Here is a 57,671-nt window from a genome sequence, read left to right as displayed (position 1 = left end):
ATAGACCGTTCGGGTTGGCGAAGCGGTACTCCACCTCCGGATGGTCATTCGCGGACTTCGCGGACAACAGATCGGTGTCGGAGGTGGAGAGAAGCAGAATCACGGTGGAGGGGTCCTTGCCTGCGGTGCCTGTGGGGCATCGCGTTCGGGGGTACGTAAATGGGTCTTTGCTCTGGTCAGCCTACCGCAGTGCCGCTGTCAACCAGGCGATGTTCCTGGGCAGGCGGAGGTAATACGGGAGGAAGTGATTCAACGCCCCGTGCCCGGGGATTCGCGGCATCATCGATTCTCGGTACACGACTTCTCCCCCGGATGCCGCCCACTTACGTCCGACATCCCTAACTTGACCGACCGGAATGACGTCGTCATTCGCGGAACCCCACAGCAGCACGGGGCACGAGGGAACTCCGCCTCCCAACATCTGGCGCCGTAACGCACTTCTCACCGACGGCAGAATTTCGGCCAGCTCAGCGAGGGATCGACCGGATGACGTCCAGCGTCGGGTGGACGACCACGCGGAAGTGATGATGCTTCCCCCCGCGCAGGTGGCGGTGTTCGCGCGGATCTGTGCCCGACCGTGTTTGTTGAATAGTGGCCACAATGTCCGCCGGAGATCCTCCGAACTCACCATCAGCCCTGCGACCGCGTATGCGAGGGCGCCGGTGATCAGACCGCCGTCGACGTGACGCAGGACCGCACAGAGATCCGACGGAGGAGCTCCGATGACTGCCGCGCGCGGAACGACATCGGGTGCGTATCCCGGATTCTCGACGAGCCAGCCCACAGTGCCACCTCCCTGCGAAAACCCCCAGAGCCCGAGCGGCGCACGCGGCGACACCCCGAGAGCGACTGCGGCCCGCACCGCATCGGCGAGGGCATGGCCACCGGCGATGTTGTCGCCATAGTACTGGACACCCGTGGCCTCATCCCGGGGATAGTCGATGAACACAACGTGAAAACCGGACGCCACTAGCGCGAGCAGAACGGGAAGTTCGTAAGCGATGATGCAGTCAAATGGGGGACGGAGGAACAGGTTGAGGCCAACCGTACAGCTTGCGGAGGGGTCACAGTGCCGTGCGACCCCCTGGGTGGATGGGGCGAAGGCGATCAGGGGGCGTGGTCCGGTGTGCCTCGAGGCCATCCTCCGGGACCGGAGTAGGACACCCGTCGCGGGGATCACTCTCCCGGATGAGTTCCTGGTGGTGTAGCAGAACGCGGTTGCGACCGCAGGATTCAAACCTCCACCCGCCCCCAGGACATCCACCGGCTCGGATGATAGTACCGTTCCGGGTTCCATGTCAGTCACCGAGCATTGCGGACGCTTCCGCTCCGGGTATCGGATGACCGTTCGATCGCTGCTCAACCAGCGCAGGATCTGACTCCGTGCCACGTCCATTGTCACCGGGATCACCGTGCGCAGCAGCACAGATGCGACCGTGTGGAGGTGGGGGGATCGGATATGGCTGAACATGACACCACTTTAACGACGCTCCGGGAGTCCGGTGGACATCATCCCCTACTCAACGAGGGGCGTCCCAGAAACGGATCGGGTTTAGCCGAGACCTAGACTGAGAGTATGACCGTGGATTCCAGCGAGCCGGATAAGGCCGGACACACCGTGGAGAACTCCCGTCGTCTGGGAGACCGGGACAGATCCGATGCCTGTCCCGGCGCGATACACATGCACCGTGCAGCCGATGGTCGGATAGGGCGGATCCGGATCCCCGGTGGCTACGTGTCCCCCGGAGTGTGGGAGACCCTGGCCGGATTCGCGGAAGACTACGGTGACCGGAAGATTCGTCTGACCACCCGCGGAAATCTCCAGATTAGAGGAATCACCGAGGAACATACCGCTGAATTCGCGGCTGCGGTTGACGCAGCGGGCCTGCTTCCGAGTATCGCCCACGACAGGGTCCGTAACGTCATCGCCGCGCCTCTCTCGCCGGACTTAATTCCCCTCGTCCGGGAATTGGATCGTATGCTTCTCGCAGACCCGAATACCGCGGGACTGTCTGGTCGGATCCTCTTCGGTATCGATGATGGAAACGGAATTATCCTCGCCCGGAGGCCGGATATCGGGATATTTCCCGGACCGGACCATCATCACCTGATCCTCGGTGGGAAACTCACCGGTGCGGCCACCGACCCGGGTGATTCCGTCCGGGCTCTCGTACGCGCGGCCGTGATGTGGAATGAACGCCGCGGTATTGCGTGGCGTATCGACGAGGTACCCGGCGCGGCGGCCGCCATCGCCACTGATCTCATTAGTTCGGGGCTCGCGTGCCCAGTGATGGTTCCCCCTGTGCCGACAGAGATCCCGGAACCGCCTATCGGCTGGTTTGATCGTCCTGACGGAACGGTCAGTCTCGCAGCGGGGATCAAGTTCGGGGAACTCGACGCGCATCTCGCGCGGATGATCGCAACCATCGGAAGGCCCACCCAGGTGACCTGTTGGCGTTCGGTCATCATCGACGGACTCAACGAGGCTTCCGCAGAGGTGGTGGTCAAGGTCCTCGCCCCGATGGGTCTGATCTTCGATGCCTCATCCCCCTGGCTCGACGTCTCCGCGTGCACAGGATCGAGTGGATGTGACAAGGCGGCATCTGACACTCGTGCCGACGCTGAGAATGCGGTCCGTGAACAGCGGATTCCCGGGAACGCGGAGGGGCTCGTCCACTTTTCGGGTTGCGAACGCCGCTGCGGACATCCCGTACAGGGACAGTACATGGACTACCTTGCAGTCGGGGACGGTGAATATAAGGTCGGGCACCAGGATACGGGGAGCTGAATCCCGGACAGTAGGATGACCGGCATGTACGACTACATCACTGACGGTGCGGAGATCTACCGCCGTTCCTTCGCCACCATCCGCGATGAAGCCGATCTGAGTGCCTTTGATCGCGCACAGAGGACCGTCGCGGTCCGGATGATCCACGCTGCGGGTGAAGTCGACCTTGCTCCGGACATCTCGATGTCCCCCGGACTTGTGCCCGCTGCACGGAGAGCTCTGGAGTCCGGCGCGCCGATACTCACCGATGTTCAGATGGTCGCTTCCGGAGTGACCAGACGCCGTCTCCCCGCGAACAACGAGGTGATCTGTTTCCTCGGGGATACCCGCGTCGAGGACCTGGCACGGAAACTCGGGACCACTCGCACGGCGGCAGCCGTGGAACTGTGGTGTCCCGTCCTCGACGGCGCAGTTGTCGCCATTGGTAACGCTCCGACCGCTCTGTTTCATCTGTTGACACTACTGTCCGGGGATCCTGGATTACCCCGTCCTGCGGCAGTCCTCGGTATCCCTGTCGGATTCATCGGGGCAGCGGAATCCAAACGGGCCCTCGCTAACGCGGCATCGATGCTCGGGACTGACTACCTGACCGTGCACGGTCGGCGCGGAGGTTCCGCGATCACCTGCGCCGCTATCAATGCGCTCGCTGATGCCCGGGAGATCATCTAGATGGCCCGGCGCGGCGGAATCCTCACCGGAGTCGGCGTTGGACCGGGTGACCCGGACCTGCTCACCATCGCGGCGGCTCGTGCAATCAACGACGCTGATGTTGTCGCCTACCATGCGAAACCCGGGGGTGCTTCCGCGGCGGGTGCCGTGGTGAAGGGCCACCTCCGGGAAGGGCAGATCCATGAGCTGCTCGTCTACCCGGTCACCACCGGCGACACCGATCATCCGGGTGGTTACGCCGGTGCACTCGCGGACTTCTACGTCGAAGCCGCGAACCGCCTTGCCACACACCTCGACGCTGGGCGTAATGTCGCTGTTCTCGCACTCGGTGATCCGATGCTCTACAGCTCCTACCAGCACCTGCACCGGATACTGGCGGATCATCCAGGAACCCGGGAAGCCCGCATTATTCCGGGTGTAACCTCGGTGACTGCTGCCGCCGACGTTCTCGCCAGACCCCTGGCGGAGGATGACGAGGTACTCACGGTCCTCCCCGGGACTCTCACCGAGGATGAGCTGACGCGCCGACTTCGTGACACAGATACCGCTGTGGTGATGAAACTCGGGCGGACCTGGCCGAAGGTGCAGCGGGCTCTCGACCGGGCGGGCGTCCTGGGGCGCGCGTACGTTGTCTCCCGCATCGGGATGGACGGGGAGCATGCGTGTCCGGCAAGTGAGGTGACCAGGGTGCCGTACTTCGCGGTCGCTGTTGTCCCCTCCCATCGGGAAGGTGTCTGTGCGGCATCCCCGGAACCGTCGTCCACTTCCCCCGTCTCGATCCGCGGTGAGGTGGTCGTTCTCGGGCTGGGTCCGGGTGATGCCGCCTGGACTACTCCTGAAGTGTCGCGGGAATTGGAGCTGGCGGAGGACCTCGTCGGATACTCCACCTATATCAACCGGGTCCCATACCGCGCCGGGCAGCGTCGTCACCTTTCCGACAACCGGGTCGAGGCTGAACGTGCTGCGATGGCGCTGGATCTCGCGGCACGGGGACGCCGTGTGGCGGTGGTCAGTTCCGGTGATCCCGGTGTGTTCGCAATGGCGGCTGCTGTGTTGGAGACCGCTGACGATGGTGCGTGGCGGGAGGTTCCCGTCAGGATCGTTCCAGGGATGACTGCCGCGCAGGCCGTCGCATCACGGGTGGGTGCGCCGCTCGGTCACGATTTTGGAATGATCTCACTTTCCGATCGACTGAAACCATGGAAGGTCATTGTCCGACGGGTGCGCGCTCTCGCATCGGCTGACATGGCGTTTGCCGTGTACAACCCGGCATCACGGACCAGGCGGTGCCAGGTGACGGAGCTGCGTGACATCGTGGCGGAATATCAACGTCCCGATACTCCGGTCATCGTAGGCCGTGCGGTTGGTTCCGCTCAGGAGACTGTCACGGTGAGCACACTCGGTGACTTTGATCCTGAGGTGGTCGACATGCGGACCATGCTCATCATCGGGGCTTCGACTACGAGGGTGTACCAGGGGCCTGATGGTCCGCGGGTGTTCACTTCTCGGCGCTACGATTAAGATGTCATAAACCTTCGGGCACGATGCGGAGTCATGGTCGGTCTCCGGCCGGACATACACATAGCAACCTTACTTTCCCTTTTGATTCTAGGAGTTTCCCCTGATGCGGACGCCCACCCACCGACTTCTCCATGCTTTCATCTCCGGAGCGGTCGCTCTCACGCTCGCTACTGGTGCCGTTACCCCCGCTGCTACGGCGGACACAACGACTGGTACTTCTGCCGTTGTCGAGGAGGCGGTAGAGGTGGCGAAGAAGGCTGATTCGGGTTCTGCCGACCTCGGATCCGTGTCCAACAACAACTTCTCCGCCCAAATCGGTGCCAATGGCCTGCAGAAATGGTATGACGGTTCCCCCAGTTGGGCTCGCGTCCTGCTATCTGTTGCGGCTGTAGCACTCGCCCTCGACGCATTGGGTGTGATCGTCGGCCCCGTTCGTTCAATGTTGTTGAATCTCCTTCCACGTTAATTTCCTGCCGACAGGTTCTCTGGTACTTGATCCCGTGGATCCGGCCCTGCAACGGAATTGTTGCCGTTGCAGGGCCGGATTTTTCATGCGTGTTCTGAGCCGGGAATGGGATGGTGGCGGACTGCTCCGGTAGTTCGGTGCGTTTGTCTCTTTGTCTTCGCCATGTTGGGAATGTGGGAAGGTGTGGCGGTTGTCTCCGGTGGCTCGAGGGGGGGCGTCTGCGAGAGGAAGGCGTCAGGTGACCATCTGAAGTTACTAATTGACTAGATCAAAAATTTATCTAGCCTGGGGTGGTGATAATTCACTCACCGAGTCACGAGAGGAATTACCGTTTTATGCACAACAAGCTGACTGCAGCCCAATCCTCGTGGTTATCCGAGTACCGTTTTCATCTCGCCACGAGTGGCAGACTCGACGGGGATGCCCTCGCCCGGGAAACCGACACGATGAGGAACGCCCTGATCCATGCCGCCGTTGATCCAGACGATGCGGCATGGTCCACACCACACGACGCCGCGCAGGAGACCATCAGGTCTCACCCCTACGTACCTGAACTGGCCGGACTGACGTGGCGCAACCTGCTGTCGGGCGTGCTCATGCAGGCCGGATTCACGGTCCTCATCGCCTCGTTCTGGCTGTTCACCACTGGATGGACCTTCGCACTCAGCACCAGGATGATTGTGTTCGCCCTCGGATTCACCGTCAGCCTCACGGCATTTCACCTCGCACTCCTCAGCCATGGCAGCGGACGGTCCATCGGCTTTTGGGGTGGTGCTGTCGGAACCGTCGCTGGAATCCTCACGACCGGCGTGACGACGGTCGTGACAGATCCGGCACCGATTATCGATCTGCCGTCCGTTTTCGTTCCGGCCATCGGTCTCGGACTCGTCGCTCTGAGCTGGTGGATCACCCCGGACGACGGCATCGTCCCCGACCACCAGCGGGACACCTGTGACGATCCCGGACAGTGGGTGTCTCGGTACGGCACATTGCTGCGCAGTAACTACGGGTACAGCCCCTCCCGCGCAGAGCAGGAGGCCCGCCAGCTCGCTGACCACTCGCTGTCCCGGGGAGTCACCCCGCAGGAGGAGTTCGGCTCCCCGACCATCGCCGCGGCCCGTACCGGAGGAGAGGATAGATCACTGCGGAGTCGCAGCCGGTGGCAGTTGCTCCAGTACGGGTTCGTCACCCTGGTGGCCGTCAGCGTGATGCGGAGCGGGGAGACGTTCCTACTCGTGGTGAGTGGGATGCTCTTCGTCGGCCTCGCCATGACGGTCCCCAAACTCTGGATTGACGCCGGCCTACCCACGCTGCGGGGAGGAAACGATGGGTGATCGTTCGGATCGGGAGTTCGCGGCCTGGCAGCGCGTGACGTTGCCACTGTTACTTCTCGGGGAGATGGAGATCGCGCCTGGCCATGGCTACGGGCTTGCTGAGCGACTCGCGGAACGGGGACTGAACCCGGTCAAGGGAGCCGCACTCTATCCGGTGCTCAACCGGTTGGAGGACGACGGGCTGACGACATCGACCTGGGAACCCGGTGAAGGCGGACCCGGGCGGAAGGTCTACCACCTCTCCCCCGCAGGGGCCGAGCAGTTGGCGGAGTTCCGCAGCCGGTTCGCCGAGTTCGTGGCAATCGTCAGTGGTTACGGACATCTGAACATCTGCTAGATGTACTGACCGGAGAGGATGATCGAGGTAGTCGCTCGTCGCGGACATAAACGGGCCTGGCGTTCACCGGTAGTTCCCCGATCTCTTTGGACGGGATGACCTCCGCATCCTGTCATGGTGTCGGCAGCGTGCTCGATGTGCGACACGGGAACCATGCGCATCGCATCGCGTAGTAGGCAGCACCCGACCAGATACCACCAGTGAGCCACCGGAGAAGCGGTTCGTCGATATGAACACGACTATCCCGGCTGATGACTCACGTGGATGTGAAGAAGCTTGGAAACACCCCAGACGGCGGAGATCTGCGCTACGTCGGTCGGCAGCAAGAAGAGAGAAATCGAATCTCCACTCCTGATAAATCCCGGAACAAGTACGACCACCCTTCAGTGGAAAAGGCATACCTCCATGCTCGTCATCGACGAGACTATTCCCGCTTTGCCTACGTCGAGATCCACGACGATGAGACCGCAAATCAGCGCAACTGCGGTGGTTCTGTCTCTAGCGGTGCGATCTCAGTACAGCTAGAGTTCCATCGCGGCATTGAAAGCCGCCTCGGCAGTGTGTACCACGGTGATCCGACCACCGCCCGGCAGATCCGGACGGCGCACCATAACCACGTCGATCCCCAGTTCGCGTGCCGCGTCGAGCTTCGGCCGTGTGTACTCGCCACCGGAGTTCTTGGTCACGACACAGTCGATCTGGTTGTCCCGCATGAGCTTCTTCTCCCCTGCCACGGTGAATGGCCCTCGATCAAGGATCACCCGGTGACGAGTCGGAAGCGGCGTGTCAGGTTTGTCCACACACCTGATGACGTAGAGGTTCAGAGCATCGTGCGCGAAAGGAGCGAGCTGCTGTCGGCCGATCGTGAGCAGGATGTGGTGGTAGTACCGCTCAGCGACCCGTGCCGCCTCCTCCATTGTGTCGACCATCCGCCATTTGTCTCGGGTTATAGGTTCCCATTTAGGGCGGTGCAGGGCGATCAGCGGGATTCCGGTGGCCCGAGTTGCTTCGTCGGCGGACAGGGAAATCCGTTCGGCGAAGGGATGGGTCGCGTCGATCACCACTGCCACCCTCTGTTCCATCAACCAGCGGGTGAGTCCGGCGGGGCCACCGAAGCCGCCGATCCGGACCTCGCCAACCGGCAGCCGGGGATTGTCGACGCGGCCTGCAAGCGAGCTGGTCACACGCCAGCCACGGGCGGACATCAGTGCGGCGAGTTCACGTCCCTCCGACGTGCCCCCGAGGATCAGTGCGTGCACGGTAGCGTCCGTCCTTCCTCATCGCGTGGGCGATCCATCGAATAAAGGTAACTGTCGGGGAACCCCTCAGCTCCCAGAACCTCCCCGACGATGATCAAGGCAGTTCGGCTGATGCCCGCGGTACGCACTTTATCGGCGATGTCGCCGAGTCGTCCGCGCACGATGTGCTCCTCGGGGCGGCTGGCGTAGGCGACGACTGCAGCGGGACAATCAATCCCGTAATTCGGGATCAGTTCGTTGACGACACGGTTGATGTCGTGCGCTGCGAGATGGATGCAGAGGGTCGCGTGAGAGGAACCCAGTGTGGCGAGATCCTCACCTTCGGGCATTGTGGACGCCCGACCACTGATTCTGGTGAGGATCACGGTCTGCCCGACAGTCGGGACGGTGAGCTCGTGCCCGAGTGATGCTGCAGCGGCGGCGAAGGATGGAACGCCGGGAACGATTTCGTAGGCGATACCGGCTTCCGTCAGGCGTCGGGCCTGTTCAGCCAGCGCGGAATACACCGACGGATCCCCGGAATGGAGACGCGCGATGTCGAGGCCGTTGCTGTTGGCACTTTCGATCACCGTGATGATCTCATCGAGCGCCATCCGGGAGGTGTTGATCACCTCGGCATCATCGGGGCAGTGCTCGAGAATCTCCTCCGGGACGATGCTGCCGGCGTAGAGACAGACACCACAGGATCTGATGAGTCGGTCCGCGCGGAGAGTGAGCAGGTCCGTTGCGCCCGGTCCGGCGCCGATGAAGTAGACGGTCATGGTGTGTCATTCTCTCTTTTCCGGGTGGATGCGGGTCCCATTTTCTTGACGACGCGCCACTGCGTTACTGGCAATGCCGGTCGTAGTGCGGTGAAACCACCGATGGTGCTCTCCGAGGCAATCTGCATCCGGGTGATCCTGCCCCCACGGCGTGCGCGGTGGTGCCAGAGCACCTGCTCCGATTCGATGGTGACGGCGTTGGCCACGAGTCTTCCGCCCGGCCGCAACCGGGACCACACGGCATCGACGAGTCCGGGGGTGATGAGGCCACCGCCGATGAATACAACGTCCGGATCGCGGTCGGCGTTTCTGAAGCAGTCGGGTGCTGCACCGAGGATCTCCAGATGGGGAACCCCAAGGTTCTGTGCGTTGGTGGAGATGATTCTCCTCCGGTGGGGTTCCTTCTCGAAGGTGATTGCACGGGTCCCCGGGGTAGCACGGAGCCATTCGATTGCAACGGAACCGGAACCACCGCCGATGTCCCAGAGCTGTTCTCCCGGGCGTGGTGCGAGAGCACAGACCGTCCACGCACGGACATCGGTTTTGGTCAGTTGGCCCTTATCGGTGGCGTAGGATTCGTCCGGGAGTCCGGGGGCGAGACTTCGGGTGGGACCGCCCGACGGTTCTACGGCGATTACATTCAATGCGCTCCGAGGTTCCGTCACAGCATCGGCCCTGTGTGTCTGCACGTCTGCGTCCGGTCCCCCCAGATCGCTCAGCACCCGGATGATGGCAGAACCGTGGCCGAGAGCAGACAGTAATTCCGATATGTCACCGGGGGTTTTTTCATCACGGCCGAGTATCAGAAATCGTCGCCCCTGGTCCACCAGCGGGATGATTGCGGAGGCAGGTTGAGTGACCAGGCTGATGACCGCTGTATCATCGAGAGCCCATCCCAGATGTGCGCAGGCCAGGGAGACAGAAGACGCGAGCGGCAGAATTTCGATGCGGTCCGCACCAAAGATCCTGGTAAGCGTCGTGCCGATTCCGTGGAACATCGGGTCGCCTGACGCGAGCACCACGATTCGCCGTCCGGCGAATTCCTCGAACAGCGGCCGGATCGAGGGCAGCAGCGGTGAAGGCCAGGGGCGTCGCTCGGCCGAAATCCCCCCGTCGATGAGGTTCAACTGACGCCAAGAACCGATCACCACATCAGCGGTTCGGAGCCTGGCCGTCGAGGTCTCCGGAAGTTCTGACATGCCTGCGGCGCTGATTCCTATGACGGTGGCAAGAGGTGTGTCCCGATGATCCACACCGCTGCCGGGGGCAGTGCAGTGACCGGTGGCGGAGGAGGTCATGGCCCGTCATCCTACCTTCAGACTCAGCGTGGCATCCTGCGCCACACCGGGCGAGGAACGATGCGCATGATCCGAGCCAGAAGTTCAAGTCGACGGGGAATCCACAAGGTCATTGAGCGGATCTGCCCCCGTTCGTCCTGGACCCGAATCTCCCCGGCAATCGCATCCGCTACCTCTGCGGAGGAGACGGACATCGGAGCAGGGACCATGCCGCGTGTCATCCGCCCGATGACGAAACCCGGCCGTGCGGTGATCAACCGAACTGGACCGCCGTGCAAGCGGTCTGCGAGCCCTTGACAGAAAGCGTCGAGACCGGCTTTCGTGGACCCGTACACGTAGTTCGCGCGGCGGGGACGCCATCCTGCGACAGAGGAGAACGCGATGATAGTCGCAGTCATCCCCGATACCGATGTTTTCGTGAGCACATCGGCGAGTATCGTCAGTGCAGATACCTGCGCGGTGTAATTGATGGTGGCTATCCGGGTGGCGTGCGCTTCATCCTGTTCCGCCTGCTCCTGATCACCGAGGATCCCGAAGGCGACGATGGCGAACGCAGTTGGCCCAGCCACTGCCAGTGCCTGCTCAATGACCTGCCGGTGATTGTCCATGTCGGTGGCTTCGAAAGCGATGCGATGAACGCTGTCCGCACCAGCCATGAACATTCGCTCCTCGACGTCATCGAGCGCATCCGGGTCCCGTGCCGCGAGAACCACGGCCCGGCCGATTGCCAGGCGCTCGGCTAACTGGGTCCCGATGTCACTGTGGCCGCCCAATAATAGGACCGATCCCGGGTTCACCAGAACAGGCTCCTCGGCCGATTGTTGAGTGTCCGAACCCCGTCCCCGGTCACGGCTACGATGTCCTCGATCCGGGCCCCTACCTCGTTCGTCAGGTAGATCCCCGGCTCGATTGAGAACACCATTCCCGGTTCAAGGACGGTATCAGATCCCGCCGAGATCGATGGTGCCTCATGCGTCGATAGACCGATACCATGCCCCGTGCGGTGTATGAACTGTTCCCCATATCCGGCCGCCGTGATGATATCGCGGGCCACATGATCGATCTCTCCGGCGGTGACTCCGGGACGGACCGCCCGGACGGCGGCCGACTGAGCCTTTTCCAGCACGCGGTACATGTCGAGCACCTGTTCGGTGATCACCTGTGGATCTGCGTCAGCAACGAGATACGTGCGAGTGCAGTCGGAGCGGTAACCGCTCGGTAATGTGCCTCCGATGTCGACGACGACGAGGTCGCCGGTGTGAAGTCTGCGGTCGGAGAAACTGTGGTGTGGATCAGCACCGTTCGGTCCGGACCCGACGATGACGAAATCAACGGATGCGTGCCCCTCATCGAGGATCATCTGCGTGATCTCCTCGGCTATCTCAGTTTCAGTCCTGCCCGGCTGCAACAGCTCGGGAACCCGCGCGTGGACCCGGTCGATGGCGGCCCCGGCGTTGGCGAGTTGTTCGATCTCGTAGCCTGTTTTCACCATCCGTAGCCGATCAATCACCGGTGCCGCGAGGATACTGACGTAGCGGAACCCAGCCAATCTGCTCTGCAGCGGAAGGACATGGTCCGCAGTGAGAGTAGAACCCAAGCCGACCCCGTGAACGTTATCTCCGGAAGTACCGTTACACGGGACGAGATTCCGGCTGATCATCTGGTACGGATCTTGTCCGTCCCGCCAAGGGATCAGGGCGATTCCGATTTCCTCGGTGCGTTCCCTGACGATGCTCCCCGCGTCGACAGCCGGGACGATAAGAAAATCATCGCCTTCCGTCTGAATGACCAGCGCAGTCAGGCGCTCATGCGAGTCGATATCCAGGCCCGTGAAATACTCGAGATCAGGGCCGGTCCCGAGAATCATGACCGGCATATCCGCACTACGCATGTGTTCCAGGATCGCGGTACGACGGTCGCGGTGGAGCTGTCCGGTGGATGCGGTCTCACTCGAAGTCATGGCCCCATCATAGATAGTAGTCTGGGATGCGCTACCGCCGGGTCTGCGGAAGAATACCGCTTGCACAGTCGGTAGTACGCGGAATCTTCGGGGAACCGTGTTTTCGGGATCGCGGGCGGATCAGTGTCACCACCGTCGTATACACAGTCCCCGCAGCTACTGTGTGTCCCCGGTAGAGTCAGGCTCCGATCGCCACGACGCCACGACGGATTGCGTCGATGGCTGCCCGGGCGGTGTGTCGGACCTCATCGGTGTAGCCTGTTTTCGCCACCTGTTCGAGGAGATCGATAACCTGGCGGCACCAGCGGACGAAATCACCCGGGGTCAGCTCCGCACCGGATTCCGCTGCGGCGGCCATGCAATAACCCATCGGTGCGCCTGCGGTCCACTGGTGGATCGCGAGCGCGAAACCTGCTTCCGGTTCTCTGGTCACGGGGAGGTTGTGCCGCTGCTCATCGAAGACCAGTTCCCCGTGGATGCGTTTCGTCGCGTTCATGGCTGTCGCCATCCGGTCAGTGGCCCCATCCGGAGATCCACCGTGCACCTCCCGTCGGTTCTGGAAAGTGCACATACTGACAACTCCGGCGAGTTCCGCAGGGTCCAGATCGTTCCAGATACCGCGGCGGAGACACTGTGCGACGAGCAGATCGGATTCATTGTGGATCTGCGCGAGCCGTTCGCCCTCCTCGGTAATCACTGGTGTCGGTTCGACTGCGTCTTCCTCCGTGACGAATTCGAGGTAGTCCATCTCCGCGAGGAGATCGACGATCCGGTCAAATGTCCTGCCGAGGGTATCCGTCGCTGCGGACACCCTCGATGTGAGTCGGTCCAGATCACGTTGCCGACGGATCAGCTTCTCCGCGATCCTGGCGAGTATCTCTCGGTCGGCCCAGTCGTGTGCGGGGTGAGCACGGAGCTCCGTACGGAGTTGCCGGACCTCCGCAGTGTCCCGGACCCTGGTTTCGTGGCGCAGGCTCTTCGGACGGGGAAAATTGCTCTTGTGGATCTCCCGGGCCACGGTGCGTGCATGTTTCCTCGGTTTGCGGACCACATCTTTGCCGAGTGGCAGGTGGCCGACGATCTTGGGCGCTACTGCGAATGATCCGGCGTCCACTCGGCCCGCCCACCCGGTTTCGGTGATCAGCCACGGGCGGGGATTGTGCGAATCGGGAGCGGGGGTGACGACGACCGCGAACATGGGATGCTTCTTGGTGGGCAGCGCGATGACATCACCAACCTGAAGTCTACGTAGTGCTACGACCGTTTCGGTGTGTCGGTCCTCCAGATGACGCCGCCTCGCGAGCTTTTCCTTCTTCGAGAGCTCAGCCCGCAGTCTGATGTAACCGAGGAATTCCTCGACGGCTTCGCCCTTCGTAGCGGGAGGATTCGCCGCGGTCACCGCTCGCTCCAGTTGCCCGCGGAGTTCTGCGACCTTCTTTTCGGCCCTCTCGATCTCCCGGATCTCGTCGACCACGGAGCCGTCGGCCTGGAACTGGGCGAAGGATTTCTCCAGAAGCCTGTGTGCTGGACCGTATCCGATGGTGCGAATCAGGTTGACGCTCATGTTGTATCCGGGCTGGAACGTGGAGATCAAGGGGTAGGTGCGTGTGGATGCGAGTCCCGCGACGGCACGTGGATCAATCGCCGGCGTGTACTGCACGACGGCATTCCCCATCGTGTCGATGCCACGTCTACCTGCACGGCCCGTGAGCTGTGTGTACTCACCCGGAGTCAGATCAACGTGAGCCTCACCGTTGTATTTGACCAGTTTCTCCAGCACCACGGAACGGGCGGGCATGTTGATACCGAGTGCCAGGGTTTCCGTTGCGAAAACCGCCCGGACGAGACCCCGGGTGAACAGTTCCTCCACGATGTGCCGAAAGGCGGGAAGCATACCGGCGTGGTGCGCGGCGAATCCACGGGTGAGTGCAGCCCGCCACTGGCGGAAGCGCAGTATCTCGAGGTCGACCTCGGGGATGTCCGATACCCCGGCATCGATGATCTGACCAATCTCCTTCGCCTCATCCTCCGTTGTCAGGGTGAGCCGAGAGCCGAGACACTGATGCAGTGCGCCATCGCATCCCGCGCGGGAGAAGATGAAGGTGATTGCCGGAAGCATGTTCCTGTTCTGCAGAACTCGAAGGACTTCAGGCCGCCCCATGGGGCGCTGATGTCCTCCTTCCCGCGGGTGTCCTGATCTCCGTCCTCCGTGCCGACGTCCGGAACGGCTGCCGTCTGCGTCACCTCCGCTTCGGGAGCGGAAGCCCCCACTACCTGAATATGCGGAGGTTCCGCGTTCGAGTTCGGCAGAGTTCAGGCGCTGGACGTGTTTCTCCAGTTCCCGGTTGACCGAGCCCCCGGTCCCCGGCTCGAACAGCGGATAGAGGGTCCTACCGAGCAGCATCCACTGATCCAGCGGAACCGGACGGTGCTCGGAAACTATGACCTCGACGTCACCGCGCACCGTCCGCAGCCAGGCACCGAATTCCTCCGAATTGGACACGGTCGCGGATAAACCGATGATGCGCACCGATTCATCCAGGTTGAGGATCACTTCCTCCCAGACCGGCCCACGGGAGCGGTCCGCGAGATAATGCACCTCATCCATCACGACATGGCTCAGTCTGTCGAGTGCCGGGGAACCCGCATAGATCATGTTGCGCAGAACCTCCGTCGTCATGACGACGATCTCCGCGGACGCGTTCACCGAGACATCTCCGGTGAGCAGACCCACAGACTCCTCACCATGGACGTCGACGAGGTCGTGGAACTTCTGGTTGGACAGTGCCTTGATCGGGGTGGTGTAGAAACACTTGGTGCCCCGCGACAACGCCAGAGAAACGGCGAACTCCCCCACGATCGTCTTCCCTGCCCCGGTGGGAGCGCAGACCAGAACCCCCCGGTCAGATTCAACGGCGCGGCAGCCCTGCACCTGGAAGTCATCGAGGGGAAAATCGAGCCGTGCGGTGAATTCGTCGAGATGCGTGGCGGTATCCGTCATGGGTACAACGCTACCCGGGTTCACCGCCGCAGTCGTACCGCAACATCGGGCGGACCCTCACCCCACCCGCATTCAGAGAACGTCGTCGAAGTCGGAGCCGGGCCGACTGTCGAAGCGCGGCCGATTCAGCTCTCCTCCGGTGGAGGGACGGATGGGATTTGGGGCAGCGACAGGCCCCGAACTCCGGATCTGCCCGCTCCCCCCGGACGAACCATTCCACGGTTGCGGTAACGGGGATGCCTCGTCATCATCCAGGTCAGCCCACTCGGGGCGATCCCGTTCGCGCCTGCGGTCGTTGAACCGACAGAACTGAATGGATAGTTCGACTAGCAGAGTCAGAGCCAGCGCGAGTGAGACCATACTCATCGGATCCTGGCCCGGGGTGATCACCGCAGCGAAACAGAAAATACCGAAGATGATGATGCGCCGCTTGTCCTTCAACTGTTCGTAGCTGACCACACCTATGACATTCAGCATCCCGATGATCAGCGGAACCTCGAAACTGACCCCGAAGACGAGGAGGAGACCAATGAGAAAGCTGAAGTAGAGCTTGCCGTTCAACGCCGTGGTGGAGGATTCACTGGCGAAGGTGAGGAGGAACTCGAGGGCGAAGGTGATGACCCAGTACGCAAGGACAGCACCTAGCAGAAATAGGAGGACTGCCACTGTCACGAATATGGCGGTGGAACGGCGCTCGTTTTTGTGTAGTCCCGGGGTGATGAACAGCCACAACTGAGTGAGCCACACCGGTGATGCGAAGACCAGTCCTGCGAGTGCACCGACCTTCAGTCGGAGCCCCAGCATCTCAAAGGGGCCGGTGGAAAGGAGTTTGCAGGTACCGTCAGCGGAAATGTCGGCCCGAACCGTTTCCGGAAGGCTGCAGTACGGTTCACGGAGAAGAAATCCGAGTGTAGGAAGACCGAAAACCGAATGCTCGAACCAGATCACACCGATGATGGTTCCGATGCCGAGCGCGAGTAGGGAGATAATGAGGCGCCTCCGCAGTTCCCGGATGTGTTCCACCAGGGTCATGGTTCCGTCAGCGGACCGTTTCGTGGACCGTTTTCGGCGAGGGATCAGCCGCTTCTTCGGGGTGGGGATGCTCATTGGCGATTGATGCTCCGCTCCGTGGTCGGTACACCGGGAAAACAGGTGCACCGGGTCAAGACAGACGTGAAAGTGCCTGTGTTTCGCTCGTTTTCTACTGCTGCCGTTGATCGGGGTAGTTCGGGGGCAGATAGCCGGACTGATTCTGCGGATATCCGGGCGGCGTCGGCTGCTGATAGCCCTGCGGAGTCTGGTATCCCTGCGGTTGCTGGTATCCGGGGGCGGGGTTCGGCGGCTGGTTGAGGTTCGCCTGCGGGTTCGGAACACCGTAACCCTGCTGCGGATACTGTGGCGCCTGCGGATTCTGCGTCAGTTCCCGGGACTGCGGAATGACGTTGGTGGCGGTTGAGTCCGTCGCTGCGGTGTTCGTGGTGTCATCGTCGTTCTTCATCTCCTTGACCTCGGATTTGAAGATGCGCATCGAGCGACCGACCGACCGGGCTGCATCGGGAAGTTTCTTCCATCCGAACAGAAGAATGACGACGAAGGCGATGATGAGTAGTTCTGGAGCGCCGATGGGCATGGGGAGGACCTTTCGTTCGTGCGGTGGATGGAGCTGGTCACGCTCCCGCACCATGATGATACGCGGCCAGCCCTGCATCGGCGCGTTCCGACACCGCTGCGACCAGATCAGAGGGTGCATCGACTCTCACCCGTCCCCCTTGTCCGAGGATGAAACGTATGAACCAGTCACGTGAGGACACTGGCATCCTGGCGCGGTACCAGCCGCCGTCGGCGGAGAGATCGCCTGAAAGATCCATGGGGACGTAATCCGCGAGCCAGATCGCGTCCTTTCGGATCCGGATCTCGGCGTGGCAGGTGACGGTGGTGAAGGAGAAGGGATCGTCGGCGTTGAAACGGAGCTCTTTCAGGTGTGGATCACCGTTTTCCTCGGTCATTTCCACCTGCCTCATCCGATCTGTCCGAAACGTCCTGTGAGTGGTGGCCAAGGTATCCCACGCGGTGACATAGGTGTGCCCCTCCTTGGTGAAGACACGAGCGGGAACCACTCTGCGGAATGAAGTGGTATCGCTTGCTGCACTGTAGTACGTAAAGGCGAGAACGGTCCTGTTCTCCAGGGCGTTCCGGATGGTTTCCAAGGTCGGTGATACGGATGCACGAAACTCATCGGACACGACTGAATCAACGACAGCGACGGTATTGTCCGCCATGATCGCACGGAGTTTGGTGGCGGCGCTCACCACCGCTGTCCGATCTGTCAGTCCATCGACCTTCTCCAGGGATTCGAGAGCGAGGAGAAGCGCCCCGGCTTCTGTCGGGGTCAGACGGAGCGGGCGGTTCATACCCTGACTGTTGGTCACGTGCACAGACGGATAGGAATGTTCCAGATCGACCAGATCCGCCGGTCCCAGTCCCGGTAGACCACAACACCAGAGACGGTTGAGATCATCCATGATCTGTTGTGGCGGACAACCGAGATCTCCCGCAGCCTCCATGATCGACCTACCCGGGTGCACTGTGAAATAAGGCAGAAGGTTGAGCATCCTGATCAGATCGACGAGTTTGTTGTTCACCCCGGTTGCCCCCAGTTTCTTCCCGTTCATCGAGTGTCCCCCGGGTTTTTGCCCGCGTCGGAATGCTGGACAGATACGGACAGCATGGAGATGATCTCAGCCCGAATCTCCTCCGGCTCCGTGACGACGACCTGCGGTGCATGCGCCGCAGCGGTGCGTATGATCCAGTCGCGGTCGACGTTCCGTAGCACGTGGATGTCGTCGGACTCATGCTCGGCGGCGGCTGTGAGCTCCCCGGCGGTTCCGGGCTCAGCCCGGAACCGGACATCTACGAGGTCACGTCCCCGTTTCAAGGAATTGACTACGAGATTGTGCAGGAACTCGTCGCCGCCTTCCGGGCGCGCGTGCGTGGCGTCGCCGACGATACCGACGTCCCGCACACGGGTGATCCGGAAGCACCGTACCGCGTCCCTGTCTACGTCGTGGCCGACGATGTACAGCCGTTCTTCGTGGTTCACCAGCCCCCACAGATCCATCCTCCGTGTGGCGGAATCCCCGACCGGGCCCCGGGAGTATGTAAATGTGATACGTCGTCCACTTCTGCAGGCGCTGAGGAGTGTATCGAGAGTCTGCGGACTGAGATGCGCGGTATCGTTAAGCATACTGACAACCGGAACCGTCCCGAGTTCCCGGGAGACTCCTGCCGCAGCGAGTTTCGTCCAACCTGAGCGTGCGAAGGCGGCGAGCCGTCGTCCGAGTCCCATATCACCCGCCAGTGCCAGCACGGTAGCCTCAGCCGATGTGAAACTCACCTCGGGAAGTGAATAGTCTTCGGACTGCAGGCGGTAGCCCGTCTGACCGGGATGTACCCGGTCAGCGACCATTTCCACAGGAACACCTGCTGCCCGAAGGACAGCGAGATCCCGGTTGAACATCCGGCGGGCCGCATCCATACTGCGGCCCGAGTACCCGGCGACATTGTCCTTCACCCATGCTGCGGTGAGGAGTCTGCCGCCGTAGTTCTGGTCGGCGTCGAGAAGCGCGAACGTTAGGTTGATCAGGCGCTCCAAGCCCTCGTCCTTTTCAGTCATGATGCTGTGTCGTACTCCGCTGCGTGGGTGTCCATGTAGGAGATGAGGTCATCCACCCGCGAATCTACCGATGCGAAAGGATCACCCAGTAGCACGACCTGTGGCTCAGGGCGGTTGATGCGTAGGCGCATCCAATCCACGGTGACCGGTGCGCCGAGTTGTCGTGCATGGTCGAGGAACCTCCCCCGTAACGCGGCACGGGTGTTCTGCGGTGGGGCGCCGATGGCCGCGGTGATCGCCTCGTCGGTCGTCCACCGAGAAATGAGTCCCCGCTCCATAAGCGTGGAGTAGAGACCTCTGCCCGGACGAACATCATGGTAAGCCAAATCAACCTGGGCCAGTTTCGGATGGTCTATTCCCACTCCGAGACGATCCTGGTAGCGGCTGATCAGTTTACGTTTGATCACCCAGTCGATCTCGGTATCCACCGGCGAAAAATCACTGGTATCCAAAGCTGTGAGCATTCTCCGCCAGAGGTCGACGATCCGGGCGAGTTCCTCGGCTGGGGTACCTCCCTCAGAAGGTTCCCGGATCTCCAGCCACTTCTCGGCTGCAGTACAGTATCTGTTCTGGAGTTCAAGGGCGGTGATCGTTCCACCATCTGTCAGTGGGAGAACGGTTCGTCCGTGGAGATCACGGGCGATGTCCCTGATTGCCGCAGTATCGTTGGCTAGTTCAAGTTCCGGCAACGGGAAACCGGCCTCGATCATCTCCAGCACGAGAAGTGCAGAACCGATTTTCAGTGCAAAAGTCGGTTCCGACATCGAGGAATCCCCCACAATGATATGGAGACGACGGTAACGCTCGGAATCCGCGTGTGGCTCATCCCGGGTATTGATCATCGGACGAGAACGGGTTGTCGCCGAAGAGACACCCTCCCACACGTGGTCCGCCCGTTGTGAGACACAGAACCCGGTACCGTATTTTTCACTCGGGCTACCGGGGAATGGTCGGTAGATTTTTCCAGCGCCTGCGATGAGCTGCCTAGTGATGAGAAACGGAACCAACGCCAATCCGAGCTTTTTCAGGGACAGCTCCCGGCGCACGAGATAATTCTCGTGGCACCCGTACGAATTACCGATTGAGTCGACGTTATTCTTGAATACGTAAGCACGTGTTCCTTTCCCCAGATCGTTCTCGACCTGTTGTGCGAGCCCGTCGACGATCCGGTCCCCCGCTCGCTCATGATTGAGTAGCTGGGTAATTGAACGGCATTCGGCGGTTGCCCACTCCGGGTGCGAGCCGACATCGAGGTAGAGACGGGCCGCCGAAGACGTGAAGATGTTGGAACTCGCGTGTTCCTCCACCACAGGGCGGAACATGAGCCGTGCGAGTTCGTCAGGGATCATCCTGCTACCGTCGGCCGTTGTACAGGAGATCCCATACTCGGTCTCGATGCCCATGATCCGTCTGGTCAGTGCCCCCGTCGCAGACGCGGTCATGCTGATTACTGACCGCCTTTCTGGACGTAGGAACGCACGAATTCTTCGGCGTTCGACTCGAGCAGTCCGTCAATCTCATCGAGTAGGTCATCGGTTCCATGGGTGTTGATCTGTGACTGCACCGCATCTTGACCGAGGATGTCATCGTCACTGCGGTCATGGCCGCCGCTGGCATGAATGGTTGGATTGCTTGCCATTGTCGTCCTTTCCTTGGCGTGTTCTTGGCATAGAACCGCTGCACACCCAGAGGATATCCGGGTGCGCAATCTGTATTTGCTCCGGGTTCAACTGTAGCGACGTTCCGGAAGGTTTGGTCCGGGGGTACCACGATTCCTGTGTTGCAAGGTGTTCACCCGGAGAGGTTTCGATTGAAAAAGATCCGCGACATGGGAAACGGGGCTAGATGGGAGCTAAAAACTTAATGGGGACTGTGTGGATGATAGGTTTAGACCCTTGTCTAATGCAGACATACTTAGCCTAATCTATGTTAGGTTATATGCTGGTAAGCCCCATCCACTCCAACTGGTTGGCTGGAGGCCTGGCCCGGGAATGTCTCGGTGGATGAAAATATGCAGGTGAAACACGTTACTGTTTGTTAGTCCAGGCCTCTCGGGGAGGGTGACTTTCACCTCTTCAGTGAATTACTCTCGAAGGTGTGCCACTCACATCTTTGCGAATACATGAATAAAACATAAGGAAAATCTGAATGGCTCAATCAAATCGTTGTATGTCTCGAGCGGGAATCGCAGCAATCGCCTGCCTCTCCCTCACCCTCTCCCCCATCAGTCCTGTCGGTGTGGCCCTCGCTGACGCCACCTACACCAAGGGTGTGGAAGCCACGGAAGGTACTACACAGGCCTACGCCGCTGACACGGATGCATTCCACTGGGGCATCAACGAGATGTTCCGCGGAAAGGCAACCTCCTTCGAAGCCGCCGATGGCGCGCGCTACGATGCCGAGGCGGAGCAGTTCGTCTTCCCCTATGTCGCCAAGGATGACACGGCGAAGACCGTCAGCTACACCGGCTCCGTCACGATTCTCGGCGAGTGCGACGACCCGGCTAACCCGTCGCGCGGCACCTGTGCCATCGACGTGACCTTCACCGACCCGGTTGTCACTGTTGATCTCGATGGCACGAGTTCCGTCTCCGCCACCGTGCACTCCACCATGGACGGTACTGAATGGTTCGGCCCCGAGGTCGTTGAACTGGCCACCCTGGACTTCTCCGCCGCCAGGTTCAACAACACCGATACGGACACCACCTGGGTTGACGTCGCTGCCACCCCCACCGAGGCGGCCGCCGACAACGCATTCCTCGGAACCGGTGCCCTCGGGAACCTCGAGTTCACCTACCCGGGTGCAACCGAGGAGAAGCGGAACGCCGAGCTCAAGGTCGACAATTACTCCGCGGCGAAGTCCAACTTCAACACCGCATACAAATTGAAGACGATTCAGTTCGATGATGGATCCGTCCTTCAGATTTACAAGAGTTATGGTGCTGCCACAGCGGCAGTTTTTCAGCCCGGGTTTGAGTCAATCACAGAGGCTCGCGAGCTGGATGTCCAAGGTAATTTCCTTATCGCTGCAGATACAGCAACAAAAGCCCTTTACTGGGTTGATGGTAACAATAATGTGAATAAGGGGATACTTGGTGCGGACGGTACCATCGGGGGCGAAGAACGGATCAGCGAACTCGGTGATGCCGGTCATGTTAACGGCCTTGCTGTTCAGCCCGACGGAACCATAGGTCTGGTGCTTGTCCCGACCTATAATTCGGAGCCTACTTACGCCCGCTTCGTGGAGATCACTCCGGACGGAGAATCAACAGTCACTCCGTTACCCTCCGCCAAGGAGCTGCACCCGGAAATCGACGACAGCAGCCCCTGGTACGGAGACGATGCTTTCGGCAGGTCCTTCAATTCGAAGAACAGCCTCGCGGCACTGTCCGACGGCACCTGGGTGTTCGTCAACGATTTCGAGGTCACGCCCGATAAGGGCGCGGTCCCGATTCATATTACCCCGAACGGGGATGACAAGGCTTCACTCCTTACCGGTGCTGCGGAGCTTTTCGCCGACTATCAGAACATCAACGGTCTGTACGTCAACGGTGATATCGTCGCGCTCTACAACGGCCGAACCGAAAATGAGAGAGGCAACAATCACACTGTCGTAGGTTTCTACCGCTACGCCGACGGCGAACTGACACCGATTTACACCAATACTTCTGCTGCCACCTTCCAGGTCATATCAGGTGTCGCTGCGGATGGTGATTCGCTTTACATCCTGAGTTCCGCAAACAACACGTTGACCAGTCTCAGCGCCGTCGACGGCAGTGTCCAGACAAGTGTCGTCCTTGATGTGGCGACTGATTTCTATAAAGTCGGAAACAGTAACTACAACAACCTGATTTCCGCTGGCGGGAAGCTTCTCGTCAGCATCCCCGACGATAGCGATAGCTATAGTGATGAGCACACGAGGCTCGCCACGATCACTCGGAACGTATCCGAAACAGTCGCCGATTCCACCGTCGAGCGCGTCACCGTCGGTGAGTACGATGATGCGACCAGCTACGAGCCCATGGTGGATGACACCGCCGTGGAAGCGACCGTCGGTACCCCGGTGACCTCACCCGCGCCGACCTTCGACATGATCGTCACCGACGAAACTGAGATGGGTACTGCACCGGCCGGTACAGAATTCGTTATCGCGGAAGATGTTCAAGGGGCAACTGTCGGTGTTGACGGTACAGTCACTCTCGAAGCCGTTGAAACCCAGGCTGACACCAATGTCGTGGTCCCTGTTACGGTCATTTATCCGGACACCACCACCGACGAATACACCGTGACCTTCAAGGTCAGCGCCGCCGCCGATCCCATCGCGGACACCGGCAAGGTGTTCTACGGTAAAGACGCACTGACCGTCACCGCCGGTGAAACCGGCACAGTGGCACCAGCATTCGTTGCTGACGGTGAAAACAAAGATGTCCCGGCCGCGACCTTCGTGTTCGAGGGCGATGTCCCCGCAGGTGCCTCGATCGATGAGAACACCGGCGTGGTCACCTATTCCCCGACCGAAGCGACCGACGACGTCAAGAACGTCAAGATCCGCGTGACCTTCACCCAGGACGGAAGCACCCAGCTCTCCGGTGTCTCCCTCAAGGCGGAGGCCGCGACGCCGACCTACAGCGAGCAGGTCTGGTATCCGGATGCGATCACCGTCGCCCCCGGTGAGACCGCAACGACCACGCCGAAGCTCGGTGGAATCGAAGCCGGGAGCGAGAAGAAGGACATTCCGGATGGCTTCACCTTCGAGCTCATCGAGGATATCGACGGGGTCAGTGTCGACAGCACGACGGGAACCATCACCTATGTGGCGCCTGCTGACGCAGAGGGCGCAATCTACCCGCAGGTCAACGTCACCTTCCCCAGCGGTAAGACCCAGAAGACCGGTCCGGTCATCAACGTGAAGAAGGACGAGCCCGCCCAGAGCGAGGTCTACGTCTACTACGGCGGGACCGTCACCGTGGATCCCGGACAGGAAGCGGTGGCGACTCCCGAAGCTGCGACAATTAACCCCTACACCGTCGTCGACATGCCTGCGGGCACGACCTTCAAGTTCGTGGACAAGGACGATGAAGCACGCCCGGCAGGCATGACCCTGGACGAGAACACCGGTGTCGTCACCTTCACCCCCACCGAGGACCAGGCAGGACAGAGCTACTTCTTCTACGTCCAGGCCACCTACGGTGACGGAACCCCCGCCCCGCGCCCCGCGGTCGGCCTGATCAAGGTCAACGAGGCAGCTACCCCGGAGCCCGACGAGAGCTCGAAGTACAACCTGTTCTACCCGAACACGGATGTCACCGCCGGAGAGAGCGCAACGTCCGCGCCCTACGCCGACATGGCTGGCACCGATGACATCGAGGAAGGCGAGATCCCGGCCGGGACCACCTTCGAGCTCGCCCCGGCGGGTAACCCCGAAGGAGCGGTGATTGACGAGAACACCGGCGTCATCACCTACACACCGGCTGCTGGCACGGAAGCCCAGAACGTCGCGTTCTCCGTCACCGCCACGTACTCGGATAATTCGACCGACGCCGCCATCGCCGTGTTCATCGTCTCCGCTGCCGCGCAGCAGATCGATGACAACGCCAAGTACACTCCGGTGTACGCCAACGGCGAGGTCAAGGCCGGTGAATCCGTGGCAGTCACACCGACCTTCGACATGACTGACACCGACACCGTCGAGACCGAATCGGCCCCGGCTGACACCACCTTCGCGTTCTCCGGTGTCCCGGCTGACGGATTCTCCATCGACACCGGCACCGGCGTTGTCACCTACGAAGCTCCGGAAGATGCCGAGGACGCCACCGTCCAGGCTATGGTCACCGTCACCTACGCTGACGGCACCAAAGACGAGTCAACAGTGATGGTCGTCGTGTCAGCACAGCAGCCTGAGCAGACCGGGCCCACCGGTTCTTCGTCACTCGTGGATAAGCTCACGGGTAGCGCCGTCGGGGTTTCTACCGCGACGGGAATCATCGGGCTACTCTCCATCGGTGCATTCTTCAGTGTTATGGCTGCGGTCATCCAGTTCCTCATGGCTCAGATGCCCGGTGGTTTCCACCTCCCGTCCTTCCCCGGATTCCCCAGGAGCTAAATGCTAGGTCCGTGGCCAACAGTGGTCCCGGACACTGATCAACGGAACCCGGCCCCGGGCCTCCCCCGCACCAGCGGGCGAAAGCTCAGGGCCGGGTTTCGTCGTGCATTCTCCGTCCCGGTCAGAAATGTCCGTCACTGAGTGAACCTGATCAACACCGTGCAATTGGTAATACGCACAGTTCGGACACGTGTAAAGCCCCGCCCCCCGTATAGTCGGACCACCGCAGGAGCGGACTCCGCGTAAGGGCAACTTCCGTGTCACTGTTGTATCGGAAAGCGCACGACCGCAAAGAAACAGGGGTGACTGCGATCATTCCCCACCGTGGGTGGCCCAATAATTCAATCTTTCGGTTGAGTACCGATAGACCCTTCGCCATTGAATCTACGACCGCCGATCCGGAGCGGATCGGCGGAAAGTCGCGCGGTGTCATTTAACGCTCTAGCAAACATTAGATGGCTGCAGAAATGATGGTGAGGTCTGGCTAACCTCTGTTACCCTTACCTGCATCCACCGGTGCAGCAGACCCGATCAATCGGAAACCGTGACCATCGGTGTTCAATTCCGAACATCAGATCCTTAAGGACATGCCAGTGCCCAGAACTTCTTCCCGCCGAATCACCCGACTCGGCCTCGCAACCGTCACCGCGCTCACCCTCAGTTTCGGTTCCGTGGCGCCGGCTTTCGCCGGTGTCGATGACACCATCGGCATCACTCCCCGGACCGGTGCGTCTCAGGACGTTGATGTCTCCATCCCCGCTCTCTCCTGGGAAATCCGGGATTCCTTCAACAACTACACCGGTGGGGCCACCAACATCCTCGACGGTGCCAAAATGGTCGACGGCACCTTCCTGTGGCCCTACGAGTCCACCGAGACGGACGATGAAGGCAACGCCGTCGTCCAGTACGGCGGAACCGTCAACTACATGAAGTACTGCGAAGGCAATGAACCTGTACGCGGTAACTGCCAGCTGGACCTTACTGTGGCGGACCCGAAGATTGTGTTCAACGCCGACAAAGGAATCGGAACACTGTACGCGACGGTCAATTCCCGGACCTACCAGACCGGTGAATGGCTCGGCGTGGAAGTTGTTCCGTTCGCGACCCTGGACTTCAAAGCGGGTCGCTACAACAACCAGACCGACACCACCACATGGAACAGTGTTGCGGGCTCGCTTCTTCCGAAGGGACAGGAAGCGTTCTCCAATTTCTACACCACAAATCCGTACATCAGTTCCCTGTCCTTCTCCTACCCGGGTAAGACCGAACTGAACTCATCCGGCTCCGAGGGCTATTCTCTCGCCGAGAGCGTTCAGCTTCCGGTCGAGGTTGGTGGCTCCGAGCGTCTCTACGCTCTGTCCGATGGATCAGTCCTGTATGTGACAAACAAATACGGTGCAGGTAAGGGCGTTGTCGTATCGCACGACCTGGATACGATCTCGGATACCTTCGAGTTCGTTACCAACGGCGCGACCGACACCGCCTTCGACACCGCGACAGGCACCCTCTACTGGGTGGAGCCGAAGTCTGACCCCGCGATGAGTGTGATCCACAGTGCCCCGGTGACCGCATCCGGTATCGGATCCGCCACGGAGGTCGCCACGCTTGAAGGAACGGTCTCGGGATTCGCGAGGGACGCGTCCGATGGCACCCTCGGTGTCCTGCACCTGCTGCCCAAGATCGGGGACTCCGTCGACGACTACCCCGCCCGTTTCACGACGATCACCGTCGACGGCAGCAAGACCACCGTAGAACTCCCGAAGGAGACCGAACTCTACCCGGATGTGGACACCGAGGCCCACTACAACGAGGTATACGGTTCCCCTTACGTGTTCTCCTCCACGTCCGGACTGCGGGCCCTCAACGACGGCACCTACATTTATGTCTACGATCATGCTGTCCCCCGGACCGATGGTTCGAATCCGGGTGCTCTGCCGGTTCACATCACTCCGTCAGCCACTGACACGAAAGCAGCGCTGGTTCATGCTTTCACCCCCGCGATCGAGGATCACAGCCATAGCTTCCGTGGTGTGGCAACCGATGGAACGAACATCGGTATCTACAACAACTACCCAAATTCGCATGTAGCGTTCCTGAGGTATGAGAACGGTGAGTTCACCATGCCGTACCACGCTGTGAATCCGGAAGATCTCAGCCTCATCGCAGGTATGACCTTCACCTCCGAAGGTCAGGCCCTGGTATCGACCGGCAAGAACAACTTCCTGACCGTCGACCCGTCCACGGGTGAGGTTCTCCGTAAGGCGTCGCTCTCCGGCAACATGAAGAATGCGGAAAGAAACGAGCCACTCGCCACCATCCTGGTCGACGGTGATGCTTTCGTCGTCGACCACCGTGAGATCGCCTACGTCGACTACGCTGGCCTCCAGCGCCTCGAGCTCCCCGGGGAAGAGGGTCAGCACGATCCTGACATCAGCGTCATCACCATGGGAGAGACCCCCGACGAGACCACGCCGATGACGGACTCTGTCGATGCGTACTTCGGTGAGGCCGCCCTTGAGGTGACCGCAGGCGAGTCCGTCACTTCCGGAACGGTGCTCTTCGACGAGACCAGCACCGCTGACCGTGAGGCCGCGTCCGCTCCCGAGGGAACTGTCTTCAGTCTGGCTGAGGATGTTGCAGGCGCGACGATCGACGCCAAGACCGGTGCCGTCACTTATGCACCGGCTGCTGATGCTCCCGCCGGTGATGTCATGATCACCGTCACGGTCACCTACACGGATGAGAGTACCGATACCGTTGATCTGACGGTGAAGGTCACTGAGGCGAAGACTACGCCGACCCCGAACGGTAGCAACGGGAAGAACATCTTCTCCGGACTCTTCGACGGGTTCAAAGGCAACAGTTTGCTGGCACTCGTGTCTGTCGGTGGAATCTTCGCGCTCATCGCGGGACTGATCCACTTCATCAACACGAGCATTCTCCACCGCTAGATAAAAGAAGAGAACCCCATACCGGAAAATCTGTTCCCGGTGCGGGGTTCTCTTCTTCAGGTGCGGGTACGGCGGAGTCAGCGGCCGGGGCCTCCGATGAGGTCAGACGGGGCGAGTCCCCGCTCCGCGACGAGTCGGAGGAGTTCGGTGGCATCAGCAGCACGATCGAACAGGTCTTCGCAGTTTGCCCGGGTGAGACAATCCAACTCCGGCATCCGCAGCCGGTGGTGACCGGTCACGCGGTCGCCGTTGACGACGATGGTGTCCCAGCTCGCCGCAAGCACCTGATCGGGCCAGCGACGCATGATCTCCCCCCGGAAGAATGCACGCGTTCCTTCCGGAGGGGTGAGCACCGCGGCATCTATCGCGGCAGAGTCGACGAGGCTCCGCATGCTGCCGCGCCGGACAAGGGCATGATGCAACCCACGCTCGGGATCGATGTCGGAGTACTGGAGATCGATGAGTGCGATCTTGGGATGGTTCAGGTCGATACCCCGATCAGTGAACCGCTGGATGAGGGACAACTTGGCCGTCCAGTCGAGCCGGTCCGATGTCCGTAGCGGATCGATGTCCAGATCATCGAGCAGGTCCTCCGCCGTCCGGAGAACGAGCCGGTCTATGTGATCGGTTGCAGTGCACCGGGAGAGATACTCCCGGAGGATGGCTGTCGCGCGCATTTCCCGGCCATCCGCGAGCTGGAGCAGTCGACTACATCTGAGATCTCGGGAGATCTGCTTCACCGCGGCAACGGGGTCGACGAGTTCCAGATCGGAGAAGTCGTCGCCGGCTTCGATCGCTTCGATGATCAGGGGGGTGAGTCCGAACTTCAGCAGGTTGGATGTCTGGGACATGTTCGCGTCCCCGATGATGACGTGGAGCCGCCCCCACTTGTCGGCGTCAGCGTGTGGTTCATCCCGGGTGTTGACGATTCCCCGGTTCAGGGTCGTCTCGAGTGACACCGACTGTTCGATGTAGTCAGCCCGCTGGCTTATCTGGAAGCCCGGGAACTCACCCCGTTCCCCCAGACCGACGCGGCCCGCACCGATAAGCACCTGACGGGTGACGAAGAAGGGGATGATCGCCCGGGTCAGGACATCGAAGTCCGTGGAACGGTGCCACAGGTAGTTCTCGTGGCTACCGTAGCTCGCTCCCTTGCCGTCGACGTTGTTCTTGTAGATCTTGAGAGGCGGGCACGGAGATTGGCCTTCAATCACACTCTCACCACGGTCGGTGTACTGCCGTACCGCTTCCACCGCACGATTCATCACCAGGTCGCCTGCGGCATCGTAGATCATCGTCTGCATCGCATCGGTGGTTTCCGGGGCCGAATACTCGGGATGCGCGTGATCGACGTAGAAGCGTGCACCTGATGAGGTGATCACGTTGGCGACGCCGACGGTATTGGGATCGATGACAGGGGCTGTACGGAAGCGCCGGAGGTCGAAGCCGCGGGCATCACGGAGAGGGGTTTCCTCACCGAAGTTCCAGCGGGTACGGCGGAGAGACGCACCGGTTGCGACGGCGTAGGCGAGTACGGTGTGGGTGGAGGTGACGATCGGGCTAGCTGTGGGATCATCCGGGGTGGAGATACCGTACTCTGTCTCGGAACCGATGAAACGGGTCATGGTGGCGTTTCCTAACGTACGGGAGGTTCGGGATCAGATGGGGCACCGAGTACCCGGACACCCGCGACCCGGCTTCCGGGGCGTCCGGTGATCCGGGACCAGGCATCCGGGTTCGAGGTGTTTGGAAGGTCCTCGTTTTCCTCGTTCTCCGCGTCGATCGCCGCTGCAAGATGAGCACTCGTAATACCATTCGTCCGGCCGGCGAGGTGGTCCTTGATCGCTTCTTTTTTGGCTCGGTCCACGATGTTCGTAATCATCGCACCGGAGACGAAGTCGTGGTAATGCAGAACCTGGATGCTCCCGTCGAGATAGGTCAATTCGACGAAAGGTCGGGGTCGGAACAGATGTTCCGCAGCATGCTCGATGAGTTTCTCTGGATCACCTGCGACCGGTATATTCTCGTGGAGCAGCCGCTGAAAGATCTCCCGGGCTCCCGCCCGGTCGGGTCGTTGGACCCGGATCTTCACGTCCAGACGGCCCGGGCGGAGGATCGCGGGGTCGATGAGTTCCTCGCGGTTCGTCGCGCCGATTACGATGACGTTGGACAGACTCTCCACGCCGTCGAGTTCGGCGAGTAGCTGAGGGACAACGGTGGTCTCCATGTCGGAGGATACCCCGGATCCCCGTGTCCGGAAGATTGACTCCATCTCATCAAAGAACACGATGACTGGGCGTCCTTCGCCAGCGAGTTCTCGGGCACGTTCGAAGATGAGTCTTATCTGGCGTTCCGATTCCCCGACAAATTTATTCAGTAGTTCGGGACCTTTGACATTGATGAAGTAGGAACGTGAGCCATCACCGATGCGCTCGGCGAGTGAGTTCGCGACCGCCTTGGCGATGAGTGTCTTCCCACAGCCTGGAGGACCATAAAGGAGGACGCCTTTCGGGGCCCTCAGGTTGTAAGCGTGGTAGAGATCCGGATGGGTGAAGGGTAGTTCGACGGCATCCCGGATTCGGGTGATCTGATCGTCGAGACCGCCGATGTCCGCCCAAGTGACGTCGGGAACCTCCTCTAGCGCTAGTTTCGCGACCTCGGTCTTGGGAATGACCTCGAAGGCATACCCTGCGCGATTGTCCACCAGAAGCGTATCTCCCGGTCGCGGTGGCTTTTCACCCGCGAGCAGTGGTCCCGCGAGGCGGACGAGGCGTTCCTCCCCGGTGGTATCGATGACGAGAGCCCGGCCATCCGCAAGAACTTCCGTCACACTAGCCATCTCCCCGGAGTCGTCGAAGCCGCAGACCTCCACGACTTGTGCGCCTTCGCCGAGTCGAACCCGTGCTCCGGGAACGAGCGAGGTGGGGTCAACGAGTGGACTCACCGCGAGGCGCATCCTTCTGTTCGATGTGAACACCTCAGCACAGGTCTCCTCGAACCCCTGGGTTGGCTCAAGATACGTCCCGTAGGTGGACGGCGGTGCTGAGAGTTGTTCCAACTGTTCGTTGAGGACTGCGAGTTTTCGGCGTGAGGCAGTGAGCAGCTCCACGAGTTTGGTGTTGCGGGTTGCCAATTCGCGATTGTCACGACGGACTCGGCGCAGTTCTTCCGAGACCTCCCGGTACGTGTCAGCGGCGGACCTCGGCGCGGGTATCGACTGGGCGGCGTCGGTCGAAGCGTTGTCGTCCGGTTCGGGGGTGTTGACGGAGGTGCTCATGGAACTCCAATGTAGACCACCGGGGTCGGTGAAGTGTGAGGTGAGGCTGACTTGTCCTGGCTTATGGCGTGGAAGCGCCCGTTATTTCCGGGCGCGTCGCTGCGGCCGGGGTGCGACCGTACCGTCCGCCAGGCGCCGCGCCCAGACCAGGAATGCGGTGTGGGCGTTCATCCTGTGCTCGGGGCGGGTGGCCAGTCCCTCGACCTTCCACTCCCGGACGAGGGATTCCCAGGCGCGGGGTTCAGTGAAGCACCCCAGTTCGCGGATACCCTCCATGACCTTCATCAACTGCGGGACGGTGGCCACGTATGTCATGAATACTCCTCCCGGAAGAAGAAGTCCTCGCACCGCGTCGAGACATTTCCAAGGCTCCAGCATGTCGAGGATGATGCGGTCGACGGGACCTCCGATGTCGTCCACCGTGACCTCTTTAAGGTCGCCCAGACGAGGAGACCAGTTGGAGGGTCTCCCCCCGAAGAATTCATCGACGTTCGACTCCGCGTAGTCGAGGTGATCCTGCCGGATCTCATAGGAGATCAGTTCACCGGACTCACCGATGGCACGGAGCAGTGTCATGGAGAGAGCTCCGGAACCTGCACCGGCTTCGAGTACGCGCGCGCCCGGGAAGATGTCGCCCTCGATGAGGATCTGGGCGGAATCCTTCGGGTAGATGACTGCTGCGCCGCGAGGCATGGACAGAACGTGGTCCACCATCAGATGACGGAAACAGAGGTATAGACCGCCCTGGGAGGATTCCACCACGGTACCTTCGTGCTGGCCGATGATGTCATCGTGTGCGATGCCCCCCTTGTGGGTGAAGAAGCTCTGCCCTTCCTTGAGCACGATCGTGAAGTGACGGCGTTTCGCATCGGTGAGCTGGACGCGGTCGCCCGCCTGGAAGGGGCCGGAATAAGCCATGAGTGTCTCTCGTTCGTATCTCGTCGTGGGCGGTTCGGGTTAAACGCCGGCGTAGTAGGTGCCGAGGATCTGAGCCAGCGTGTCGACGTCGCGGGCGGAGGCCATCTCGCGTGCGGAGTGCATGGAGAGGATGGGAACGCCAACATCAAGCGTGGTGATGCCGAGGCGAGTCGCAGTGATCGGACCGATGGTCGTTCCACAGGGTACGTGGTTACCGGAAACGAACACCTGGTTGGGGGCACCGGCGGTGGAACACAGCCGGTGCCACAGGGCCGCGGATTCGGCGTCGGTGGCATACCGCTGCTTCGCGTTGACCTTCAGCGCTGGGCCAAATCCGGCAAGTGGACGGTTGACGGGATCGTGCCGTTCGGCGAAGTTCGGGTGGACCGAGTGCGCGGCATCGGCAGAGATGCACGATGAGCGGGCGTACATCCGGGCCTGGCCGTCGATCCCCCGGGCACCTAGGGCCTCAGCAGTACGGTCGAGGACATTCTGCAGGATCGGCCCGGCTGCGCCGGTGACGGCACCGGAACCGACCTCCTCGTAGTCGAAGGCCGCGAGGACGAGGATGTCTCTCTGGGCGTCCGCGCCCCCGTCCCGCACGGCTGTGTTCAATGCGGTGGTCGCGGGCCAGACGCTGGAAAGATTATCCAGGCGGGGCGCCGCCAGAAGGTCCAGCTCAGCACCGAAGAACTCCGGGGCCTGCGTGTCGCAGGTGATGAGGTCGTGGGCGATGATGTCGTCGTCGATTCCCACTAGACGGGCGACCGTCTCGAGCACGGTCTCCCGGGGGTCACCTGTGCCGAGGACCGGATAGAGGTGGCGCTGCCGGTCGTACTCGAAGCCCTGGTTCACCTTCGGATCGAGATGGATCGCGAGATTCGGGACACGGAGTAGCGGGCCCGTGTCCACGAGGTGCTGTGTCCCGTCCACGGTGATGACCCGACCGGCGAGCCGGAGTTCGCGGTCGAACAGCGTCGACAGGATTGGGCCGCCGTAGACCTCGCAGGCGGCCTGCCGCCAGCCCGCGGTTCCGGCGTCCGGAAGGGACTTGAGCTTCAGTCCGGGTGAATCGGTGTGGGCGCCGACGATCCGGAAACCTGAGTCGGGGCCCGCTTCCCGGGGGATGTACCAGGCCAACACAGCACCACCCCGGACCAGGAGATGGCCGCCCGGTGTCGCGTCCCAGGTATCCGTCTCATCCTGTTCCGTGAATCCCGCGGCGAGAAGCTCGCGGCGCACCTGGTCCGCTGCGTGATAGGAACTCGGGGAGGCGTGGATAAAGTCGCTGAAGCTGATCATGTTTCCATCCAACCATCACAGGGCAACGGTTCGGCCACACACCCCGGCCCGACAGATCTGCACATGCGTGCCACGACCCGGGTGCGGGCCGTCGACCCGGATACCTGACGGGCCTGTACCGAGGATGATCGCTGCGGAATCGAGTTGTCGGCGGAGCCGGGAGAGCGCCTCTGCTGTCGGTGACGTGACCACCGCGCGGGTTGGGCCGGATGCCGCGAGTTCACCGAGACTAAGCCACCCGCCGGCCTGGAGGGGGCGCGCGCCGGCGACCTCCCCATGGACCGCGAGGATCTCCCGTCCACGGCTCGCCCACCGCTCGGCGGTGTCCGCGTCCCCGGTGGCACCGATGACCATCGACCCGGTGAAGAAGGCTTCCCCCGCCACCGCGACTCCGGCGGGGGCAGAGGTGTCGAAAGGATCCCGCGCGCGCAGTCCGAGCACCGGGATGGGACTGCCGCTGTCGAAATAGGTGCCTGGGTTGTCCGGGTCCGCGTGGCGACGTTCGATCTGATTGAGGGCGTCCCGGAGAATCCGGAGGCAGTCTTCCGTGAGTGCCTCATCCCCGGTGCAGGTGGCTGCGGAGGCTGTTCGGGTCGACGCCAGGGCCAGCCACGCGAGGTCTGCGAGTGATGCGGATTCTCCGCCACTGACCCGGAGAAAACCACCGTCGGTAGTCCGGTGCAGCCTGTCCAACCCGAGGATAGCGTGCACGGCCGCGTCACGGAATGTGTCGTTCCCAGCTCCCGGCAGAAGTTCCGCCGCCTCACTGAGGGCGACCGCGGCCATCGCGGTACCTGTTGTGGTTGCGGTGTCATCCCGCCCGGGTTGCGGGTCTCTCGCCCGGGCGGCGGCGAGCTGTTCGCGGATGCGGAGGAAGCGGGGCATGTCGTCTGGATCACGCGACAAGGTGGGGACGGAGCCGCCTTCGGCATCATCAGTATTGCTGATACCGAATAAGGTGGCGATCCAGTTGGCGTCGTCGGAGTCCCCTAGTGCGGCAGAGACCCTGTTCCGGGTGTAGCGGTAGGTTGCGCCCTCGACTCCGTCGGTGTCGGCGTCCAGGGAGGTGGCGAACAGTCCGTCCCGACGACGCAGTGAGGTGAGCAGGAACCGTGCGGTGTCATCTGCGGCCCGAGTTGCCAGGGGATCACCCGTTGCGTGGGCATGCGCCACGAGCGCCCGGAGCAGGAGCGCGTTGTCGTCGAGCATCTTCTCGAAGTGCGGGGTCCGCCACGCCGCATCCACTGTGTATCGGGCGAAACCCCCTCCGATCTGGTCGAAGATCCCGCCGCGGACCATGGATTCAATGGTCCTTCCGACGAGCGCGTGCACACGGTTGTCTCCAGTCCGTTCCGCCCGCCTGGTGAGCCCCAGGAGTGTGGCGGACGGCGGGAACTTCGGGGCACCGCCGAAACCACCGTGCACCGGGTCCTCGGAGTCCTGGAGTGCGGACGTCACCCGGTCGAAGACCTTGTCGACGGTCGGGACCGGGCGGACGGGGGCGGAGTGCAGAGCCATCATCTCGCGAACCTTCTCCCCCATGTCGGCGATCTCACTACGGCGGTTGCGCCAGGTTTCGTCCACGGCGCGGATCAGACGGGGCAGGCCGGGGCGCCCCGGCCGGTCCTCCGGAGGGACATAGGTGTCGGCGTAGAACGGTCGTCCCTCGGGATCGGTGAAGACGGTCATCGGCCATCCGCCATGGCCGGACAACGCGATGGTGGCCTGCATGTAGAGCGCGTCAACGTCGGGGTGCTGCTCCCGGTCCACCTTCACGCAGACCACATGCTCGTTGAGTAGTGCCGCGATGTCCGGATTCGAGAAGGACTCCCGGGCCATTACATGGCACCAGTGGCACGCCGCGTACCCGATGGAGACCAGTACCGGGACATCGCGATGGGAGGCTTCGGCGAAGGCCTCCGGGCCGAACGTCCACCAGTCGACGGGGTCGTCGGCGTGCTGCCGGAGGTAGGTGCTGTCACTGCCGGAAAGTCGGTTACCCATTCCCCCATTGTGCACGCTCCCCTGGTACGTCCCTGCGGTGTGACCACCCCCGGATCGGGTTCCCTCGAACGGTGGAACGGACGATCACCCCAGCTCAGATGTCATGACGGAGGTCACCCTTTGGAGATTATGAATGGTGTTCAGATTTATCCGTAGAATTGGGGTGGAATACCACCTCCCGCAGGTCGGAGGCCCCGCGGGGAGGACCGACCACGCCAGGGAGAAGGATCGACCATGGACACCACCACCCCGCTGCTCGCACTGGACGACGTCACCGTCTCCGTCGATGACACGATCGTCTGCCGCGACATCACACTGACCGTCAACCACGGAGAGAACCATGTTCTCATCGGAGCGAACGGCTCCGGGAAATCATCACTGCTGAACGCGATCATGGGCACCGGACCATTCCAGGTCACCCGTGGGCGGATACTCCTGAACGGACAGGACATCACGGAGCTTTCCGTTGATGAACGCGCCCGAGCGGGACTCGGTCTCGCGGTGCAGCATCCACCCAAACTCCACGGAATCACGGTGAGCAAACTCGCTCAGGCGATCCACGCCGGTGACCGGTTGCCCCGGCTCGCCGAGGAACTCAATCTCTCCGACTTCCTGGACCGGGACGTCCACTGCGGATTCTCTGGCGGTGAGATGCGCCGTTTCGAGATGCTCAAACTCCGGCTCCAGCAGCCGACCATGTGCCTGCTGGACGAACCGGAGTCAGGTGTCGACATGGAACACGTCTCTGTGGTGGGGCGCGCACTCGCGGACCTTCTGCAGACCCCGTGCCCCGATGGAACGGCCCGGAGCTCGCTGGTCGTCACACACACCGGGTTCATCCTCGACCACCTCGATTCCCCCATCGCACACCTCATGTCCGGCGGACGCCTCACCGACAGTGGCGACGCCCGCGACATGCTTGCCCGTGTCCGTACCGACGGCTGGGCAGCCTGATCCCGGGTATTTTCCACCCACCGACGAAACCAAGGACTGATTCCCAATGACATCCACCGTTCCCGCAGTCACCCCGGTACCCGGTCTCGGCAGCGCCAGCGTGACGCCCGGGCTGCTCACCGATCTCGGTTGGCGCGACGAGGAGTCCTGCGCGGGCACCTCGTTGATGGTCGACCATCACTTCGAACGCATCGTCACCCACGACGGGCAGGTCGAAATTATGCCGCTCTCGGATGCTGTCGTCACCTACCCCTGGGTGCAGCAGCTCATGTTCTCGCTCATCGACCCACTCTCCGATGACGTCCTGCGGCGTGCCTTCGAATCCCAGGATCGGCCGCTGGGCACGTTCACCTGGGTCCACGACGGCGCGATCCTCGACGGGCCACTGCAGAACTTCTCGTTCATGACCGTGCCCCAGGAAAGACAATTCGTCCACGATCTGACCGTCATCGGAGCCGGTGCCCGGGTCGACCACATCAGTGGTTCCGGTGTCACCCCGAAAATGACCCACGGTCGCCACGTCTCTGTTTCGGAGACATTCATCGGTGAAGGCGCCCGACTCCGCTCCCTCGATGTCGAACGGTGGGGCTCCCAAATGGACGTCCACTCCTGGTCCGGAACTCGCATCGCCCGCGACGCCGTGAACAGTTCCGTTTCCGTCGCGGTCTCCGGGCTCCGCAACCACGTCGCGCACTCCACCGTCGAACTTGACGACGGGGCAACCGACACCAGCCACTCGGTGGTGTTCGCCCCGGCCGACACCCACCGCGAGATGAGGACCGAGATTCGTCTCCTCGGAGCGGGGTCACGTGCCGAACAGGTGTCCCGCATGGTTTCCGACGGTGGGGAGATCTCCAACGACACCACGCTCGTCGGCGTCGGACGCGGGTGCTCCGGATTCCTGGAGTGTGATGGTCTCATGCTAAGGGACACCGGATACATTGACTCGGTCCCCGCGTTGAAGGCGCGTGTCGACGAGGCGCAGTTGAGCCACGAGGCGTCCGTCGGCATGATCGACGGTGACCGGCTCGATTACCTCATGGCGCTCGGACTCGACGAGGACACCGCCCGCGACCTCATCGTCCGGGGGTTCCTCGATCTCACCGAGCAGTCTGTCCCCGATTCCCTGCGCGCCACCGTCGAGGGGCTGGTCACCGCAGCTCGGGAGGCTGAGCTTTAGGGAGACCGGTTGTGGATAGGACGGGCCCCTCCGTCAAGGGTCCACAACAGACTGCGCACCCTGGGACGGCTGCGTCGGGGGTGCGCGGTAACGTGATGTCCCATGACCTCACCGGTAACGACCAGCCCGTCCACCCGGCCCCGGCCCCTCGCGCTGTCCCCCTCCCGGGCGAGCGACTACCAGCAGTGCCCGCTGCTCTACCGGCTGCGGGCCATTGACCGTATTCCCGAACCGAAGACCGTCGCTCAGGTCAAGGGAACACTCGTTCACGATGTACTCGAGCAGATGCACACGTGGGCGCCGGAGCAGCGCACCTACCCGGCGGCGGTCAAACGCCTCAAACCCACCTGGGCGGCGATGTGCGCCGCCGACGATGAGCTCGACGAGCTTGTCCCCGAGGACGCCCGCTACGACTTCCTCGTCGAGTGCCGTGCCCTGCTGCGCGGCTACTTCGAAATGGAGAACCCCCAGGGCTTCACGGCCAAGGCATGCGAGATGTATGTGGAGTCCGTGCTCCCCAACGGGGTGCCGGTCCGCGGGTTCATCGACCGCGTCGACGAGGCCCCGGACGGCCGCATCAGGGTCGTCGATTACAAGACCGGCAAGAAGCCCATCCCCCGGTTCAGTCAGCAGGCCACGTTCCAGATGCGGTTCTACGCCCTGGTCTACTGGCGGCTGCACAAGGTGCTTCCCGCGCAGCTCAGACTGATGTACCTCAAGGTCACCGACTCGATGTTCCTCACCCCCTCGGTGGAGGAATTGGAGTACTTTGAACGTGATCTGGGGGATCTGTGGGCGAAGATCGAGGCGGATGGGCGGAGCGGGAACTTCCGGCCGAAGACCTCCAAGCTCTGTGGCTGGTGTTCTCATCAAGCGTTGTGCCCTGCCTTCGGCGGTACTCCGCCCGAATATCCGGGGTGGCCCGGGAGCACCGCCGACGGTCAGATCACCGCGGACTCCTGATCAGATATCGACCAGGCCGGACCGGAACGCCCAGATCACGAGCTGGACCCGACCCCGTTCCCCGGTCTTGGACATGGCGTTGGAGAGGTGCGTCTTCAGCGTGGACGGCTCAAGAAACAGGGTGTCCGTGATGCCGTTGTTGCTCTGTCCCCGGAACAGTTCACGCACGCAGTCGATCTCTCTCGGGGTCAGCGGATGATGACGGTGAGCTGCGGCAGGGTGAGTACGTCAGAGCTGGTCGCGGCGAAGACATCGAAGGCACCGCGCTAGAGCTGACCCGACGCGGGACTGGCCGCAGCCAGCGCCGTACGACGCTTCATCCCCATTGAGCACTTCCCGATCTTCATTGCCGCCGCATCGGTCATACCGACGGTGTCGATGAGGTCATCCACACACCCGGTCGAGACGCCGACGGACAGTGCCCGTGCGGTGACATGCTGACGGACGGTGAGACCGGGGATGAGCCCGCCGTCGTCAAGCAGAATGTTCGTGTTTCGGCCGGTGGCACTCGCCCGCGTACCGGCCGACGAGACCGAGGCCTGCGCGCAACGTCGTCGTCTTACCTGCGCCGTTGGGCCCGAGGACACACGTGACACGTCCCGGTTTGGCACTCAGGCTCATGTCCCGGACGACCCGATCTGTGCCGTAGCGCACCTCGAGGCCTCGTATCCGGAATTCGTTGTCTGTCGATGTACTGGTCATACCCCGACGCTAAGGAACACCCACCGAACCGGGGAAATCCGGACTTCCCCCAAAAGGCGGACCCGAGATCAGAGAACGACCGAACCGAACAGGAACACCAACGCCGGGGACAATGCGATGCAGAGGGCACCCGGTATGAGGAACGGGTGATTGACGATATACCTTCCGATTCTCGTGGAGCCGGTGTGGTCCATCTCTACCGCGGCGAGCAGGATCGGTAGGTCGGTAGGACGAACAGTGCACTGACGGCAACGAAAATCCACACCGCGAGTTTGGTCGCCGCGGTCACTTACTTCTCTGCGTGTTTCTTTGGTGAGCTGACCAGTCCCTTCTCGAGGCGTTCGCGGTAGATTGGGTTCTTGTCCAGGTCGAGGCCGAGATGGTTCGCCACGAACGCGGTCGGAAAGACTGCGAGGAAGGTCGACAGAGAGCACGACCGCGAGTAACTGGAGATACCCGGTGCCGGCGAGGATAATCATCGTGTAGGTGACTACCGGGGCGAGGTAGGTGATGTACCGGGGATTCCTGCAGAGCAGTTTCTCCGCCAGGTCGACCAGCCAGTCCGTTCCCGCGGCCCGTTGCATGGCGGCGAAGACCACGTCTGTCCCCGCGAATCCGAGCAGGAGCATACCTCGATCACCGGTGAGACTGATGCCGATTGGACCCGGTCGTGCCTCCAATACGATAGCGGAAATGACGGACGATGATCTGATGGCTGAGAATCGCGGCCTGTACTCCTGGTGGATTGTCGCGGTTGTGCCTGTGTTGGATAACTGGCTATTCAAGAAGACGTACCATCGGAGTGGGGATCAAACTGAAGCCCCGACCTGCTCATGGACCTGGAAGGGCCCCGCTGGAACGGCGGGGCCCTTATCGAAGAATGGGTCAGAATCCTAACGGTCGAGGTGAAGCTGCCCGCGGAAGACCGGATGCATGAGATTCTCCTTGCTCAGTACTTGATCCAGGGTCTCGGCGTCCATCAGTCCCTTCTCAAGGACGAGCTCGCGAACGGTCTTGCCGGTCTCTGCTGCTTCTTTACCTATGAGGTCACCGTTATGGTGACCGATGAACGGGTTCAGGTAGGTCACGATTCCGATCGAGTTGTCGACGTACGCCCGACAGACGTCCTCGTTCGCGGTGATTCCGTCGACACACTTGGTGCGGAGCGTCTCGACGGCGTTCCGGAGGATGCGGATCGATTGGAACAGGGACTCCCCGATCACCGGCTCCATGACGTTGAGCTGGAGCTGGCCAGCCTCGGCGGCCATGGTAACGGTGATGTCATTGCCGAACACCTTGAAGCACACCTGGTTGCAGACCTCGGGAATAACCGGGTTGACCTTGGCAGGCATGATCGATGAACCGGCCTGGCGGGCCGGGAGGTTGATCTCGTTCAGGCCGGCCCGTGGACCGGAGGACAACAGGCGTAGATCGTTGCAGATCTTCGACAGCTTCATCGCGGCTCGCTTCACCGCGCCATGAGCGAGAACGTAGGCACCGCAGTCGCTCGTCGCCTCAATGAGGTCCTTCGCTGACTTGACCTCCAGCCCCGTGACTTCACTGAGGGAAGCCGTGACCTGGTGTCGGTAGCCGGCTGGAGTATTCACTCCGGTGCCGATGGCTGTCGCCCCAAGATTGACCTCCAGGAGACGCTCCGAGGCATCGCGGAGGATGACGCGCTCCTCAGACAGATTGTGGGCGAAGGCGGCAAACTCCTCACCGAGTGTCATGGGAACCGCATCCTGGAGCTGTGTGCGACCCATCTTCAGGATGTCCACGAACTCGTGTCCCTTCGCGGCGAAGGAACTTTCGAGAGCATCGAAGGAATCGATCAGGTCATTGAGAGCGTAGTGAACACCGAGCCGGAATCCTGTCGGGTAGGCGTCATTGGTGGATTGGCTCATGTTGACGTCATCATTCGGGTTGATGATGTCGTAGGCACCCTTCGGCTTTCCCAGATACTCCAGCGCCAGGTTCGCGATTACCTCATTGGTGTTCATGTTCAGGCTGGTTCCGGCACCGCCCTGGAAGACATCGAGCGGGAACTGGTCCATGCACCGTCCCTCGACCAGAATCTGGTCACACGCCCAGATAATCGCCTCGCACTTCTCGGCGGGAAGAGTGTGCAGCCTGCGATTGGCCAGGGCACTGGCCTTCTTCACCTGGACCATGCCACGGATGAACTCCGGGATTTCGTTGACCGTGATCCGGGAGATCCGGAAGTTCTCCATTGCACGGAGCGTGTGAATACCGTAGTAGGCCTCATCCGGAACGTCCAGTTCCCCAAGCAGATCCACCTCAGTTCGGGTACGGCTTTCTCCATGCCTGGCACCTGTCGCCGGGGCATCGGCTGTCTGCGTGGCAGTAGTGGAGTCCTTCACTTCGTCCGATTCGATGACGGCGTCGTGCGTTGCAGATGGCTCGTCGGGGCTTTTGTTCGTTCCGGTTTCCCGTTTTGCCTTCGCCGTCGTGGGCTTCCGCTTGGATGATTTGGCCATGTCGTGTGCCACCTCTCTGTGGGTCTCTTCTTCCTGGAGTGTCCTGAGCATTTGGTACTCGGGTATCGCGAAGGCCACTCGTTCCCCCCAGCATAACGAGGACCGAGTACACGGGGGTGGATCTGGAGGTTGCTATCGTGATCGGCGGAGTTCGTGGCTGATTGTGCACCACCATACCGGATGTTCCTGCAGTTAAATGCCTTCTTCCTGGCCTTGATCCAAGGCGCATCATGCGCCTGGTACGAGTGTGCACGATCGATGGCGGGGATGATTCGCCCCGGGTGGAGCATGGTATACGGGCGTGGAGCACCTGCCTAATTTCCGATTCTGGTGACTCCGGTAGCGAGAAAAGACCCCCGTGACGCCGACATTCGGCTACGGGGGTCGCGTGTGGAGGTCAGAGCCGAGCGATTCGGATCTCCGAGGCAAGAATCGCCTCTGCGCCTAACTCATCGAGCTCGTCCATCACGTCATTAGCAGTGCTGCGCGGGATCATCGCGCGAACCGCGACCCAGTCCTCCAACGCTAGTGGAGATACCGTTGGCCCGGAGATACCCGGGGTCAGTGCGGTTGCTGCGTCGAGTAGCGACCGCGGGACATTGTAATCGAGCATCAGGTAGTTCTGGGCATGGAGAATACCCTCGATACGACGCAGAAGAACCCGCTGCTCCGGGGTGACCTTCTCGCCTGCCCGACCGACGATGACGGCTTCCGAAGTAACCAGAGTCTCGCCAAAAGGCTCGAGTCCCTGTTTCCGAAGCGTCCGGCCGGTGGAAACAACGTCCGCGATCACATCCGCGACACCGAGTCGGATCGAGATCTCGACAGCACCGTCAAGTCGGATGACCTCCGCTGTCTGACCTCGGGACGCCAAATCAGAGCGAACCAGGTTCGGGTAGGACGTGGCGATACGTTTTCCATCGAGATCATCGACGGTCCAGCCCTCCCCGGCAGGTGCAGCATACCTGAAGGTTGAACTCCCGAACCCCAGGGAAAGAACCTCCTGGACGTTCGCGAGAGAATCAGCCGCAAGGTCACGCCCAGTGATACCGAGATCCAGTTGGCCACTCGCCACGTAGATCGCGATGTCCTTGGGTCGGAGGAAAAAGAACTCGACCTTGTTGGCTTTGTCAGTGACCGTCAGCGCCTTGCTATCGCCGCGGCCGACATATCCTGCCTCGGAGAGAATCTCGACTGCTGCCTCGGACAGCGAGCCCTTATTAGGTACTGCGACTTTGAGCATGTTTTCCCGGGGATCTTTCAGAGAGATGGTGGACGGACGGATGATGTGGCGCCGTCAGAGATGCTTGTACACGTCCTCGGGTTTGAGGCCTCTGGCGACCATGATCACTTGGGTCCAGTAGAGGAGTTGCGAAATCTCCTCGGCCAGCTCCTCGTCCGACTGGAACTCTGCGGCCATCCAGACTTCCGCAGCCTCCTCGACGACCTTCTTCCCCTGGGAATGGATACCCGCATCGAGAGCGACCACCGTACCCGAACCTTCGGGGCGTTCGGTCGCGCGGGAGAGTAGTTCAGCGTAGAGGGCGTCGAAGTCTTTCACGCGAATCATTCTTGCACATCCTTTCCCACCACCGGTGCAGGAGTACGGGTTAGGCGACGAAACAGAACCCCGATCGCATCGACGTCGAGTCCACGGAAGTCCGCGCCGACAAGTTCAGGTCGGCCGGTCAACTCCCCGAGGGTGGGTACTCCCGTTGGTCGTTCCAGGGTCATATCCCCGGGGACACCGATGACCTGGCACCCGGCATCATGTGCCGCACGCATTCCGGTCGCAGAGTCCTCGAAGACCAGACAATCCCATGGTGAGAGGCCCGCTCGCCGTGCGACCTCCAGGTAGATGTCTGGGGAGGGCTTCCCTTTGGGAACCTCATCACCGCACACCGTGTCAACGAAGAGATCCCGGCCGACCGCTGCGATCACCGGATCAGCAAGCTCCCTGGGAGTGTTGGTCGCGATATACATCGCGATGCCCCGATGCTTAAGATCCCGGAGCAGTTCGTGAACCCCCGGATTGAGGGTGGGGCGTTCGGTGAACAGCTCCGCGAAACGGTCGAACAGAATCCGCCGGTAACGTTCTTTCGCGGCCTGATCCGGGGTGACACCGGCGTGCTCCGCACAGACACGGAAGGTGTTGTCGAATGATCCCCCCACCGTTGTCGCATGCTTCTCTGTGGTGAGCCGACGTCCCATTTTCTCGCTCATCTCGTAGGTGGCGACGGCCCACAGTGGTTCAGTGTCGGTCACCGTACCATCCATGTCCCAGATGACGGCCGCAGGTAGCTGATCAAATTGGGGGGCAGCCATGTTTTCCGCACCACGCCTATTCGAACCTGGGAAGTACGAAGCCGTCTTCGGGGTCTTCGACCTCGGGCGGGATGAAACCGGTTGCTGTGATGGCTCGAAAGATCAGACTGTTGAGTTCATCGAACTCTTCCGGCTCAATGACAGCATCTGCGTGCCGGACGTTGAAGGTCTCCACTGCGGTGATGAACCGGGTCACGGCATCAATGATGTTCTCTGCACCGGGGGATGCCGGGAGCAGATCGAGTTCTGTCAGAAAACCCATGAGGATTGTGCGGAGAGTCGGGAGCACAGAGGGGTCGAAGGGTTGATCCCAGAACTCCTTCTCGTCCTTCCCGAGATAGGATCCCGAAGCGAAAGTCTCAAGATCGTCGATGAACTCATCAACGTCCGGAGCGAACTGCTGGCTGATACTCATGGAGGTCATGCCTCCATGAGTATCAGAGAGGCCAGCCGAATTGAAGTACCCCATCATTCGGAACACCTGTGGCCTATTCTTCAGTGGGCGTCGCCGATGAGCGCAACCCCCATCAAGGCGTCGAGTGCTCCGGAGACCAGCATCCCGGCTTCGTCGGCCAGCGCAAGATTTTCCTGCCCCGCGCACACATCCTCCGCCCATCTGTCCACAGCCACCAGCGCCCGAGGCGTGTCGAGATCATCGGCGAGAGCTTCCCGGACCTCCCGGATTAGGCTCCGTGCGGCATCGACGTCGGTCGCCTTGACTGCGGCGGAACGCCACAGTGCGAGACGTGCCTCAGCGACCGCGAGAATCCGGTCTGACCAGTCTCGGTCACTCCGGTAGTGACCCGCGAAGACTCCCAACCGGATGGCACCAGGATCATGACCGGAAGCTGTGAGTTTGTGCACGAACACAAGGTTTCCCAGAGATTTACTCATCTTGGTTCCTTCGAGACCGATCATCGCACTGTGTACATAGTGCCCGGCCATTCGTTCGGACCCGGTCGCAGCTTCAACGTGCGCGGCACTGTATTCGTGGTGAGGGAATATGAGATCTGTGCCTCCCCCCTGGATTGTGAACCGGGAACCGAGGCGATTCAGCGCGATTGCGGCGCACTCGATGTGCCAGCCGGGGCGGCCCGCTCCGAAGGGCGCGTCCCATCTGGGTTCGCCGGGCCGTGCAGCCCGCCAGATAAGTGCATCCAGTGGATCCCGTTTTCCGATACGATTCGGGTCACCTCCACGCTCGGTGAAGTACTTCGTCATCGTCGAACGGTCATAATTCGACTCGTAACCGAAGTGGGGGGTTGCTTTGAGGGCTGCGTAGATGTCGGGAAACTCGTCCTCCACAACGTATGCGCTACCGTTGTCCAACAGGGTCGAGATGATGTCAACCACTTCATTGACGATGTCGGTTACCGCGATGAAATCGGTCGGCGGAATCACCCGGAGAGACGTCATGTCGGAACGGAACAGATCGGTCTGATCTCGCCCGAGCTCCCGCCAATCGACGTTATCACGAGTGGCGCGCTCGAACAGGGGATCATCCACGTCGGTCACATTCTGTACGTAACGGACGGAGTGCCCGTTGTCCCGTAACTGACGGTTGATCAGATCGAAGGTTAGATAGGTCGCCGCGTGGCCGAGGTGGGTCGAATCATAGGGGGTGATACCGCAGACGTACATGCCGACGGAATTCCCCGTGACACTGACGGGCCGGATTCTGCGGTCCGCTGTATCGTACAATTTCAGTGCTACTGCGGGACCCTCGACAACGGGGACCACGGGTGCAGGCCAGGAATGCATGGAGATAACTCTAGCGTGAGGCCTCCAAAGTTCCGGGGACTGACCCTGAGACCGACATGCTATCCGGGGTCACGGCTGTAGAACACCTGCCGCGAGCAGGCCCATCACTGCGACGCCTACCGGGATGCGGTAGGCGGCGAACCACGAGAACGAGTGGTTGGACACGAACTTCAGTAGCCAGGCGATGGATGCGTAGCCCACGGCGAAAGCGATGCCGGTTCCGACGATGAGCTGAGCGGCGGAGGCCGCCTGCCCAGCTTCCGGGGCGAAGGCATCCGGGAGAGAGAAGAGACCCGAAGCGAGTACAGCGGGTATGGCGAGTAGAAACGAGAATCGAGCGGCGACTTCGCGGTCGAGCCCGAGGAAGAGGCCTGCGGAAATCGTGCCGCCTGACCGCGACACCCCCGGAATCAACGCAAGACATTGTGCGAAGCCCATGACAACCGCGTCCCGCATAGTGAGGTTCTCGAAGGACCGCTTCTTGGATCCCCATCGCTCAGCGGCGATGAAAACGAAGCTGAACAGCACGAGCATGGCCGCGGTGATCCAGAGGTTGCGCAGATTGTCCCGGATCAGATCCTTACCCAGGTATCCGAGAACCCCGACGGGAAGCGTTCCAACGATGACCATCCATCCCATACGGTAATCAAGCCCCCGCCTAGACCTATCTGCCAGCCCACGGAACCATCCGGTGGCGATCCGCCATATGTCCCTGGCGAAATAGACCAGGACAGCGGCTTCGGTACCAAGCTGAACGACTGCGGTGAACGAGGCACCAGCATCCTGTCCAAAGAACAGTGAACTGACGATGCGCAGGTGTCCCGAGGAGCTCACCGGCAGGAACTCGGTGAGTCCTTGGACAATGGAGAGAACCACGGTCTGAGCCCAACTCATGTGTTCAGGTGTCCCCCCCGCGGCAGTGTGCAGTGGCTGCATAAGGTCGGCGGCGTCGTTGATGGACGGGTTCGCAGCGGTCAGGGACACTTGGGTACGGCCGGGCAGAATGCCGGCGAGAAGACTCATCAGACTCACGCATCACACCGTACTCCGTGGGGCCGCTAGGGTGGTGCCCGTGAGAGAGAACTTGGTGGGTATGAGTGGATTACGGGTTTCCGAACTGGGGCTGGGTGTGTCCACCTGGGGTGAGGTGACCCCGGAAGAAGACGCCGGCGCGATCCTGCGAGCGTTCGTTTCTGCTGGAGGAACTCTGATCGATACCTCCCCTGCGTATGCAGACGGTGCAGCAGAGAAACTTCTCGGCTACCTACTACGTCGTGATGTCGTTGACCGGGGCCGTCTCGTACTGTCCTCCTCAGCGGGAGTCGATCCCACGCTCCCTCTCGGCCGGCGAGTGGACTGTTCACGGCGTGCTCTCATCGCGCAGCTTGACAGAACCCTCCATGTTCTCGGAACCGACCACGTGGATATCTGGAACGTCGGATTCTGGGATCCGAGGACACCTCCGGAAGAGGTGGCCGACGCCCTCGATTGGGCTGTTACCTCCGGGAGAGCCCGGTATGCCGGGGTGCGGGGCTATACAGGTTGGCAACTAGCGGTGACCCAGGCCAAGAGCCGACACACGACGATCGTTGTGGCGCAGGCCGGTTACAGTCTCCTTGACAGACGGGTCGAGGAGGAACTGCTTCCGGCTACCGAACATCTCGGGGTTGGTTTCTTCGCTGCTGCTCCACTCGCGCAGGGGGTTCTGACCGGGAAATACCGGCAGCGTATCCCTGTTGACTCCCGCGGTGCGTCGCCACGCCACGGTGCGGAGGTCCAGGGGCTCCTCGTACCACGGAGCACACCAGTCGTTGAGGCGTTGTGTACCGCCGCCGAGGGATTGGACATCCCTCCGGTGGCCGCCGCAATCGCGTGGCTCCGCGACCAGAGCCCGGTGACATCAGCGGTAATCGGGGCCCGGACGGTGACGCAGTTGGATGAGGTTCTTGAGGGACTCGACGCCGGATTACCCAAGGCGATCCGGGCTGCGTTGGACGAGGTCTCCCTGTAGCCTCCGGTTCTGTGAAAGTCGTGTTCTGAACTGGTCTTTCCCTGGTTCCCCCGGGATCGGTGGAGCATCCTGGACCTCTGGTAACGTCCCCGGTGTGAGTAACCGACGTCGTTTCCCCCTGACAGCCGTATTCGCCGTTGCTGCCGTCACGCTCTCCGCCTGCAACGCTCCCTCACCGACTGACGGCTCATCGCTGCCGGAACTTTCCGGTGCGACAGTCGTTGATTCGCCCCCCGCGGAGAACCCCGAGGGTGAGGTGTTCAGGCCGGCGGGTGTGCTCGCGGGTGAGAATCTGATCGATCTTGCGGTTGCGGACGGTGACGTTCTCGCGGTTCGGTCCGAGTCACATCTTGGGGTCGGGACTTTGCGCCAACTACAGAACGGGGGCTTCACCGCAGTCGATGTCGCCGCTGAATGCGGACCGCTGTCCGCTCGTGAATCGCGTTTTGTTCTGGCTTGTCCGGACGGTTCCGGTGGTGGGGTCATACATGTGATCGACGTGGATTCCCCGGATCAGTCCGGGACAGTTAAGGTCTCCGCTCCGGTCACCACAGCAGCACTGACCGGTGACGGACGTATCCTCGCGGGTTTCGCCGACGCAGGGGATGTTCTGGTACTCAAACCCGATGGTTCCGGTGCTGCGGACATCACGGCTGACATCCGCATCAAAGATTCCGTCGACCAACTCGTCTCGGTACCTGTCGATGGGCAGGCTGATCGTGCAGTCCTCATAGACAGGGGCAACATCGTCATCAGTGGTGTCGACTGGACGAATGCGAAACCCGGTGCCGCACTGCGCGCGGGGCTCGGTGTCGGCCGCATGGCAGTCGGTGAACCTGGCACGGGTGTGCTCTTCGCATCGGACACCCGTGGCGGCCAGCTTCTCGTCTACACCACCAGCCCCGTCATCATGCTGCACCAGATGGCTCCGGCAGGTACCAGCCCTTGGGCTTTGACCTGGGACCCCGATAACCATGTTGTCTGGGTGTCGGATACCGCAGACAACGTCATTACCGCGTATTCAGTCGCAGGGGGGGTCCCCGTTGCCACCGGTACCGTTCGTTCCGTCGCTGGCGTCCGAGGTTTGAGTATCACGGATAGCGGAGAACTTGTCGCCGTCTCCGCTAGCGGTGACGGTATCCAGGTGGTGGGTGCCGATACCCTGATCGCTACTGTCGGCGGCACGGCTTCTCCGTAGCTACTCCGGCATCAGAGCGGTGACACCCATGGCGCACCGTAGTATGTTTCCCGGGGCCGGTACCGTGCTTTTCACGGTAGCCCGGCTTCTCCCCTTCTGACTTCCCGAGCTTGAGGATCCACCATGTCCGATCTGCCTTCCAGACCTCTGTACAACCTCGCCTTACGAGCGATGTTCACCCTCCCCCCCGAGCGCATTCACAACAGCATCATGAGCGGGCTCCAGGTCCTCCACGGTATGAGCTGGACGAATCGTCAACTTAGCCGATTTATCAGGGTCTCCGATCCCCTGCTCCGCCAAGAGGTGTTCGGGGTTGAGATACCCCAACCCCTCGGACTCGCCGCAGGCTTCGACAAGAACGCGTCCTGCTCCGATGCGTGGGGAGCACTCGGTTTCGGGTACGCGGAGCTTGGTACGGTAACGGCTTCCCCACAGCCTGGCAACCCCCATCCGAGGTTGTTCCGACTTCCTGAAGACAGGGCGATTCTCAACAGGATGGGCTTCAACAACCATGGGGCCGCGGCTGTCGCCCGGAACCTCCACCGACGCAAATCCGACGACGTCATCGGCATCAACATCGGAAAGACCAAGGTGGTTCCACCGGAGGAAGCGGTGGAAGATTACCGGACCTCTGCGAAGATGCTGGGCAGGCTGGCAGATTTTCTCGTGGTAAACGTCTCCTCGCCGAACACCCCGGGTTTGCGGGACCTGCAGGCGGTTGAGTCGTTGCGTCCGATACTCACTGCGGTGCTGAACGTCGCGGAGGCGCCAGTCCTCGTGAAGATCGCCCCTGATCTTAGTGACCATGACGTTGATGCTGTTGCGGATCTCGCGGTGGAACTCGGTCTCGCGGGTATCGTGGCGACGAACACTACAATCTCGCGTGTGGAACTGCACACCGAGTCCGCGAAGGTTGAGGCGATGGGGGCAGGTGGAATCTCCGGTCCTCCGGTTGCAGATCGTTCCCTCGAAATCCTGCGGCGCCTTCATGAGAGAGTGGGAACAGATCTCGTCCTTATCAGCGTCGGTGGAATTGAAACACCGGAACAGGCATGGGAACGGATCACCGCCGGGGCGACGTTGCTCCAGGGGTACACCGGTTTCATCTATGGTGGACCGGGTTGGATCCGCGATATCCACAAGGGAATAGCAAACCAGATTCGGGGCCACGGTCTTTCCGGAATCTCCGAGGCTGTGGGAAGTGGGCTCCCCTGGCTGGATATCTGAGGTCTCAAGCAGGCATCATCTGTCGTTTGATGATGAGGCCCGCGAGTAACGAGACGATCGCGTAGGAAGGCAACCAGTACTGGCCCATCACCATGAAGATGTGGTTGGGTAGTACGCGGCTCAGGACGAGGAACATGAGAGCGACACCGAGGGCCACCACCCTCCCCAGTGTGACGTATTGTGTCCGGCCCGCCGTCGCTGAACTACCAATGATCACGGCAGCGGTGCAAATGAGCAAGAAACGCGTCGTCACGTAGAAAGGCGCCAACCACCCGTTCGTCACCACCTCAAGGAACGTCCACAAGACGAGGACGATGGCGAGTGCGATGAACGCACCACCCACACGCATTGCAGTGGGAACCGCTTTCACCGGCTGCGGTTCAGGATTGTCGCCGGAAGTCTGTTTCGTCATAACGCCTCCCGACTCTAGTGTCCAGACCCCCGTATCACCATATTTTCGCAGGTGGACGGGGGTATCCCTATCTCGGTCACCTGGTTTCAGCGCGATAAACACGTCTTATTGAGCGGCATACGTCAGATGCCATCCTGGAGGGAACCGTAGACATATTCTCGGACGCATCTGGCTCGACACTCGGTGAAGACAAAGTATGGGCTACCACAATGGCGGGCCGAATGATCTGAAGGTGAGAAGGCCCCTGTGCAGTCCGGCCCCCGTGAATGGGCGGCCGGACTGCACAGGGGCGATGCTCGTTGATGCCGAGACCAACTATGACGGTGGTTCCATCCGTCAGTGGTGTGAACCAGATTGAGATTGGATCACTTGTTCTCGTGCCAGCCCCACAGAATAGCCCGGCCAAGGCTGTGGAAGTAGAGGTTGAAACCGAGGATTGCCGGAGTGGCATCCTCCGGAATCTCGAGCTTCTCAACATCAACGGCGTGGACCGCGAAAAGGTAACGGTGCGGACCATGTCCCTCGGGGGGCTGTGGTCCGAAGTAACCACGGATACCACTGTCCCCCACCAGACTAATCGCGTCGTCGATACCGTCGAGCTTCTCTGCTCCTGCACCGGAAGGGAGTTCGGTGACGTCAGCGGGAATGTTGAACACCGCCCAGTGCCAGAATCCTGAGCCGGTCGGCGCATCAGGATCGAAGCAGGTGACCGCGATGGACTTGGTGCCTTCCGGTAGATCGGACCACGCGAGGTGCGGAGAGACATCGTTGCCACCGAGATGCCTCTCGGAGAACGTTCCGCCGTTCTCGAAATCATCGGAGCGGAGTCCGAAGGAAGGCAAATCCTTCAGCGGGGCGTACGGGTCGGCTGCGGGGAATCGGTTGTCATCTGAATAAGAAGTCATGCACCTTTTTTAACAGAAGTCGGTCTGAAATGTTGCTTCGTGACCCAGCACACGTACCGGCGAATCTACCCGCACCACCTGTCGTATAGGTCCGAATACCGGCCACACGCGGCGAGAAGATCATCGTGAGAACCGTCCTCGATGATCCTTCCCTGATCCATCAGGATGATCCTGTCAGCGGCGACCGCTTGGTCGAGACGATGCGCAACCACGAGAGATGTACGTCCTGATGAGACGGTCCGCGCTGCCCGCTCAAGGCTACGCGCACTGTCCGAACCGGCCTCACTCGTGGCTTCGTCCATGATCAAAACGGGAGGATCAATCAAAACCATCCGGGCGAGGGAGATCTGCTGTTCAATCTCCGGTGCAAGATCAGTGTTTCCTGCTCCTACGGGAGTGTCCAACCCATCAGGCAACCATCGCTGCCATCCCGCGCTCTCCGGGGCTAGGCCGACCAGAGACAACGCCGCGATGAGAGTCTCGTCATCAGCTTCAGGTGCGGCCATATGGAGATCGTCACGCAGCGCCCCGGAGAAGAGGTGTACCTCCTGGCTGATCAGAGACACCTGGCGGGCGGTCCATGTGTCGGGCACGGTGGTGGTGTCGGTTCCATCGATGAGTATCCGCCCGGAGGACGGTCTCTGCAGTCCTGCGATGAGACCTGCGAGAGTGGATTTGCCGGCTCCGGACGCTCCGACAAGGGCCGTTGTCGTACCCGGTTCAAGTGTCAACGAGAGGTTCTCGATGATTGGCGAGCCTCCTGGATACCTGAACTCGAGATTTTCGATCCGGACCTCGGGGCATCCAGGACAGTCCGCTGGGGTCGACGAGGCGACAGTGTTGTCGGCGAGCAGTGCGAGAGAGACCGCCCGGCCCAGCGCCGTGAGGGCGTTCTGCACCTCTCCGCTGAAAATCAGTACGTTGAACACATGCATCTCCAGCCGAACCACCAGAACCACCGCTGCAGAGGCTTCCCCCGTGGTCAGCACCCCCTGTGAGACAAGTAGCGTGGACACCATGATCGAGCCTGCGAGCAGGACACCATACGCGAGATATCCGGTTCCGATAAGTCGGAGGAACAGTGGGATCCGGTCGGCTTCACGCTGAACCGTCGCCCACGAGTTTCTCCGGAGCCGTTCGGTCGCCCACCCCCGAATCCCGAATGCCCTAATCGTCGGCATACCGCGAATCGTATCCAGGAGCATGTTGTTGCGGCGCGCTTGGGCTGATGAGAGTGCGTTTGTGGCGGCGGGCAACTCTACGAGCGTCCGTTTCACGGGCACCCAGAAGATGACCGGAAGGATCAGAAGGAGCAGCAGATACCAGGACGAGATCAATGCGAGCGCCACGAAGGTGAAGGGAAACATGAGAACGGTGACGACAAAGCGGGTTCCCATCGTCTGGACAACCCGGTAAGCGGTGTCGATGTCCTTGGTCAAGCGGGTTATCACATTCCCGGTGCCGAGTTCGAGTATGTCCGGGATCGGAGCCTCCAGAGTCGCTGCGAGGCATCTCCTGCGAAGATCCACGGTGAGCCTCCGGGTCCGGGAGAACATGAGATAGGCGGCCGCCGGACGAGTGACCAGCTCGATGAGCATGAGCATGCCCACGACGAAGAGGAGAGCGGTGAACCCAGTCTTCCCGGAACCGAAGGGTGCCACGGAGAGCCCGGAGATGATGTCCACGGACCTGCCGAGAAGGATTGACGATCCGGTCATCGCGCTCAGATTGAGGGTGAAGATGAGGGCCGTGAGAAACCACCATGCTCGACCCGGTCGGTTCGGGAGTTGGCCGAGACAGCGCCGGATCCGCCCGATGGACGCTGGCGCGAGAGCATCATGCTGCTGCTCCACCGGAGTCGTGCCGGTCATCGGAGAAGCTCCGCATCCGTGAGCACCCGGTCCGCGACGGAACACCATGCACGGCTCGTGGTGATGATCACCGTGGAGCGGCGAACACGAAGAGCCTTGACCTTGCGGGCGACGTTGTCGAGGGTCACTGTGTCGAGCCCTGTGGTGGGCTCGTCGAGCAACAGGACCTCCGGGTCGGCGGCTAATGCCCTGGCGAGCGCGACGCGTTGCCGCTGTCCGCCAGAGAGATTCAGGCCAGCTTCGCCGATGGGGGTATCCGGAAGAGAACGATCCGGCCTGTACCCACCGAGTCGGGCCACGATATCACCGCAGCATGCTGCATCGAGTGCAGTTCGAATTGTCTCCGTATCCAATTCACCGGTGGGATCAACGTTTTCTCGCAGGGTCCCCTCGAAGACGTTCACCGCGTGTGGTGGGGAGAGCACCCCAGGAACTGCCATCAGGATGGTGCTCTTTTCCACTGCCGCCCGACGTCCCTCCGGGGTGTCGGGTGCCCATACTGTCAGGCCCGGTTTAGGGTGTACCTCGGACATTTCACCGGCCCCAGCGTCCGGCGACTCCAACGCTGCGGCGAACACACCGATTCTACCCGCAGAAGCCTGTGCCCTGGACCAGACGTCGATGAAGAATCCGAGGGAGAATCCGGTGACGGTGAGTGCCGGTGGAGCCAACAGTACGACCGTCAGGAACTCACCCGGTGTGATGTGACTATCAAACGCAAGAATTGCGGCCGCGACTACGAGACCGAAGCTGAAGATCGCCGGAACCGCTTGTCGGACGACGGTAAGCAGTGCACCGATGCGCACCTCCCTGAGCATCACGGACAGTGCACGGTCAGACATCGTGTCGAAACGCATGCGGCTGGTCTCCACAGCGCCGAGTCCTTTGATGATCCTGGAGCCCTGTGCGAAATCCGTGGCGAGAGAGATTGACTGTGACTCTGCCGCACGCCGACGCTCAGCCACCCGGGTCAACGGACCGGCGGTTCCTGCGGCCACGAGTGCGGTGCAGACTCCCCCACCAATTACACCGAGTGCGAGGCGCCAGTCCACGGCCCCGATGACGAATGCTGACCCCAACAGATAAAAGAAGAGTGACAGCGTGAAATCGTAGGACTGCTTAACACCTGCGAGAGCGGACGTGTCTTCGTCGACGGTGTTCAGGACGGTTCCGGGAGTAAGGGATCGGGCCTCCAGCACCATGAGATTCCGCGTCAATTCCAGCCGTAGACCATGGACGGTCCGGGCCACCGACATGTCGTTCAGGCCGATCTTCGCCGATTCAGCCCAAAAACCCACCCCCTGGAGGAACAAAAGGAGAACGACCGTCCCGATCAGGGCAGCCGTGTGTCCGGTATCGATGACCGCGGTTGTCGACCACCCGGCGATCCGGGACTGTGCAATTCCGCAGGCTTCGGCAACCAGGGTCGTTGCGATGACGAGTGCCACGACACGAGGATGATTGAGTAGTGCCGCCAGAGTCATACGCGTGGGCGACATCCGGGAAGTGCGGGCGTGGAAGGGCTGTTCCACGGGAGGTTGATCGGGGACGAACCAGGACCAGGTCCGCTGCCGGGTCGTGTTCGGTGGAGTCGAGAGCATGTGAAGACGATACACCGTTAGCCAGGCGGTGAATGGTTCCTCGATGATGCCCGAGATCCGCTGATAGACCTTAAAACATGCTTTGTACTGGGGATTTGATCCGATGATGCATTTCGGGCTACAGTATGCGAGTGCCCAGCCGGAAAGGCTGGAAACAAAAAGAGATATTCACCCGGGTCCGGGTGGCGGAATGGCAGACGCGCTAGCTTGAGGTGCTAGTGTCCTATTAACGGACGTGGGGGTTCAAGTCCCCCTCCGGACACAGATAGTAACCGGGGGCTGCAGCATCAGAGGATGCTGCAGCCCCCGGTTCTTCGTTTGCCATCCCTATCATCCCCATCCGAAGGAATCCCCCATGTCCATCGATCCCGATGATCTCGCCGTCTGTCTCAAGGTGATTGAGCAGGTCGGTGAACTAGATCCCGCGCACCCCGATTCGGTCGCGGTGCAACGCTCGGTCGCGGCGTTGTTTAAACAGGTGAAGCGCTCCCGGAAGATCGCAGCCCGGGAACGTCAGAAAAAGGCTGACGAAGCTGTCCTTCATGCGACGGCCACAGCAAACCCCCGGAGGATCGATGATGAGACTTCCGGCCTTCTTATCACCCCTGCGGAGGGCTCCCCCGTCCAACTCGAACCTGGTGCGGTGGCTACCCCACACGGATTTGCGGGACGCTTGCAGCGCGCCCAGAACTGCTATGTCTGCAAGCAGCCCTACACTCTCGTCGATTCCTTCCATCACCAGTTATGTCCGGATTGTGCGGCGGACAACCGCAGACGGAGAGAAGCGCGGGTCGACCTGAACGGGCGTCGTGCCCTGCTAACCGGCGGACGCGCGAAGATCGGGATGTACATCGCCCTGAAATTGCTCCGAGACGGTGCGGATCTCACCATCACGACCCGCTTCCCGAAAGACGCGGTACGTCGCTTCACCGCGGTAGCTGATTCGCCCGACTGGTTGCACCGACTTCACGTTGTTGGTGTGGATCTCCGGGATCCCGCCCAGGTGATCAGCCTCGCAGACTCCGTGGCATCTGCAGGGTCGCTTGATATTCTCATCAACAATGCGGCGCAGACCGTCCGCCGGTCCCCCGGGGCCTATTCCGGGCTCGTCGACGCCGAGTCCGCTCCTTTGGAAGGAGTCGAGCGAAACGTCGACACGCTCTCTCTTGGCTCAACCTCAGCACTTCATCCCGCGGCTCTCACCGGTGCAGGTACCGATGGAGATGCCGCCATCGCTGCACTCGGGGCATCCGGAAACACTCCGGTGGATGCATCCGCTGCGGCCGCGCAGGCCCATGCTTCCAGGCTCGCAGCACTCGCGATGACCGGCGGATCGGCTGCACTCGACCGGATAGGAGACGGTACCGCCATCGATGCGGGTGGGCTCGTCCCCGATGAGGTCGCCCACAACTCCTGGGTTGCACGAATAGGTCAGGTGGATCCTCTCGAGATGCTCGAGGTACAGCTCTGCAACGCGACCGCGCCGTTCATCCTCGTGGACCGTCTGCGGCCCGCGTTGGAAGCTGCTCCAGCTCGCCGCAAGTACATCGTCAATGTCTCGGCAATGGAGGGCGTATTCGGTCGAGGTTACAAGGGGCCCGGGCACCCACACACGAACATGGCTAAAGCTGCACTGAACATGCTGACGCGCACGGCTGCGGGTGAACTCGCCGAAAACGGGATACTGATGACAGCGGTGGATACCGGGTGGATCACCGATGAGCGGCCCCACACCACGAAGGTCCGCCTCGCAGATGAGGGATTCCATGCGCCGCTCGATCTCGTCGACGGTGCGGCCCGAGTCTATGATCCGATCGTGCAGGGTGAGAATGGTGTGGACCTCTACGGATGTTTCCTCAAGAACTACGTCCCCAGTTCCTGGTGATGTTGTCCGAGAGGTCCGGTGTCATGAAAGACCTCGTCAGTCGATATGAGGTCGCTTCACGTTCGGGGTGTACGGGCGCGTCGCGTCATGGTCCTCGGAGTGCGGTACCGGTGGAAGTACCTCATACCGGGCGTGCATGTATCCCTCCCGCGTAGTACCCGCGTCAAGTAGCCGTAGTGGAACATCGCAGCGCATACCGCCAAACAATGGGACGCCGTCTCCGAGGATGAGCGGTACCGTCGTCACGGTCAGCTCGTCGACGAGCCCCCGCTCGAGGAACTGTCGGATCTTTCCGGCACTGTCGATGAATACTCCGGTATAGCCCCGTTCATCGATCAACGCGATGACGTCGTCGAGGTCTCGGGCTACGGTCACCCGATCATCCGAGAAGGAGTCCTGGGTCGTCATCACGATGACGTCCTTTCCCGGGTACGGCCATTCCGGGAGTTCATTCAACTTGTTGAATGCCGGGCGACTGATCACAACAGCGTGACTCTCCCGGAAGACGCGGGCGAAGTCACCCGCGTTACCCGGATCGTGTTTCACGGGATGTTCAA

At 61.3% G+C, this 57,671-nt stretch carries 49 protein-coding genes, 1 tRNA gene and 2 pseudogenes (2 of these 52 running past the window's edge); 17 read left to right on the top strand and 35 right to left on the bottom strand.

What is annotated here, in order from left to right; all coding sequences use genetic code 11:
• Both cobN and QWU44_RS03025 read right to left on the bottom strand, forming a co-directional pair.
• Nucleotides 1-103, bottom strand: the start of a protein-coding gene (cobN, locus tag QWU44_RS03030; protein ID WP_370914209.1) for a cobaltochelatase subunit CobN. It extends 3,506 nt beyond the left edge of the window; the window shows 103 of its 3,609 coding nt (coding positions 1-103); it begins with the start codon at nt 101-103; its stop codon lies off the left edge, out of view.
• A gap of 78 nt (nt 104-181) precedes the next feature.
• A complete protein-coding gene (locus tag QWU44_RS03025) occupies nt 182-1,471 on the bottom strand; it encodes a lipase family protein (RefSeq protein WP_370914208.1) in 1,290 nt (429 codons plus the stop codon).
• Nucleotides 1,472-1,576: 105 nt separating this feature from the next.
• On the opposite strand from QWU44_RS03025, the gene QWU44_RS03020 reads away from it, so the two are divergent.
• The 7 genes and pseudogenes from QWU44_RS03020 to QWU44_RS02990 all read left to right on the top strand — a co-directional run.
• On the top strand, nt 1,577-2,788 hold the full coding sequence (locus QWU44_RS03020) for a precorrin-3B synthase (protein WP_370914207.1): 1,212 nt from the start codon (nt 1,577-1,579) through the stop codon (nt 2,786-2,788).
• A 24-nt stretch (nt 2,789-2,812) separates the two neighbouring features.
• Entirely contained in the window at nt 2,813-3,457 is a 645-nt protein-coding gene (locus tag QWU44_RS03015; RefSeq protein WP_370914206.1) for a precorrin-8X methylmutase, read from the top strand.
• A complete protein-coding gene (gene cobJ / locus QWU44_RS03010; RefSeq protein ID WP_370914205.1) occupies nt 3,458-4,978 on the top strand; it encodes a precorrin-3B C(17)-methyltransferase in 1,521 nt (506 codons plus the stop codon).
• Between the two features lie 103 nt (nt 4,979-5,081).
• Nucleotides 5,082-5,444, top strand: a complete 363-nt coding sequence (locus QWU44_RS03005; protein ID WP_370914204.1) for a hypothetical protein — start codon at nt 5,082-5,084, stop codon at nt 5,442-5,444.
• Nucleotides 5,445-5,779: 335 nt separating this feature from the next.
• Complete coding sequence (locus QWU44_RS03000) at nt 5,780-6,778, top strand: hypothetical protein (RefSeq protein ID WP_370914203.1); 999 nt, start codon at nt 5,780-5,782, stop codon at nt 6,776-6,778.
• Nucleotides 6,771-7,115, top strand: a complete 345-nt coding sequence (locus tag QWU44_RS02995) for a PadR family transcriptional regulator (protein WP_370914202.1) — start codon at nt 6,771-6,773, stop codon at nt 7,113-7,115. Before QWU44_RS03000 ends, QWU44_RS02995 begins: the two co-directional genes overlap by 8 nt.
• A gap of 204 nt (nt 7,116-7,319) precedes the next feature.
• Nucleotides 7,320-7,585: pseudogene (locus tag QWU44_RS02990) on the top strand (IS481 family transposase); the annotation flags it as partial.
• 51 nt (nt 7,586-7,636) lie between these two features.
• On the opposite strand, the gene QWU44_RS02985 reads toward QWU44_RS02990, so the two are convergent.
• From QWU44_RS02985 to QWU44_RS02930, 12 genes are all read right to left on the bottom strand, one after another.
• Nucleotides 7,637-8,374 (bottom strand): cobalt-precorrin-6A reductase, encoded by a 738-nt coding sequence (locus tag QWU44_RS02985; RefSeq protein ID WP_370914201.1) that lies wholly within the window; start codon nt 8,372-8,374, stop codon nt 7,637-7,639.
• Nucleotides 8,362-9,135, bottom strand: coding sequence for a precorrin-4 C(11)-methyltransferase (gene cobM, locus QWU44_RS02980; RefSeq protein WP_370914200.1), 774 nt, complete (start codon nt 9,133-9,135; stop codon nt 8,362-8,364). The genes QWU44_RS02985 and cobM overlap by 13 nt, the downstream gene beginning before the upstream one ends.
• Nucleotides 9,132-10,433 carry a precorrin-6y C5,15-methyltransferase (decarboxylating) subunit CbiE gene (cbiE, locus tag QWU44_RS02975; RefSeq protein WP_370914199.1) on the bottom strand — a complete coding sequence of 434 codons (1,302 nt, stop codon included), beginning with the start codon at nt 10,431-10,433 and terminating at the stop codon, nt 9,132-9,134. Before cbiE ends, cobM begins: the two co-directional genes overlap by 4 nt.
• Before the next feature lie 23 nt (nt 10,434-10,456).
• Nucleotides 10,457-11,230: an SDR family oxidoreductase gene (locus tag QWU44_RS02970; RefSeq protein ID WP_370914198.1), complete on the bottom strand. Its 774-nt coding sequence runs from the start codon at nt 11,228-11,230 to the stop codon at nt 10,457-10,459.
• Nucleotides 11,227-12,393, bottom strand: a complete 1,167-nt coding sequence (locus QWU44_RS02965; RefSeq protein WP_370914197.1) for a M24 family metallopeptidase — start codon at nt 12,391-12,393, stop codon at nt 11,227-11,229. Before QWU44_RS02965 ends, QWU44_RS02970 begins: the two co-directional genes overlap by 4 nt.
• A gap of 178 nt (nt 12,394-12,571) precedes the next feature.
• On the bottom strand, nt 12,572-15,394 hold the full coding sequence (locus QWU44_RS02960) for a DEAD/DEAH box helicase (protein ID WP_370914196.1): 2,823 nt from the start codon (nt 15,392-15,394) through the stop codon (nt 12,572-12,574).
• 72 nt (nt 15,395-15,466) lie between these two features.
• Nucleotides 15,467-16,501 (bottom strand): twin-arginine translocase subunit TatC, encoded by a 1,035-nt coding sequence (gene tatC, locus QWU44_RS02955; RefSeq protein ID WP_370914195.1) that lies wholly within the window; start codon nt 16,499-16,501, stop codon nt 15,467-15,469.
• Nucleotides 16,502-16,595: 94 nt separating this feature from the next.
• On the bottom strand, nt 16,596-17,024 hold the full coding sequence (gene tatA, locus QWU44_RS02950) for a Sec-independent protein translocase subunit TatA (protein ID WP_370914194.1): 429 nt from the start codon (nt 17,022-17,024) through the stop codon (nt 16,596-16,598).
• Nucleotides 17,025-17,061: 37 nt separating this feature from the next.
• Nucleotides 17,062-18,066 carry a helix-turn-helix transcriptional regulator gene (locus tag QWU44_RS02945; protein ID WP_370914193.1) on the bottom strand — a complete coding sequence of 335 codons (1,005 nt, stop codon included), beginning with the start codon at nt 18,064-18,066 and terminating at the stop codon, nt 17,062-17,064.
• Nucleotides 18,063-19,067 (bottom strand): helix-turn-helix transcriptional regulator, encoded by a 1,005-nt coding sequence (locus QWU44_RS02940; RefSeq protein ID WP_370914192.1) that lies wholly within the window; start codon nt 19,065-19,067, stop codon nt 18,063-18,065. The genes QWU44_RS02945 and QWU44_RS02940 overlap by 4 nt, the downstream gene beginning before the upstream one ends.
• Entirely contained in the window at nt 19,064-20,509 is a 1,446-nt protein-coding gene (pafA, locus tag QWU44_RS02935; protein WP_370914191.1) for a Pup--protein ligase, read from the bottom strand. Before pafA ends, QWU44_RS02940 begins: the two co-directional genes overlap by 4 nt.
• Nucleotides 20,510-20,514: 5 nt before the next feature.
• Complete coding sequence (locus QWU44_RS02930; RefSeq protein ID WP_370914190.1) at nt 20,515-20,706, bottom strand: ubiquitin-like protein Pup; 192 nt, start codon at nt 20,704-20,706, stop codon at nt 20,515-20,517.
• Nucleotides 20,707-21,236: 530 nt separating this feature from the next.
• Here QWU44_RS02930 and QWU44_RS02925 point away from each other — a divergent pair.
• Together QWU44_RS02925 and QWU44_RS02920 are read left to right on the top strand one after the other, a co-directional pair.
• Entirely contained in the window at nt 21,237-25,169 is a 3,933-nt protein-coding gene (locus tag QWU44_RS02925) for a Rib/alpha-like domain-containing protein (RefSeq protein WP_370914189.1), read from the top strand.
• Between the two features lie 593 nt (nt 25,170-25,762).
• Nucleotides 25,763-28,120 (top strand): HtaA domain-containing protein, encoded by a 2,358-nt coding sequence (locus tag QWU44_RS02920; protein ID WP_370914188.1) that lies wholly within the window; start codon nt 25,763-25,765, stop codon nt 28,118-28,120.
• A gap of 77 nt (nt 28,121-28,197) precedes the next feature.
• Here QWU44_RS02920 and dop read toward each other — a convergent pair whose 3' ends face one another.
• From dop to QWU44_RS02895, 5 genes are all read right to left on the bottom strand, one after another.
• Complete coding sequence (gene dop, locus QWU44_RS02915; protein WP_370914187.1) at nt 28,198-29,745, bottom strand: depupylase/deamidase Dop; 1,548 nt, start codon at nt 29,743-29,745, stop codon at nt 28,198-28,200.
• 11 nt (nt 29,746-29,756) lie between these two features.
• Complete coding sequence (arc, locus tag QWU44_RS02910) at nt 29,757-31,397, bottom strand: proteasome ATPase (RefSeq protein WP_370914186.1); 1,641 nt, start codon at nt 31,395-31,397, stop codon at nt 29,757-29,759.
• 81 nt (nt 31,398-31,478) lie between these two features.
• Complete coding sequence (locus tag QWU44_RS02905; protein ID WP_370914185.1) at nt 31,479-32,315, bottom strand: tRNA (adenine-N1)-methyltransferase; 837 nt, start codon at nt 32,313-32,315, stop codon at nt 31,479-31,481.
• Between the two features lie 39 nt (nt 32,316-32,354).
• Entirely contained in the window at nt 32,355-33,617 is a 1,263-nt protein-coding gene (locus QWU44_RS02900) for a M18 family aminopeptidase (protein WP_370914184.1), read from the bottom strand.
• A gap of 15 nt (nt 33,618-33,632) precedes the next feature.
• Nucleotides 33,633-35,621, bottom strand: coding sequence for a thioredoxin domain-containing protein (locus QWU44_RS02895; protein WP_370914183.1), 1,989 nt, complete (start codon nt 35,619-35,621; stop codon nt 33,633-33,635).
• 234 nt (nt 35,622-35,855) lie between these two features.
• Here QWU44_RS02895 and QWU44_RS02890 point away from each other — a divergent pair, with 234 nt between their 5' ends.
• The 3 genes from QWU44_RS02890 (at nt 35,856) to QWU44_RS02880 (ending at nt 38,718) form a co-directional block, all read left to right on the top strand.
• Nucleotides 35,856-36,575: an ABC transporter ATP-binding protein gene (locus tag QWU44_RS02890; RefSeq protein ID WP_198735905.1), complete on the top strand. Its 720-nt coding sequence runs from the start codon at nt 35,856-35,858 to the stop codon at nt 36,573-36,575.
• A gap of 46 nt (nt 36,576-36,621) precedes the next feature.
• Nucleotides 36,622-37,755: a SufD family Fe-S cluster assembly protein gene (locus QWU44_RS02885; protein WP_198735906.1), complete on the top strand. Its 1,134-nt coding sequence runs from the start codon at nt 36,622-36,624 to the stop codon at nt 37,753-37,755.
• A 102-nt stretch (nt 37,756-37,857) separates the two neighbouring features.
• A complete protein-coding gene (locus tag QWU44_RS02880; RefSeq protein ID WP_370914182.1) occupies nt 37,858-38,718 on the top strand; it encodes a RecB family exonuclease in 861 nt (286 codons plus the stop codon).
• On the opposite strand, the gene QWU44_RS02875 is transcribed toward QWU44_RS02880, so the two are convergent.
• The 11 genes and pseudogenes from QWU44_RS02875 to QWU44_RS02825 all read right to left on the bottom strand — a co-directional run bounded on the left by QWU44_RS02875 (nt 38,719) and on the right by QWU44_RS02825 (nt 46,898).
• Nucleotides 38,719-38,910, bottom strand: a complete 192-nt coding sequence (locus QWU44_RS02875) for a LuxR C-terminal-related transcriptional regulator (protein ID WP_370914308.1) — start codon at nt 38,908-38,910, stop codon at nt 38,719-38,721.
• A gap of 74 nt (nt 38,911-38,984) precedes the next feature.
• Entirely contained in the window at nt 38,985-39,110 is a 126-nt protein-coding gene (locus QWU44_RS02870) for a hypothetical protein (RefSeq protein ID WP_370914181.1), read from the bottom strand.
• Between the two features lie 82 nt (nt 39,111-39,192).
• Nucleotides 39,193-39,420: an ATP-binding cassette domain-containing protein gene (locus QWU44_RS02865; RefSeq protein WP_370914180.1), complete on the bottom strand. Its 228-nt coding sequence runs from the start codon at nt 39,418-39,420 to the stop codon at nt 39,193-39,195.
• A gap of 68 nt (nt 39,421-39,488) precedes the next feature.
• A pseudogene (locus tag QWU44_RS02860) lies at nt 39,489-40,133 on the bottom strand (anaerobic C4-dicarboxylate transporter family protein).
• A 180-nt stretch (nt 40,134-40,313) separates the two neighbouring features.
• Nucleotides 40,314-41,918 carry an aspartate ammonia-lyase gene (gene aspA, locus QWU44_RS02855; RefSeq protein ID WP_370914179.1) on the bottom strand — a complete coding sequence of 535 codons (1,605 nt, stop codon included), beginning with the start codon at nt 41,916-41,918 and terminating at the stop codon, nt 40,314-40,316.
• A gap of 397 nt (nt 41,919-42,315) precedes the next feature.
• The gene (hisG, locus tag QWU44_RS02850) at nt 42,316-43,161 is read right to left on the bottom strand and encodes an ATP phosphoribosyltransferase (RefSeq protein ID WP_370914178.1); all 846 of its coding nucleotides are present in this window, start codon (nt 43,159-43,161) and stop codon (nt 42,316-42,318) included.
• Nucleotides 43,162-43,215: 54 nt separating this feature from the next.
• Nucleotides 43,216-43,488 (bottom strand): phosphoribosyl-ATP diphosphatase, encoded by a 273-nt coding sequence (locus QWU44_RS02845; protein ID WP_370914177.1) that lies wholly within the window; start codon nt 43,486-43,488, stop codon nt 43,216-43,218.
• Complete coding sequence (locus QWU44_RS02840; protein WP_370914176.1) at nt 43,485-44,243, bottom strand: HAD family hydrolase; 759 nt, start codon at nt 44,241-44,243, stop codon at nt 43,485-43,487. The genes QWU44_RS02845 and QWU44_RS02840 overlap by 4 nt, the downstream gene beginning before the upstream one ends.
• Nucleotides 44,244-44,259: 16 nt before the next feature.
• Nucleotides 44,260-44,667 carry a hypothetical protein gene (locus QWU44_RS02835; RefSeq protein WP_370914175.1) on the bottom strand — a complete coding sequence of 136 codons (408 nt, stop codon included), beginning with the start codon at nt 44,665-44,667 and terminating at the stop codon, nt 44,260-44,262.
• 71 nt (nt 44,668-44,738) lie between these two features.
• Complete coding sequence (gene mshC, locus QWU44_RS02830; protein WP_370914174.1) at nt 44,739-46,004, bottom strand: cysteine--1-D-myo-inosityl 2-amino-2-deoxy-alpha-D-glucopyranoside ligase; 1,266 nt, start codon at nt 46,002-46,004, stop codon at nt 44,739-44,741.
• Between the two features lie 69 nt (nt 46,005-46,073).
• Entirely contained in the window at nt 46,074-46,898 is an 825-nt protein-coding gene (locus QWU44_RS02825) for an undecaprenyl-diphosphate phosphatase (protein ID WP_370914307.1), read from the bottom strand.
• A gap of 199 nt (nt 46,899-47,097) precedes the next feature.
• Between QWU44_RS02825 and QWU44_RS02820 the strand changes: the two genes are divergently transcribed.
• The 3 genes from QWU44_RS02820 (at nt 47,098) to QWU44_RS02810 (ending at nt 50,440) form a co-directional block, all read left to right on the top strand.
• Entirely contained in the window at nt 47,098-48,015 is a 918-nt protein-coding gene (locus tag QWU44_RS02820; protein ID WP_370914306.1) for an aldo/keto reductase, read from the top strand.
• 94 nt (nt 48,016-48,109) lie between these two features.
• Complete coding sequence (locus QWU44_RS02815) at nt 48,110-49,213, top strand: YncE family protein (protein WP_370914173.1); 1,104 nt, start codon at nt 48,110-48,112, stop codon at nt 49,211-49,213.
• A gap of 123 nt (nt 49,214-49,336) precedes the next feature.
• On the top strand, nt 49,337-50,440 hold the full coding sequence (locus QWU44_RS02810; RefSeq protein ID WP_370914172.1) for a quinone-dependent dihydroorotate dehydrogenase: 1,104 nt from the start codon (nt 49,337-49,339) through the stop codon (nt 50,438-50,440).
• A gap of 4 nt (nt 50,441-50,444) precedes the next feature.
• On the opposite strand, the gene QWU44_RS02805 is transcribed toward QWU44_RS02810, so the two are convergent.
• From QWU44_RS02805 to QWU44_RS02790, 4 genes are all read right to left on the bottom strand, one after another.
• Nucleotides 50,445-50,852, bottom strand: coding sequence for a hypothetical protein (locus QWU44_RS02805; RefSeq protein ID WP_370914171.1), 408 nt, complete (start codon nt 50,850-50,852; stop codon nt 50,445-50,447).
• A 365-nt stretch (nt 50,853-51,217) separates the two neighbouring features.
• Complete coding sequence (locus tag QWU44_RS02800; RefSeq protein WP_370914170.1) at nt 51,218-51,757, bottom strand: YbhB/YbcL family Raf kinase inhibitor-like protein; 540 nt, start codon at nt 51,755-51,757, stop codon at nt 51,218-51,220.
• Between the two features lie 65 nt (nt 51,758-51,822).
• Nucleotides 51,823-53,628, bottom strand: a complete 1,806-nt coding sequence (locus tag QWU44_RS02795; RefSeq protein ID WP_370914169.1) for an ABC transporter ATP-binding protein — start codon at nt 53,626-53,628, stop codon at nt 51,823-51,825.
• Nucleotides 53,625-55,229 (bottom strand): ABC transporter transmembrane domain-containing protein, encoded by a 1,605-nt coding sequence (locus QWU44_RS02790; protein WP_370914168.1) that lies wholly within the window; start codon nt 55,227-55,229, stop codon nt 53,625-53,627. The genes QWU44_RS02795 and QWU44_RS02790 overlap by 4 nt, the downstream gene beginning before the upstream one ends.
• Before the next feature lie 176 nt (nt 55,230-55,405).
• Between QWU44_RS02790 and QWU44_RS02785 the strand changes: the two genes are divergently transcribed.
• A tRNA-Leu gene (locus QWU44_RS02785) sits at nt 55,406-55,491 on the top strand.
• 93 nt (nt 55,492-55,584) lie between these two features.
• Entirely contained in the window at nt 55,585-57,114 is a 1,530-nt protein-coding gene (locus QWU44_RS02780) for an SDR family NAD(P)-dependent oxidoreductase (RefSeq protein ID WP_370914167.1), read from the top strand.
• A gap of 36 nt (nt 57,115-57,150) precedes the next feature.
• Here the strand turns inward: QWU44_RS02780 and QWU44_RS02775 are convergent, their stop codons facing one another.
• A protein-coding gene (locus QWU44_RS02775; protein ID WP_370914166.1) for a dihydrofolate reductase family protein crosses the window boundary here: on the bottom strand, nt 57,151-57,671 show its 3' portion. 106 nt of this gene lie beyond the right edge of the window; the window shows 521 of its 627 coding nt (coding positions 107-627); the start codon falls outside the window, past its right edge; it ends in the stop codon at nt 57,151-57,153.

The sequence above is a fragment of the Corynebacterium sp. CCM 9203 genome, from assembly GCF_041357675.1.
Taxonomy (GTDB): domain Bacteria; phylum Actinomycetota; class Actinomycetes; order Mycobacteriales; family Mycobacteriaceae; genus Corynebacterium.
Note: the sequence above shows the minus strand (reverse complement) of the source record. Positions and strands in the feature narration are given on the sequence as shown.

Excerpts from the sequence above, each read along its gene's own strand:
- QWU44_RS02995 (WP_370914202.1), top strand. The coding sequence starts at position 6,771 with ATGGGTGATCGTTCGGATCGGGAGTTCGCGGCCTGGCAGCGCGTGACG.
- QWU44_RS02800 (WP_370914170.1), bottom strand. The coding sequence starts at position 51,757 with ATGACTTCTTATTCAGATGACAACCGATTCCCCGCAGCCGACCCGTAC.
- hisG (WP_370914178.1), bottom strand. The coding sequence starts at position 43,161 with ATGCTCAAAGTCGCAGTACCTAATAAGGGCTCGCTGTCCGAGGCAGCA.
- QWU44_RS02900 (WP_370914184.1), bottom strand. The coding sequence starts at position 33,617 with ATGATCAGCTTCAGCGACTTTATCCACGCCTCCCCGAGTTCCTATCAC.
- QWU44_RS03000 (WP_370914203.1), top strand. The coding sequence starts at position 5,780 with ATGCACAACAAGCTGACTGCAGCCCAATCCTCGTGGTTATCCGAGTAC.
- cobM (WP_370914200.1), bottom strand. The coding sequence starts at position 9,135 with ATGACCGTCTACTTCATCGGCGCCGGACCGGGCGCAACGGACCTGCTC.
- QWU44_RS03025 (WP_370914208.1), bottom strand. The coding sequence starts at position 1,471 with ATGTTCAGCCATATCCGATCCCCCCACCTCCACACGGTCGCATCTGTG.
- tatC (WP_370914195.1), bottom strand. The coding sequence starts at position 16,501 with ATGAGCATCCCCACCCCGAAGAAGCGGCTGATCCCTCGCCGAAAACGG.
- QWU44_RS02780 (WP_370914167.1), top strand. The coding sequence starts at position 55,585 with ATGTCCATCGATCCCGATGATCTCGCCGTCTGTCTCAAGGTGATTGAG.
- mshC (WP_370914174.1), bottom strand. The coding sequence starts at position 46,004 with ATGCATTCCTGGCCTGCACCCGTGGTCCCCGTTGTCGAGGGTCCCGCA.
- QWU44_RS03005 (WP_370914204.1), top strand. The coding sequence starts at position 5,082 with ATGCGGACGCCCACCCACCGACTTCTCCATGCTTTCATCTCCGGAGCG.
- QWU44_RS02835 (WP_370914175.1), bottom strand. The coding sequence starts at position 44,667 with ATGACCTCCATGAGTATCAGCCAGCAGTTCGCTCCGGACGTTGATGAG.
- arc (WP_370914186.1), bottom strand. The coding sequence starts at position 31,397 with ATGAGCACCTCCGTCAACACCCCCGAACCGGACGACAACGCTTCGACC.
- QWU44_RS02940 (WP_370914192.1), bottom strand. The coding sequence starts at position 19,067 with ATGACTGAAAAGGACGAGGGCTTGGAGCGCCTGATCAACCTAACGTTC.
- QWU44_RS02960 (WP_370914196.1), bottom strand. The coding sequence starts at position 15,394 with ATGACGGATACCGCCACGCATCTCGACGAATTCACCGCACGGCTCGAT.
- QWU44_RS02880 (WP_370914182.1), top strand. The coding sequence starts at position 37,858 with ATGACCTCACCGGTAACGACCAGCCCGTCCACCCGGCCCCGGCCCCTC.
- QWU44_RS03020 (WP_370914207.1), top strand. The coding sequence starts at position 1,577 with ATGACCGTGGATTCCAGCGAGCCGGATAAGGCCGGACACACCGTGGAG.
- pafA (WP_370914191.1), bottom strand. The coding sequence starts at position 20,509 with ATGACCGCGTCTGCGACGGGGGCACTGACCAGACGGATCATGGGCATC.
- QWU44_RS02865 (WP_370914180.1), bottom strand. The coding sequence starts at position 39,420 with ATGACCAGTACATCGACAGACAACGAATTCCGGATACGAGGCCTCGAG.
- cbiE (WP_370914199.1), bottom strand. The coding sequence starts at position 10,433 with ATGACCTCCTCCGCCACCGGTCACTGCACTGCCCCCGGCAGCGGTGTG.
- QWU44_RS02895 (WP_370914183.1), bottom strand. The coding sequence starts at position 35,621 with ATGGGTAACCGACTTTCCGGCAGTGACAGCACCTACCTCCGGCAGCAC.
- QWU44_RS02945 (WP_370914193.1), bottom strand. The coding sequence starts at position 18,066 with ATGAACGGGAAGAAACTGGGGGCAACCGGGGTGAACAACAAACTCGTC.
- dop (WP_370914187.1), bottom strand. The coding sequence starts at position 29,745 with ATGACCCGTTTCATCGGTTCCGAGACAGAGTACGGTATCTCCACCCCG.
- QWU44_RS02805 (WP_370914171.1), bottom strand. The coding sequence starts at position 50,852 with ATGACGAAACAGACTTCCGGCGACAATCCTGAACCGCAGCCGGTGAAA.
- QWU44_RS02825 (WP_370914307.1), bottom strand. The coding sequence starts at position 46,898 with ATGAGTTGGGCTCAGACCGTGGTTCTCTCCATTGTCCAAGGACTCACC.
- QWU44_RS02930 (WP_370914190.1), bottom strand. The coding sequence starts at position 20,706 with ATGGCAAGCAATCCAACCATTCATGCCAGCGGCGGCCATGACCGCAGT.
- QWU44_RS02840 (WP_370914176.1), bottom strand. The coding sequence starts at position 44,243 with ATGGCTGCCCCCCAATTTGATCAGCTACCTGCGGCCGTCATCTGGGAC.
- QWU44_RS02795 (WP_370914169.1), bottom strand. The coding sequence starts at position 53,628 with ATGACCGGCACGACTCCGGTGGAGCAGCAGCATGATGCTCTCGCGCCA.
- QWU44_RS02820 (WP_370914306.1), top strand. The coding sequence starts at position 47,098 with ATGAGTGGATTACGGGTTTCCGAACTGGGGCTGGGTGTGTCCACCTGG.
- QWU44_RS02845 (WP_370914177.1), bottom strand. The coding sequence starts at position 43,488 with ATGATTCGCGTGAAAGACTTCGACGCCCTCTACGCTGAACTACTCTCC.
- QWU44_RS03015 (WP_370914206.1), top strand. The coding sequence starts at position 2,813 with ATGTACGACTACATCACTGACGGTGCGGAGATCTACCGCCGTTCCTTC.
- QWU44_RS02790 (WP_370914168.1), bottom strand. The coding sequence starts at position 55,229 with ATGCTCTCGACTCCACCGAACACGACCCGGCAGCGGACCTGGTCCTGG.
- cobJ (WP_370914205.1), top strand. The coding sequence starts at position 3,458 with ATGGCCCGGCGCGGCGGAATCCTCACCGGAGTCGGCGTTGGACCGGGT.
- QWU44_RS02925 (WP_370914189.1), top strand. The coding sequence starts at position 21,237 with ATGTCTCGAGCGGGAATCGCAGCAATCGCCTGCCTCTCCCTCACCCTC.
- QWU44_RS02810 (WP_370914172.1), top strand. The coding sequence starts at position 49,337 with ATGTCCGATCTGCCTTCCAGACCTCTGTACAACCTCGCCTTACGAGCG.
- aspA (WP_370914179.1), bottom strand. The coding sequence starts at position 41,918 with ATGGCCAAATCATCCAAGCGGAAGCCCACGACGGCGAAGGCAAAACGG.
- tatA (WP_370914194.1), bottom strand. The coding sequence starts at position 17,024 with ATGCCCATCGGCGCTCCAGAACTACTCATCATCGCCTTCGTCGTCATT.
- QWU44_RS02905 (WP_370914185.1), bottom strand. The coding sequence starts at position 32,315 with ATGGCTTATTCCGGCCCCTTCCAGGCGGGCGACCGCGTCCAGCTCACC.
- QWU44_RS02965 (WP_370914197.1), bottom strand. The coding sequence starts at position 12,393 with ATGACTTCGAGTGAGACCGCATCCACCGGACAGCTCCACCGCGACCGT.
- QWU44_RS02885 (WP_198735906.1), top strand. The coding sequence starts at position 36,622 with ATGACATCCACCGTTCCCGCAGTCACCCCGGTACCCGGTCTCGGCAGC.
- QWU44_RS02890 (WP_198735905.1), top strand. The coding sequence starts at position 35,856 with ATGGACACCACCACCCCGCTGCTCGCACTGGACGACGTCACCGTCTCC.